Here is a 55902-nt window from a genome sequence, read left to right as displayed (position 1 = left end):
CCGCTATGTCCAAGGCGCTGCGCAGGACAATGCGGAAAAAAACCTCCTGGTGTGAGTGGCTGCTCTTTCTGGGGCTGGTTGTTTTGGCTCTGGGCACAGTCATGGACGCATCCCAGAGTATATGGCGTCGGGGGATCTATTTGACGGTAGTGGTGTTGGTCCTGTTTCTGCAGTGGAAGGGGGACTACCTGAACGCCTTTTTTGCCAAACGAAAGGCTCTGCCCGGAACAGATGTATGCCGGGCGCACTTTTACCCCGAGTTCTATGAAACGGAGATTGCCGGCGTTCAGACCCAGTGGCAGTATACCAAGGTCCAGGCCCTGGTGGAGACCAAGGACTATATCATCCTGATTTTGGGCAAAAACCAGGCTCAGGCCTATGATAAGAGCGGCCTGGAGGGCAGGAGCGTACGTGAGTTTTGCGGGTTTCTCAGCCGAAAAACCGGCCTGCATGTGCAGACTTTCCTGCGCTGAGCCGCAAAGCGGATAAAAATTATAAAATCCATAAAAAATAATAAGGATTCCCTGGTCCGGCCTGAAGGTCGGCACCGGGGAATTTTTTATATGCAGGGTGCGCTGAGACGAAACTGTCCAGAAGAATCCAAAGGGCCATCCTGGTGCAAAATACCGTATGTTCCAGAGCATTTTTCGGCGTTTTCCTGAGAAAGGAAGAGAGTGAAAATGTGGACAGCAATTCCAGTATTGTGATATAGTAAATAGCTATTGTAAGGAATGAAATAGAAACAGAGGGTGATTGCAAATATGAAAAAAGACGAAAACAAGCCAAAGAATGCGCAGGTAGACGCCGACTACTCCCTGGAAGCAGTACCGGAGTCCGCCCGAAAGGGTTTTTGGAATATGTTCTTCGTCATGCTGGGGTTCACATTTTTCTCTGCCAGCATGAGCGTAGGCGCCAAGCTGGGCAACGGTCTGGACCTGTCCGGGTTTTTCTGGGCCTGCCTTATTGGCGGCGTGATTTTGTCCGCCTACTGCGGTATCCTGGCCTATATCGGCTCCGAGACCGGAATGACCATGGACCTGCTGTGCCGCCGCACCTTTGGTGAGAAGGGCTCCTACCTTTCTTCCGCCATTCTGGGCTTTACTCAGATCGGCTGGTTTGGCGTGGGTGTGGCCATGTTCTCCATTCCTGCCGCCCAGCTGATGGGGGTCAATGAGTGGGTCCTCACCATCATCGCCGGCCTGCTGATGACCGCCACTGCCGCCACCGGTATGAAGGCTCTGGAGATCGTCAGCTACATCTCCGTGCCCCTGATCGTCATTCTGGGCATGTACTCCATGATCACTGCCACCAGCGAAGGTGGAGGACTCACTGCCATCTTTGCCCAGTCTGCCGGCGGCATCACGCTGATGACGGGCATCGGCTATGTTATCGGCTCCTTTATCTCCGGCGGTACCGCCACCCCCAACTTCATCCGTTTTGCCAAAAACAGCAAAATCGCCGTGTGGACCACTGTGATTGCCTTTTTCCTGGGAAATACTCTGATGTTCTGCTTTGGCGCAGTGGGCGGCGCTTTTACCGGCAAGGATGACATCTTTTATGTGATGATCGCCCAGGGTCTGGCGATCCCCGCTCTCATCGTGCTGGGCGCCAACATCTGGACCACGAACAATAACGCCCTGTACACCGGTGGATTGGCCATCTCCAACGTCTCCGGCGTACGGATGAAGTTTACCACGTGGATCGCCGGTATCGTGGGCACCGCCCTGGCCATCTGGCTGTACTGGAACTTTGTGGGCTGGCTGAACATCCTCAACTGCGCTCTGCCTCCCATCGGCGCCATCGTGATTCTGGACTTTTTGAAAAACTGCAAAAAGTTTGCCGCAGACGGTCAGACCGCCGCGGTCAACTGGTTCAACATCGCCGGCATCGTGCTGGGTGCTGCGGTAGCCAATACCCTGCACTGGGGTATCGCCGCTCTGAACGCTATGATCGTGGCGGCTATCTGCTTCTTTGTGGGCGAACTGCTCCGGAAAGACCGGTAATATATTTTTAGAGAGGACGGTACGGTTATGCTGCTGAAAGATCTGCACTTGGGCAACGCCCAGGAGACGGTGGACATTCGGGTCACCGACGGGAAGTTTGCACAGATTGCTCCCAATTTGGAGCCCATCCCGGGAGAGGAAACGGTCACCGACTGTGCGGGCAAGATGGTGCTGCCTCCTTTTGTGGAGTCCCACGTACACCTGGACACCTGCCTGACCGCGGGCCGTCCCCGCTGGAACCTCACCGGAACCTTGTTTGAAGGTATCCAGTGTTGGGAGGAGTACAAGCCCTTCCTCACCAAGCAGGAGGTGAAGGAGCGGGTCAACAAGGCTATCCGGATGCAGGCGTCCAACGGTATCCAGTATGTGCGTACCCACGTGGATATCAACGATCCCAAGCTCACCGCCCTGGAGGCTATCCTGGAGCTGCGGGAGGAAGTCCGGGACTACATGGACATCCAGATCGTGGCTTTTCCCCAGTACGGCATCTTGAGCTACCCCAAGGGAGCGGAGCTTCTGGAGCAGGCCCTGAAGATGGGAGCGGATGCCGCAGGCGCCATTCCCCACTTTGAGTTTACCCGGGAGTACTCTGTGGAGTCCCTGAACATTTGCTTCGACCTGGCTCAGAAGTACAATAAGCTCATTGACGTCCACTGCGATGAAATTGATGACGAGGCCTCCCGGGGCCTGGAGACCCTGGCCACCCGTGCCTATGAGACGGGCATGAAGGACATGGTCACCGCCTCCCACACCACCGCCATGCACAGCTATAATAATGCCTATGTCATTCGTCTCATGCGTATCCTCAAGCTCTCCGGCATCAACTTTGTGGCCAACCCCTGCGTCAACGTCCATCTGGGCGGACGGGCTGACACTTATCCCAAGCGCCGCAGCATGACCCGGGTGAAGGAGCTTACCGACGAGGGAATCAACGTCTCCTTCGGCTCGGACGATATCTTCGATCCCTGGAACCCCCTGGGCAACGCCAAGATGCGCGACCAGGTGTTTATGGGCCTGTATACCGGTCATATGCTGGGCTATGACGAGATCGTAAACTCCTACCGCTTCGTCACCACCAATGCCGCCCGCACTCTCCACCTGGGGGATGACTACGGCATCGCAGAGGGGAAGAATGCCAACTTTGTCATCCTGGATGCCAAGGACTGGTACGATGCTTTGAACTATGATGCGCCCATCTTGCGCAATTACCGTAAAGGAAAACTCATTGCCAGCACAGCCCCCGTGGACAAGCAGGTGTTCTTCTGATTCCCCGGGAAACCAAATGCGCCGCAGAGCAACTGCTCTGCGGCGCATTTTTGTAAGGGGATAAAACTTGTCATCCCTTATAGCTGTAAGCCTCGATAGCGGTTGAAGCAGGCGAAAAGTTCCTGGGTCCGGGGCCGGGCCAGAAAGGGCACACCGGAGCGGCCTCCGCACAGGGATTCCAGACCTTTTTCATCAAACATAGCCTCCAGCTCTGCCACGATCTGACTCAGAGTGTGTCTCCCGTCCATCAGGTGCTGCTGGGCATACACCATGGCGTAGCCCAGGGCGGCGGACTGCTCTCCGTCCCGCAGCTGCTCTACATACCGCAGGTCGATGGTCTCCCGATTGATGGACACTCCATCCCGGCCCAGGGATTTGAGCTTGATCCGGTCGCCCCGAAATTCCGGAGAAGGGGCGGGGCAGCGCTTGAAGCTGGGCAAGGGGGCAGGCGGCAGAGGAGTGGCACTGACCGGAAACGCGGCGGCTTCCTGCTTGGCCAGCGCGGTGATGTCTTTGGGAACGTAGCGGTCCATCTGAAGGATGGTGTCCGCCACATGGAAGTAGGCTCCCGAGCTTCCGGCCACCAGAATGGTGGAAATGCCGTGCGCCTCATAGAGCTCCCGCACCCGGTCAATGAAGGGGGTAATCGGCTCCATGTCCCGGTGGATGACCCGCTGCATCAGCTCGTCCCGGACCATGAAGTTGGTGGCGCTGGTGTCCTCGTCAATAAGCAGCAGGGAAGTCCCCGCCTCCATGGCCTCTACCACGTTGGCTGCCTGGGAGGTACTGCCGCTGGCATCCTCCGTGGTGAAGGCGGTAGTGTTCTTGCCGTTGGGCAGGTCGTTGATGAACATGGAGATATCCGTGCGGCGGATGCTGCGTCCGTCCTCCGAGCGGATTTTCACGGCACTTTCGTCGGTGATTACATATTCCCGGCCATCCCCGGCGATGTGGTTGTACACTCCCAGCTCCAGAGCTTTGAGGAGGGTGGACTTTCCGTGATAGCCGCCGCCTACAATCAGGGTAACTCCCTGCCGGATTCCCATGCCGGTGAGTTTGCCCCGGTGGGGCAGATCCAGGGTGACAGACAGCTCCTGGGGGGAACGGAAGGGAACAGCGTCCTTCATGGGCAGGGAGGAGACACCGGAGGCCCGGGGCAGGATACTTCCGTCGGCCACAAAGGCGCACAGGCCCAGCTGGGGCAGCATGTCCCGAATGGCCTGCTGGTCCTCCGCCAGATCGGCGATGGCCTGGAGATGTGCCGGATTCAAATTACGGTAAAACAGAGTGTTTTCCACGCACCGGGGGAGCAGATCAAAGAGAATCTTCTCCAGCTCCCGGGCGTTGATGGTGCGGCCATTGGCGGGAAAACCCACCTTCAGGCGTAGAATCAGCCCGCCGGTGTTGGGATTTAACCGGCAGGCGGTGCGCTCCAATACTTCCTGACCGCAGCGGCTGATGGAAATGAGACCGCTGTGTCCCGAGCCCTTGGCCTGGAAGGAGGCCTGGCTTGCCTGCTTCCCAAACCGGCGGGTCAACTCGTCCTGGAGGGCGATACGTTGACAGGGCAGCCGGTAGAGCTCTTTGGGAAAGCCTGCCTGGCGGCCATCCACATGGATGCTCACCTTGGAGGGGGAAGCAAAGGGATCTCCCTGTACGTGGTCGATAGACAGCACATACCCGGGAAATTGATAGGTTCCCCGGGTGTCCTTGTAAGCGGGGTAGCTCCTGCGGTCAATGCGGGAGAGCAGGGTTTTCAGGTCATTGGATGTCTGCATGGAATGATTCCTCCTCTGAGGCAATGGTTTTTTGTATTATAGCTGGAATTTTCCCGGTTTACAATTAAAATCAAGGGGAGGAGCGGCGGGAGAAAAGTTCATATTGAAACCGGCGTATTTTCCGGTATAATAAATCCAACCGTTTTTGTGGGAGTGATTGCCGTGTCAAACACCACCAAGCAGGGCCTGGAAGCATCTTTAAAGCGGATGATGCTGAAGAAACCTCTGGACAAGATCACCATCCGGGACATTACCGAGGACTGCGGCGTGAGCCGCATGGCCTTTTATTACCACTTCAAAGATATCTATGATCTGGTGGAGTGGTCCTGCGTGGAAGATGCCTCCCGGGCGCTCCAGGGAAAGAAAACCTATGATACCTGGCATGAAGGGCTGCTGCAGATTTTTGAGGCGGTGCTGGAAAATAAGCCCTTTATTCTCAATGCCTACCGCTGTATCAGCCGGGACCAGATGGAGAACTTCCTGTTCAAGCTGACCTACGGCCTGATCCGAGGCGTGGTGGACGAGCAGAGCCAGGGCGTGGAGATCACCGAGGAGGACAAGACCTTCATTGCGGAATTTTATAAATACAGCTTTGTGGGGATCCTGCTGGACTGGATCAAGCAGGGGATGAACGCAGACTATCGGATCATTGCGGAGAAAATCAGTACCACCATGCACGGAAACGTGTCCAACTCCATTCAAAATTTTGCCCGTGGCGGCAGACACTTTACAGATCAAGGCCGATGATAAGTTTTTTATCAGCGGCCTTTGTTTGTAAATGGTAAACCGGCGGAAAACGGGGTAGGATAAAGCCACGATCAAGAGACAGCGCGGCAAAAGCAGCGCAAATTTGGAAAGGTGGCTATCTTATGGCAAAGAATCTTGGAAAGTGGACTGCTGCGGCTGCTGGCCTTGCCGGCGCGGGAGCGGCTGTGGTGCTGGCGAAAAAGGCGGCACAGAATAAGCAGGATGCCCAGGCGGAAAGTCAGACGCAGGACCGCAGTGACTACCGCAACACGGAGTTGGGCCGACACGAGAAAAACTCCAAGGGCATCTATTATACCAACGGCAACTACGAGGCCTTTGCCCGGCCGGAGAAGCCTGCGGGCGTGGAGGAGAAGAGCGCCTATATTGTGGGCAGCGGCCTGGCCGCTTTGGCGGCAGCCTGTTTCCTGGTGCGGGACGGACAGATGGATGGTTCCCGTATCCACATCCTGGAGGCCATGGATGTAGCCGGCGGCGCCTGCGACGGCATCTACGACCCCACCCGCGGATATATCATGCGGGGCGGCCGGGAGATGGAGGACCACTTCGAGTGCCTGTGGGACCTGTTCCGCTCCATTCCCTCTTTGGAGAAGCCCGGCGCTTCGGTGCTGGATGAGTTTTATTGGCTCAATAAGCACGATCCCAACTACTCCCTGTGCCGCGCTACCGTCAACCGGGGACAGGATGCCCACACCGACGGAAAGTTTAACCTCAGTCAGAAGGGGTGCATGGAGATCGTCAAGCTCTTTATGACCCCGGATGAGGACCTGTACGACAAGACCATTGAGGATGTCTTTGACGATGAGGTATTTTCCTCCACCTTCTGGCTCTACTGGCGCACCATGTTCGCTTTTGAAAACTGGCACTCCGCCCTGGAGATGAAGCTCTACTTCCAGCGCTTCATCCACCACATTGCCGGCCTGCCTGATTTCAGCGCCTTGAAGTTTACCCGCTATAACCAGTATGAATCGCTGATCCTGCCCATGAAAAAGTACCTGGAGGAGGCCGGAGTGGACTTCCAGTTTGGTGTGGAGGTGACCAATGTCCTCTTTGACATCAAGGGAGGCAAAAAGGTGGCCACCGCCATCGAGTGCAAGGTCAAGGGCGTGGAGCAGGGAATCGTGCTTACGGAAAATGACCTGGTCTTTGTCACCAATGGCTCCTGTACCGAGGGGACTATCTACGGCGACCAGGATCATGCCCCCAACGGAGATGCCGAGGTGCGCACCAGCGGCTGCTGGAATCTGTGGAAGAACATTGCTAAGCAGGACCCGGCTTTTGGCCGTCCGGAGAAGTTCTGTTCCGATGTGGCCAAGACCAACTGGGAGTCGGCCACTATCACCACTCTGGATGACAAGATCCTGCCTTATATCAAAAACATCTGCCAGCGGGATCCCCGTACCGGCAAGGTGGTCACTGGCGGTATTGTCAGCTGTCAGGACTCTAAGTGGCTGCTGAGCTGGACCATCAACCGCCAGGGGCAGTTTAAAGAGCAGGAGCCGGAGAAGGTCTGTGTGTGGGTGTACGGTCTCTTTACCGATGTGCCCGGTGATTTTATCAAAAAGCCTATGAAGGACTGTACCGGCAAGGAGATTACCCAGGAATGGCTCTACCACATCGGTGTGCCGACGGAACTGATTCCTCAGCTGGCCGAGGATAGCGCGGTGTGTGTGCCTACCATGATGCCCTATATCACCGCCTTCTTTATGCCCCGGACTGCGGGAGACCGGCCCGACGTAATTCCCGACGGCTGTGTCAACTTTGCCTTCCTGGGTCAGTTTGCCCAGACACCCCGGGATACCGTGTTCACCACCGAGTATTCGGTGCGTACCGCCATGGAGGCAGTCTACGGCCTGCTGGGTGTGGACCGTGGCGTGCCTGAGGTATGGGGCAGCGTGTATGACATTCGTTGCCTGTTGGATAGCTCGGTTTGCCTGATGGACGGCAAGTCCCCTCTGGAGATGGAACTGCCCGGTCCGCTGAATCTGCTGAAAAAACCGGCGCTTAAACTGATCCGGGGAACAGTGGTAGAAAAGGTGCTGCGGGATCACAACATTCTCCGGGATGATATGATGTAACCCTCTATCAACATCAAATTGATCAGGGGCGGCGTTTGATTACGCCGCCCCTTGCATTTTTTTGAAGGATAAGTTAGAATAAAGACAAAATTAGAAAGATGACATTATTTTGGAGGTGTGGGAATGCCTAAGGTCGCTTATTCAGACGCGGATCGGGAGCGGGTCCGAGACGATCTGATTACAGTCGCGCTGGAGAAAATGGCGCGGCAGGGGATCCAGCATACCACCGTGGAGGAGATCTATCGATCGGTAGGCATTTCTCGTACCTTCTTTTATACCTTCTTTCCCACAAAAGAGGATTTGATTGTAGAGGCACTGTATACGCAGCAGCCTAAAGTTTTGGCTCATGCTCAAAGGCTGATGGATGATCCGGCTTTCAGCTGGCGAGAGGGAGTGCGTCAGTTTCTTGTCTCCTGCTGCTATGGAGAGCAAAGCGGCATTGCAGTGATGACGCTGGAAGAGCAGCAGAATCTGTTTCGCCGGCTGTCTCCGGAGAGCTACCAGGTATTCCGGGAGAAGCAGGCCAACCTGTTTGGGAACATTTTGAAGTGCTTTGGGATCCGGGCGGACAAGGAGACCATAGGTTTGTTTACAAACCTGAGCCTGACCGTGATGGTGATCCGCCGGGCTGTGCCGAAAAATCTGCCCTTTCTGGTGCCAGAGGCGGCAGACGCCACGGTGGAGTTCCAGATCAATGCCATTGTTGACTTACTGGAAAAGATGAAGCAAGGTCACGATATCTGAGTAAAGGGATGAAAATCCGTCGGTACCGTCCAGTCCGATGGTCCGACGGATGTTTTTTATTAAAAATAAAGATAAAATTAAATTATCATCTTTATTAGTTAATGCAAATCAAGGGAATATGATCAGCGGCTGGTGGAATTTATTTCTTTTGGCCCCTACTGCGGACAATGGGCCGCGAGGAGATAGAACAACATACATAGGAGGAAAAACCATGGGATTTTTCAGCAAGATTTTCAAAGGACCTGAAGTGGACATGGAGAAAAGCAATGCCAATGCCCGGAAAATGCGCCAGCTGTTTGACCAGGCGGTAGACAATGGGGCCGATTACAAGCTGATCTTTGGATACACAGAAGATGTGTCCCGCTTCAACTATGGCTTTGTCCACGGAAGCAAAACCAAAATCGGCAATCTGATCGTGGGCTGGAACGAGAACAGCCAGACCATTGTGGCCCTCCCCACGGTCCCGGACCTCTCGGGCTGCGGTGAGCCCACCTACTATCGCCGCTCTGAAATTTTAAAGGCTTACCGCAACAAATATCCCACGGATGCCTTTGTAATCTATCCGGATAAAAAGGGGTATCTGGCCATCAATGCTTATGACTGGCTGGATGATGAGAAGCTGTATGTCTATGTTTCTCAGGAGGAGGAACTGGCTGCCTTTACCGATTTCTTCATGAATCGCTTTGCCACAAAGTAACCTTCTGGACAGAGAAAAATAGAGTATAAAAAAACAGGGAGACTGGATATTTTCCAGCCTCCCTGTTTTTATAACTTGCAATATTATAGCCACAGGGCCGGTTCATCCCGGAACACCGGTACAGGTCCGTCGGCATAGGGATCATAGCGCTTGTCATTGCACCCGAATTCCTGTAAGAAACAAATCTTTTCCTCTTGGTCCCAGCGGATCAGGGAAAGACCGTCAAAGCTCTGGTTAGGTTCCCCAGACAGCTGGCATTGAAAGTGCCACTGGACTACGGTCTGGTCACCCTTATGAAAAAACTGCTGGATATCCCATTGCTGAACGGTACCACGGGTATTCCATTCCTCAAACCAAAACTTGATTGCCCCAATTCCGTGGTACTCCGGTCCCCAGCTCTCCACATACGTGGCGTCAAGGGAGAAGATACTCTCAACTCCGCGGTTCTGCCCGGTCAGCCACATGGAAAACCACTGGCGGATGATCGTTTCCCGTCGTTGAAGCAGTTCCATACTGCACCATCCTTTCTGCTAGGTGTTTAAAAGGTTTTTCCTTATAAAAACGCATCACGCATGGCTGTATTATAACACATAGACTTAATCTTTGCCTGGAAGATTTGGGATACGACAATAAAAGAGGGCTTCTGCCGCTGGCAGGAGCCCTCTTTACCAATTCAAATTGACTTATAATTTGCAGTAATCCTCGTCGGATACCGCTTCCAGCCACTGGTTGGAGCAGTTTTCACCGGGAACCTCCAGAGCCAGATGGGAGAACCAGCTGTCCGGAGCGGCTCCATGCCAGTGCTTTACCCCAGTGGGGATATTGACGACATCGCCGGGGTGCAGCTCCTGGGCTGCTTTGCCCCACTCTTGGTAGTAGCCTCGGCCGGCCACACAGATCAGAATTTGGCCGCCGCCCTGATCAGCCTGGTGGATGTGCCAGTTGTTGCGGCAGCCGGGCTCAAAGGTCACATTGTACACGCCCACCTGGCTGGTGGAGAGAGGGTGGAGATAACTCTGTCCCACAAAATACTGGGCAAAACCATCATTGGGTGCTCCAATGGGGAAGACCATCTCCTGTTGATGCTGTGCTTTGCCGTCTTCTCCGGCTTCTTCGCTCCAGACCTCCTTGGCCATACGGAAGGCAGCCCAGGCCTTGGGCCAGCCGGCGTAAAAGGCGGCATGGGTCAGGATCTCAGCGATCTCCTGTCGAGTGATGCCGTTTTGCTTGGCGGTGGACAAGTGGTACTGAAAGGAGCTGTCCACCAGTCCCTGTGCCATGAGAGCCACTACGGTCACCAGAGAGCGGTCCCGCAGAGACAATTTATCCTCCCGGCTCCATACTTCTCCGAACAATACGTCGTCATTGAGCTGGGCAAATTTGGGGGCGAACTCGCCCAGAGCATCTCTGCCAGCTGTCTGTTTTACTGCCATATCAATACCTCCTATGCAAGAGAAAAGGTTACCTGAACGGTTCCGGTTCCCAGCTTTGCCTGCAAGTCGGTGGAATCGTTGATTTTCGCCAGACGGGTAAAATTCCAGGTATTTGTGCCATAATAAATGGTGATTTGATTGCCCTGATAGAGGATCACATCTCCGGGCTGAGTAGTGATCCGGGTATCGTTTCGAGTCAGTGTCGTGCCCAATGAGCCCACCTTCTCAAAGCCCCCATAGTCGTCCATGGAGACGGTCACCGGGCCTTGGGCCAGCAAGTCCCGAAACGCTTCTGCGGAACTGTTATCGGCAAAGGTGGCCAGCAGTTCCTGGTCTCCTACGGTGATTTTCAACATGGGTTCCTCCTGACTGGATGAGTTGTCCTGGGACTGGCTGCTCTCTTGCTCAGAGATCACCGACTGAGACGGCGGTGGAGCGGAGTCCGTCGGGGACAAACCGTTCCCGCAGGCGGACAGCCCCAGAACAGCAAGGAGCAGATAGAGAATTCGTGTCATACAGTCCCTCCTTACAAAAGCGGGTTACTTCAAATTCTCCTGGAAAAACTGCTGGATCTTATCGAAGGGGATAATATTCTTTTGGTCGTAGAGGTCGGTGTGGACCGCGCCGGGGATGATGAGCAGCTCCTTATTTCCGGCATAGGGGCTGTCCTTGACCATATCGGCGTAAGCGTCCCGGCTGAAATAGCAGGAGTGGGCCTTTTCCCCGTGGATCATCAGCACAGCGCTGCGGATCTCATTGCTGTAGCGCAGGATGGGCATGTTGAGGAAGGACAGGGAGGAAGTAGTATTCCATCCGTCGTTGGAATTGAGGGAGCGCTCGGTGTAGCCCCGCTCCGTCTTATAGTAGTCGTAATAGTCCTTCACAAAGAAGGGGGCGTCCTCCGGCAGGGGGTCCACCACACCGCCCGCCCGGGCATAGGTCCCGTTCTGATAGTCCACGGTCCGCTGGGCGTTGAGGGCTTTCTTGGTTTCGTACCGGGCGTCGGCGCTGTCGGCGGAGTCAAAGTACCCCTTGGCGTTCACACGGGTCATGTCGTACATGGTGGAGGTGACGGTGGCCTTGATGCGGGTGTCCATGGCGGCGGCGTTGAGGGCCATGCCGCCCCAGCCGCAGATGCCCAGAATGCCTACCTTGTCCGGATCGATAAACTCCCGGGTGGAGAGAAAGTCCACGGCGGCAGAAAAGTCCTCGGTGTTGATATCGGGGGAGGCCACGTTCCGCACCTGGCCGCCGCTCTCTCCGATGAAGGAGGGGTCAAAGGCCAGAGCGGCAAAGCCACGGCTGGCCAGCTCCTCGGCATAGAGTCCGGCGCACTGTTCCTTTACCGCGCCGAAGGGACCTGCCACCGCTACCGCGGCCAGTTTTCCGGAGATAGCCATAGGCAGATACAGGTCGCCTACAAGCTCGATCCCATAGCGGTTATGAAAACGTACCTTCTCGCGCTGGACGGTGTCCCGCAGAGGGAAGGAGTATCCCTGATATTTGGCGTTCATATTCTTGTTCCTCCTTACGCGTGCTTGCCCAGCTCGTAGGCCTTTTCCAGTGCGGGGTGATTCTGGATTTCGCCCACAGAGGTCACGCCGCCGGCAAAGACAGTCCCAGCCAGACGGGCCTTTTCAAAGCAGTCGATCCAGCCCTGCAGGCCGGTGACCGCGCCGTCCACCGTGTGTTCATCCTCCTCTGCCGCAGCAGCCAGCAGGTAGATGTCCCGGAACTGATAATCGGAAGGGAAGAGAGGATTGGCCCGGTCCAGCATGGTCTTCATCTGGCCGCACATCCCGTAGTAGTAGATCGGGGTGGCAAAGGCGATGACGTTGGCGGTGAGCATCTTTTGAGCGATCACCTCCGCATCGTCGTGGATGATGCAGTGCTGGGTGTTCTGACAGGACAGGCAGCCCTTGCAGAACCCGATGGTTTTATCGTACAGGGTAACCTTCTCCACCTGGTTGCCGGCCTCCCGGGCGCCGCGAACAAATTCATCCGCCAGACAGTCTGAATTGCCGCCCTTCCGGGGGCTGGTAGAGATCACTAAAATATTCTTGCTCATTGCATTTCCTCCTCACTTAACGAGCGCATTACGCTGGCGGGTACGCCGCCCACGATGGTATTGTCCGGCACATCCCGGGTCACCACTGCTCCGGCTGCCACAATGGCTCCGTCGCCGATGGTCACACCAGGAAGAATGGTGGCATTGGAGCCGATCCAGACCCGTTTGCCGATGTGAATGGGGGCAGGGATCATAGTGGCGCGGTCCATGGGGGACTTGGCATGGTTGAGGGTGGCCAACACCACGTTATGGCCGATGAGCGTGCCGTCTCCGATAAAAATGCCGCCCTGATCCTGGAATTTGCAGCCCATGTTAATAAAAACGTGTTTGCCGATGTGGATGTTCTTTCCGCAGTCGGTGTAAAAAGGCGGAAACAGAGCAAAGCTCTCATCCACCGGTCTGCCGATGAGCTGGGAAAAGAGGGCGCGCAATTCCTCCGGCTGATGGTAGCTGCCATTGATCTCAGCGGTGATGCGCAGGGCCTCCTGGCTGACGCCGTGCATAAACTGATGGACCTCGCTGCCTCCCTGTACCGGGGCTCCGCTGTTCAGGTGTGCTAAAAATTCATCTAATTCCATCGTTTACTCCTGATCTATCAAATTTCTGATGTCATTGTATCATCGGTCATACAAGATAACAAATACCTATATAGAATAACTAACTATGCTTGAAACCTATATTTGGCCTGTGTTATCATCAAGGTATCCGGAGGTGAATGGAATGGAATTGAGAGTGCTGCAATACTTTCTGGCGGTGGCCCGAGAGCAGAATATTTCGGCGGCGGCCCAGTCCCTGCACTTGACCCAGCCCACCCTGTCCCGACAGCTAAAAGAGCTGGAGGAGGAACTGGGCAAGCAGCTGATGATCCGGGGAAACCGGAAGATCGTTCTGACCCAGGATGGTATGCTGCTGCGCAAGCGGGCAGAGGAGATTCTGGAACTGGTGGACCGGACGGAAAAAGAGGTCATGTGTTCGGAGGAGACCGTTAGTGGGGATATCTACATCGGTACCGGCGAGACCGACGGGGTGCGGCAGATCGTGCGCAGCGCAAACCAGATCCAGGCGCATTATCCGGGTATCCACTTTCATATTGTCAGCGGCGACGCTGTGGATGTGTGTGAACGGCTGGACAAAGGGCTTTTGGATTTTGGCGTTCTCCTGGGGGACATTGATAAAATAAAATATCACTATATGGAACTGCCCATGAAGGATACCTGGGGAGTCCTCATGCGGCGGGACAGCCCTTTGGCAGCCCAGGACACCGTTTCCCCACAGGATCTTTGGGACAAGCCGCTGATTCTCTCCCGGCAGGTGGACAACAAAAGCGGGCTGTACCGCTGGCTGCGGAAGGAGCCTTCTGAGCTGCACACCGCAGCGACCTATAACCTGATCTATAACGCCTCTTTGATGGTGGACGAGGGGATGGGCTACGCCTTTACGCTGGACAAGCTGGTGAACACAACCGGCAGCAGCCTGTGTTTTCGGCCGCTTGAGCCGGAATTGAAGCTGGGCATGTATCTGGTGTGGAAAAAGTCCTGGATCTTTTCCCGGGCGGCAGAGCTGTTTTTGGAGGAGCTGAGAAAGCAGCTGGAACCTGCACAAGTCCAATCGTTTGGACAGGGTCAGAGCAAGACAAGAAACTCATGTTGCTAGCACCTGGAGTATAAAAGAAAATGTTATTATAGAACAAAAGGGTTAAAGAGATACAAATTTGATTTAGTCAATCCTACAAAGTTTAACCGGCGTTTATTTTTGCTCGGGGCAGATAAAAATGAATGTCGGTTGCTACGGGAAATAAAACGGCGCGCAAAAAAAATAATGATATGATAGGGCCAGAATAAATACAAATCGATGTGGAAAGGGGTATAAACATGAATAAGTTAAAGCGCGCCGCCCGTATCGAGGAGATCACCAGAGACCTTGCCAGCCAATTCAGCGTATTGGAGACTCCCAACGAGGTCGCCATGGCCGAAAAGGTCTACCGTATTTTTTCTCAAATGCCCTATTTCCAGGCCCATCCGGAAAATCTGAGCTATGTTCCGGTCAAAGATGATCCCTGGAACCGGAAAAGCGTGATGGCCATTGTGCGCGGCGAGAAAAAGCCCTGCCCCCGCACCGTGGTTATGATCGGACACATTGATACCGTGGGCGTCTCTGACTACGGCCCGCTGGCCGCCTACGCCAACCAGCCCGACGTTTTGATGGAAAAATTCCGGGATATCGAGCTGCCCGAGGAGGTACGCCGGGATCTGGAGTCGGGAGATTATCTGTTTGGGCGCGGCGTCTTTGATATGAAATCCGGCGACGCTATCATCATTGCCCTTCTGGAAGAGATCAGCCAGTCTGTTGAGGAGTTTGAAGGCAACCTCATCTACGGCGCGGTCTGTGACGAGGAAGGCAACTCCGGCGGCATGCTGAACCTGGTTCCCAAGCTGGCCAAGATGCAGGAAGAGGAACACCTGGAATATCTGGCTCTGCTGGACACCGATTACATGACCTCGGAATTCCCCGGGGATGAAAATAAGTACGTATACGTAGGTACCGTGGGCAAGCTAATGCCGACCTTCTATGTGGTAGGCAAGGAAACTCACGTAGGCGAGTCCTTCAAGGGACTGGACCCCAACCAGATCACGGCCCAGATCATCTCCCGGGTCAACCTGAATCCGGAATTCTGTGATGTGGCCGAGGGCGAGGTCACACTGCCTCCCATTACCCTGCGTCAGCGGGATATGAAGCCGGAGTATTCCTGCCAGATCGCAAAGTCGGCGGTGCTGTTCTTCAACTATGCCACCCACTGCAGTACGCCCGACCAGGTGCTGGAACGCATGGTGGGCGTGGCCCAGGAGTGTTTCCAGCAGGTGATCGATACCCTCAACCAGCACTACCGGACCTTCTGCAATATGTCCCGGCGTCCCTATGTGCGTCTGCCCTGGAAGGCGCGGGTCATGACCTATCAGGAGCTGTACACCGCAGTCAAGGCGGAACTGGGCAGCGCGCTGGATGAGATGGTCCGAGAGAAGTCGGAGGCCCTGCTGGCCCGGCAGGATATCGATACCCGGGTGCGGGCCAACATGCTGGTGGAGTACGTCCATGGGCTCTGGAGCGACAAGGATCCCATCGTGATCGTCTACCTCACGCCGCCTTATTACCCCCACGTCTATGTGGAGGGCAAGAGTGAGAAGGATAAGGCCCTGCTGGCTGCGGTGGATAAGGCAGTTACTTCTACCCAGACTGATTATAAGCTGGTCTACAAGAAGTTCTTCCCCTACATCTCCGACCTCAGCTACGGAGCGGCGCCCAAGGATCCGGAGATTATCCGGGCGCTCAAGCGTAACACACCGGGCTTCGGTATCTTCTACGATCTGCCTCTGAAGGAGATGCAGGCTTTGGATCTTCCCGTTTTGGATATTGGTCCCTTCGGAAAGGATGCACATAAGTTTACTGAGCGCATTGAAAAGCATTATACCTTTGAGGTGGCTCCTGAACTGGTCTATAAAACGGTTATGAACCTGCTCCATGACGATCCTCAGTAACTGGAAGCTTGAAACGCGGCGCAGCAATCCCTGCTGCGCCGCATTTTATATTTTGCACAAGATTATTGTGATTGCCATTTAATTTTTATTCATATATAATAAGCCCAAGCGAAAGGGGGAGACCTTGTATGCTCCAAACTCCTGCACATTCTGGAAAAATGACGCTCAGCGCAGGCTCTGCCCATGGCCGGTCGCTGCTTTTGTATAATGGGAATTTTTTCCGCTTTGGAGGAAAAAAGCATTACACGTGGGTCTGGATCAAAAATGGCATGATTCAGGACGCGGGGTACCGCAGTTGGGAACCGACCTATATCCGGGATGCGGAGGAGGCCATTGATCTGAAGGGAAACCTGGTGCTTCCGGGTTTCTCCGACAGCCATGTCCATTTTGTGCCCAGCGCCGTGGACCGCATGAAAGTGAATCTCAACGGCTCCCGGAATTTTGAAGAAATCGGGCAGCGGCTGAAGGACTGGGTGGAGCGCCATCCTCAGGAGAGTACGGTGCATGCCTGCTGCCTGGAGGTATCGGACCTGGAGGAAAAGCGACCTCCCACCCGCAATGTCATTGACCACTATCTGCGGGACTATTCGGTTTTGATTGAAAGCCGGGACTTTCATTATACCGTGCTCAACACCCGGGCGCTGCACAGTTCCCGCGTCCCCTTTACCATGGAGGGGGTGGAACTGGACGAACGTCAGCGGCCCACAGGAATTTTCCGTGGGAAAGCGAACGCCTTTCTGCGCCGGAAGACGGCAGACAGCTATTCCTGGGAGGATAAAGAGCGGGCAGTCTATGAGCTGTCCGGACGGCTGCTGAAAAAGGGAGTTACCTCCATCCACGCCATGGAGGGCGGCTACGGTTTCCCGGAGTCGGACGCAGAATTTCTGGCCTCCTGCGGGCCAAAGCTGCCGCTGGATATTGCCATCTACTTTGGAACGACCTCGCCGGAAAAAGTCAAAAGGCTGGGGTTATCCCGGATCGGCGACCTGTTTCTGGACGGCTCCTTTGCCTCGAGAAATGCAGCTCTGCTCAGCAATTATGACGACCATCCCGGGAACGGAACCTTGAACTATTCCCAGGAGGAATTGAATTCTTTCCTCTTGCGCTGTTACCTGGCTGATTTGGATACTTCTCTGCATGCGGTAGGAAACCGGGCCATGGAACAGGCGCTGATCGCCCATGAGTATGCCCGGCAGAAGACAGGAAATGTCTATCTCCGCCACCGGATCGAGCATGCAGAGCTTACCACAGAGCTTCAGCGTAAACGGGCCGCCGCCCTGGGCCTCACGTTTTCCATGCAGCCGGCCTTCGAGTATTATTACGGCGGCAGCCACAGCATGTATGCTGAACGTCTGGGAGAGCGCTGGAGACAAACCAATCCCTTCCGGGAAATCCGCAACGCGGGCATCCGGATCTGCGGCGGCTCGGACAGCGGTTTGACTCCCGTCAATCCTCTGGTGGGCATCTATGCCGCAGTCAATCCTCCGGTGGATGAGAACCGCCTGACCATTGAAGAGGCGCTGTCCATGTTTACCCGTGACGCAGCCTGGGCGGTACGGGAGGAGGACTACAAGGGGGAGATTGAGATTGGAAAAATCGCAGATCTGACGGTCACCGACCGGAACATTTTCCTGACCAACCCCAAAAACATTATTACCGCGGAAATCATCATGACCATCAAGTCTGGCTCTGTTCTCTATCACAATCTTTAAGGAGGCAGCCATGGATCAAGGATTGTTCATTCAGATGTTTGGCTCTGCAGAATTCTTTGTTTCAGGCAAGCCAGTGACCACCCGACTGAGCGCAAAATCCCTGGCTATCTTGGTATTTTTAATCTGCCACGAGCAGCGCCGGGTCACCCGGGAAAAACTGGCCTCCATGTTTTGGGCGGAGAGCTATGATACCGCAACCTATAATCTGCGCTATAACCTATGGAACATCAAAAAGGTAATTCCGCCGGATGAAAACGGAGCAGAATTCCTAATCACGTCAAAAGATTTCTGTGGAATCAACCCTGCCTACCGGTATACCTCTGACCTGACACGGCTTGAGCAGCTGCTTGAAATCCATGACGAAGATGCGCCTGCGGATATTCTTCTGGAGATCAATGAAATTCTCAGCCGGGAATTTTTAGAGGACTTTTATATCCGGGACAGCGACGAGTTCAACGACTGGCTGCTGTTTGAGCGCACCCGCTATCAGAAGCTGTCCCAGCAAAATCTGGAGCAGCTCTACGACAGCTATATCAAAAACCAGGATACCGATCGGGCGGAAGAGGCGCTGCGCGCCCTGCTGCGGATCAACCCTTACGAGGAAAAGTATTACTGCCGGATCATGAAGCTGTGTCTTCAAAAGGGCGAGCGGCATGCGGCACTGCGCTGGTATCAATCCTGTGAGGACCTGTTGCGGAAGGATTTGAATCTGGCACCCTCCAAGACCCTGCGTGAGCTATATCTGGAGATCACTTCCCAGGAGCAGGAGCTGTCCCCGCGGGGGGAGACGCTGGAGGAACTGACGCTGGAGCTGTCGGGAAATGAGGATACCGCAGTGATTTCCGGCCTGCTGCTCAGCGAGTTTATCGAATTGCTGACCTGCGCCTGTGAACGTACCGTGGTCAATCAGATCCCAAAGGTATTTCTGGAAGATCTGTCCAGCATACAATCGGCCCTGATTCCTACCTATGGGTTGGAGGGCGACTGCCGCCAGGTCTCTCAGGCAAGATTGCTGAACTCATTGCGGGGGTTGATCACCCAGCTGTCCAAGACTTACTGCATCACGGTTTACCTCAAGCAGGAGGCGATGGCAGATCCCTTTTCACGTCATGCCCTGCGCTATCTCCAACGTACATGTCCCGATGTTTTCCGGTTATATCCCCAATAAACCCATGGTGTTTATTTGAGGTTTAACTTAAATTTCCACAAAAACAAAAAAATAAAAAAACAAACGTTTGTGCTCTTTCAATAAAATACAGAGAAAACCACTTCAGCGGTATAATGCAGAAAAACGAAGGAGGGGTTTTTGTGGATCAAATCGTGAAAGCAATCGTAGACTTTACCAACTGGCTTTGGGGTCCCCCGCTCATGATTATCCTGGCCGGCGGCGGCCTGTTCCTCACCATTCGTCTTGGGTTTTTCCAGTTCCGGCATCTGTTTTACATGTGGGGACAGACGTTCGGACAGATGATGAAAAAGCCCGAAGATCCCAACGCAATTTCTCCCTTCCAGGCCGCAACGGCGGCCATCGCATCCACCATCGGCGCGGCAAACATCGTAGGTGTTCCGGTAGCCATTGCATTTGGCGGCCCGGGTGCCGTGTTCTGGATGTGGATCATTGCCCTGTTGGGCTGTGCCTCCAAGTTCTCTGAGATCGTTCTGGGCATCAAGTACCGGGAAAAGGATGCCAGCGGCGAGTATGTAGGCGGACCGACCTACTACCTGGCCAAAGGCTTTAAGAACAAGGCCCTGGGTAAGTTCCTGGCCGGCTGGTTTGCCTTCTTCCTGATGATCGAGATTATCCCGTCCATCTCTACTCAGGCCGTTTCCGCTGCGCAGAACGCAGCCACCCTGGGTATTCCTGACATCGCTACCGGCATCGCCATGGCCCTGATCGTTCTGGTCATCGTGGTGGGCGGCACCAAGCGTCTGGTTCAGGTTACCGAGCGCCTGGTTCCCGTTATGGCTCTGATCTATGTTATCGGTGCTCTGGTGGTTATCGGCGTCAACATCGACAAGCTCCCCGGCGTCTTTGTCCTGATTTTTGAAAGCGCCTTTGCTCCTATGGCTCCTGTGGGCGGCTTTGCCGGTTCCACTCTGGCTCTGGCCCTTCGCTGGGGCGCCGCCCGCGGCACTTACTCCAACGAGGCCGGTATGGGTACCGCTCCCATCGCCCATGCCACCGCTCAAACCGACCACCCTGTCCGTCAGGGCTTCTGGGGTATCTTTGAGATCACTCTGGACACTCTGATCGTCTGCACCGTTACCGCTCTGGTGGTGCTGGTCACCGGCGCTTGGCAGGCCGTTCCTGCCAGCGAGGCTGCCGCTATGCCTTCTATGGCCTTCCAGACCGTGTTCGGCAAGGTGGGCGACTATGTGGTTACCATCTCCATCCTGCTTTTCGTGCTGTCCACCGTCATCGTGCTGGTGTTCTACGGTGAGCGTCAGGCCCGCTTCCTCTTTGGTTACAAGTTCTCTCGTATTTGGAAGTTTATCTACATCGCTGCCATCCTCTTCGGTGTGTTCGGCGGCCTGGAGTTCCTGTATCAGTTCCTGGACTTCTTCCTGGCTCTGGTTATCCTGCCCAACATGATTGCGCTGATTGCATTGAGCGGCGAGGTGAGGGATCTGAAGAACGAGTTCTTTACCGGTGAGCAGTATTACCTGCGGGATAAGGCGAGAAAGCACGCGAAGAAGTAATCCCAAACGTGCCAACCTTTTTTCCTCATATGCGCCCGGGGCTGAAAGCTTCTGCTTTTGGCCCCGGGCGTATCATATGCTGTGAGAGAAAGGAATTGTGTATCTTCCATATGACAAAGGGGGTACTGCGACTTTTTTGGGGGAATTGACAAGAACGGCCGTTGGCAGTATACTGTGGTAAATTGAATCAGGATCTTCAGGGCGGGGTGCAATTCCCCACCGGTGGTATAGCCCACGAGCCGAAAGGCATGACCCGGTGTGATTCCGGGGCCGACAGTATAGTCTGGATGGAAGAAGATCGTGTACTGCGGGGAGTCATATACCTGCGCGCATGAAGTTGCTCTGGAATGGTATCATTCCGGAGTTTTCTTTTTTTGCGGCAGGTTTTGATCCGTTTTCCTGTACCATGATGCCTTGAACGATTCCGTTCAAGGCATTTTCTTTTTCAGGAGGCACAGGATGAACGATACCGACTATATGAACCTGGCCCTGGAGTTGGCCCGGCGAGGAATGGGCTGGACCTCACCCAATCCCATGGTAGGAGCTGTTCTGGTGAAGGATGGAGAGATCATCGGACAAGGGTGGCACACCCGGTACGGAGAGCTCCACGCGGAGCGGGAGGCGCTGAAAAACTGTACCGGTTCGCCCGCCGGAGCAACCCTCTATGTCACATTGGAGCCCTGCTGTCATCAGGGCCGCCAACCGCCCTGCACCCAGGCCATTCTGGACGCAGGTATTACCCGCGTGGTGGTGGGCTCCAATGACCCAAACCCTCTGGTGGCGGGCAAAGGACTTGGACTTCTGCGGGAGCACGGCATCCAGGTGGAGACCAGGGTGTGCAAGGAGGCCTGCGACGACCTCAACCAGGTATTTTTCCACTTCATCACCACCCGCCGCCCCTATGTGGTTCTGAAATACGCCATGACCATGGACGGAAAGATCGCCACCCGCACCGGGGCGTCGAAATGGGTCACCGGGGAAACGGCCCGAAAGCGGGTCCATGAGGATCGGCACCGCTACCGGGCCATTCTGGCCGGCGTGGGGACCGTGTTGGCCGATGACCCGCTGCTCACCTGCCGCATGGAGGGAGGACGGGACCCCATCCGGGTCATCTGCGATACTCATTTACGTACGCCGTTGACGAGCCAGATCGTCCGCACCGCAAAGGAGGTGCCCACCATCCTGGCTACCGCCTGCCCTGATGAAGCACGCCGGGCCATCTATGAGGCCGCTGGATGCCAGGTGTGGGTGCTGCCCGAGCGGGGGGGATATGTGGATCTCGCCGCCCTCATGGATCACTTGGGAGCGGAGAATATCGACAGCGTCCTGCTGGAGGGGGGAGGCACCCTGAACTGGTCCGCTCTGGAGCAGGGACTGGTTCAAAAGGTGCAGGCCTACATCGCGCCCAAACTCTTTGGCGGCGGTGCGGCCAAGTCCCCAGTGGAAGGGCTGGGGGTGGAGACCCCCGACCAGGCGGTGCGGCTCATCAACACCACCATCACCCCCCTGGGGGACGACTTTTTGCTGGAGAGCGAGGTAGAACACCATGTTTACCGGGATCGTTGAGAAATTGGGGAGCATCCGCTCCGTACGCCGGGGACAGCACTCGTCGGTACTGTCCATTGCGGCGAAGGATATCCTGTCTGACCTGAAGGTTGGGGACAGTGTGGCGGTCAATGGGGTGTGTCTCACCACTACCACCGTGGACAGCGGCGGCTTTACCGCCGACGTGATGCACGAGACCCTGAACCGTTCGTCCCTGGGCAGTCTGACGGTGGGCAGCCACGTGAATTTGGAGCGGGCCATAGCAGCAAACGGCCGCTTCGGCGGACACATCGTCTCCGGCCATATTGACGGTACCGGCACTATCACCGCCCTGCGGAAGGACGATAACGCGGTATGGTACACCATTTCCGCTTCTCAGGAGCTGCTTCGCTACATCGTGGAGAAGGGTTCCATCGCCATCGACGGCATCAGCCTGACGGTGGCGGAAGTGGGGGAGAGTTGGTTTTCCATCTCCGCCATCCCCCACACAGTGGCTGTCACCACCCTGGGTGAGAAGCGGCCCGGCGACACAGTGAATTTAGAAAACGACGTGATCGGAAAGTACGTGGAGAAGCTGCTGCGGCCCCAGCCCCAAGAGACGGCCAAGAGCTCCCTCACGCTGGAATTTTTAGCACAGCATGGATTTTAAGCACATACAAGGAGGATTTTAACCATGGAACATCCCTATTGCACCGTGGAGGAAGCCCTGGAAGAACTGCGGGCGGGCCACCTCATTATCACCATTGACGACCCCGACCGGGAAAACGAGGGGGACCTTATCTGCGCGGCTCAGTTTGCCACTACAGAGAATGTGAATTTCATGGCCGTCCACGCCAAAGGGCTCATCTGCACCCCCATGAGCGAGGAAGTGGCTGCCCGTCTGGGGCTGGAGCAGATGGTAAAGGTAAATACCGACAACCACTGCACCGCATTCACTGTCTCCATCGACCACGTGGACACCACCACCGGCATCTCCGCCCAGGAGCGGGGCTACACCTGCCGCAAATGTGTAGACCCGGCTACCCGGCCTGAGGACCTGCGCCGGCCCGGCCATGTGTTCCCCTTGGTGGCCCGGCGGGGCGGCGTGCTCACCCGCAACGGCCACACCGAGGCTACGGTGGACCTGTGCCGTCTGGCAGGGCTGACCCCCTGCGGCCTGTGCTGCGAGATCATGCGGGACGACGGTACCATGATGCGCACTACCGAGCTTCTGGAGAAGGCCCAGGAGTGGGGCCTGAAGGTCATCACCATCAAGGCACTCCAGGATTACTGCCGCCTCCACGACAAGCACGTGGTGCGGGAGGCATGTGCCAAGCTGCCCACCCGATTTGGAGAGTTCCATATTTACGGCTATTTCAACGACCTCAGCGGGGAGCACCATGTGGCCCTGGTGAAGGGAGAGATCGGCGACGGCAAGGACATCCTGTGCCGGGTCCACTCCGAGTGCCTCACCGGGGACGTATTCGGCTCCCGCCGGTGCGACTGCGGCCAGCAGCTGGCCGCCGCCATGCGGCAGATCGAGGCGGAAGGCCGGGGCGTGCTGCTCTATATGCGCCAGGAGGGCCGTGGTATTGGCCTCATCAACAAGCTCAAGGCCTATGAGCTCCAGGAGCAGGGCTTTGACACCGTGGATGCCAACGTGAAGCTGGGCTTTGCCCCCGACCTGCGGGAGTACTGGACCGGCGCGCAGATTCTGCGGGATCTGGGGGTGCGGACCATGCGCCTGCTCACCAACAACCCGGACAAGGTCTATCAGCTCTCTGACTTCGGCCTGGAGATTGCCCAGCGGGTGCCCATCCAGGTGGAGGCCAACAAGGACGACATCTTCTATCTGCGCACCAAGCAGCGTCGTATGGGCCATCTGGTGAACTATTGATCAAACTCAATTTACATAAAACAGGAGGAATTTACTATGAAAATCTTTGAAGGCAATCTGGTATCTCAGGACATCAAGGTGGGCATCGTGTGTGCCCGGTTCAACGAGTTCATCGTCTCCAAGCTGCTCAGCGGCTGTGAGGACGGCCTGCTGCGCCACGGCGTGAAGCCCGACGACATCAGCGTGGCCTGGGTGCCCGGTGCCTTTGAGATCCCTCTTATTACCTCCAAGATGGCCAAGAGCGGCAAGTACGATGCGGTCATCGCTCTGGGGGCTGTCATTCGGGGCAGCACCAGCCACTATGACTACGTGTGCAATGAGGTGTCCAAGGGTATCGCCGCTGTGGCCCTGGAGAGCGACATCCCCGTGATGTTCGGAGTGCTCACCACCGATACCATCGAGCAGGCCATCGAGCGCGCCGGTACCAAGGCGGGCAACAAGGGTTCTGAGTGTGCTCAGGGCGCCATTGAGATGGTCAACCTGATCCGTGCCCTGGAAGCCTGAGCATGGTAAACTTGCTCTTTGACTACGACGGTACCCTCCACGACAGCCTGGCCATCTATGCTCCCGCCGTCCTGGCAGCCTATGACGATCTGGCCTCCCGGGGACTGGCTTTGGGTGATCCCCCAGACCGGGAGACCATCCAAAGGTGGATCGGCATGACTCCCTCAGAGATGTGGGAGCAGTTCCAGCCTCAGCTCTCTTCTCAGGAGAAGCAGGCAGGGGGCGCGTACATTGGCCGGCGGATGCAGGAACTGGTGGAGGAGGGGAAAGCCCAACTCTATCCCGGCGTGCCCCAGGTCTTGGACGGGCTGAAGAAGCTGGGGGTAGGGATGCTGTTGCTGAGCAACTGTCCCGTCTCCTATCTCCGTGCTCACACGGCTTGCTTTGGGTTGAAGCGCTGGTTTGACGGGCTCTATTGCGGCGAGCAATTTCAATATCTGCCCAAGTACGAGATTCTGCCTATTCTGAAAAAGCGCTGGCCGGGAGAATTTCTGGTTATTGGCGACCGGAATCAGGATATGGAGATGGCACGGAAAAACCAAGTATCCGCTGTGGGATGTACTTATGGCTATGGAAGTCCGGAGGAACTCTCCGGGGCGGACTGGCTTGCAGGGACTCCGGAAGAAGTGCTGTACTTTGTGCGGGAATTTCTCGGTACGAACCAGGTTTTAGAGCATATATAAGAAAACCCCGGGCGGATGGCTTATAGACCATCTGCCCGGGGTTTTATGTAGATTCTGAAGAATTATTTCAGCTTTGCTCCATCCTGGAACGCATTGCCCACTTTTTCACCCAGCTTGCGGTAAGCGCTGTGAATGGGGTCAAAGGTAATGGGCTGAAGCTTATCCGGATCGATTTTTCCGTCATCCCCCAGCACCGATTCGTCGGCGCTGACATTGACAATCTCACCTACCAGACGGCAGCTCTCCGGATCGTAGCTGATCAGGCGGCACTCCACCGCCATGGGAAGCTCATCGATGACAGGGGCGTCCACAAACTCCGATTTGGTGGTGTGCCAGCCTGCCTTCTCCAGCTTGTTGGCCACGTTGTTGCCCGACTCGATGCCCACGTAGTCACAGGCCACCATCTGCTCCACCGTGGCCATGCTGACGGTAAAGGCTTTCCGGGCCAGAATGTTGGCGGTGGTCTTGTGACCGGCACTGATGCACATAGACAGCTCTTTATCGTCGCTGATCCCGCCCCAGGCCGCGTTCATGGCATCGGGCGTACCGTCTTCCCCGTAGGTGGCGAGAATAAAAACCGGCTGGGGATAGGTCCAAGGCTTGGCTCCAAAATTCTTGCGCATAAGAAATACCTCCTATTGTATGGATGTTTGCATCAGACGGCAGCGCTTTGGGCCGTGAGGGCAAAAGAGGGGACGATCATACCTGTTCCCTTGCAGAAAATATTATAGCACATCGGCGCGGAAAGGTCATAGAAAATCAAAATAGGTACAGCGGCGGGACCAGAGAGGGTACGATTGCGCCGCCTGTGATTTCCGGATATAATGGTGATAATCCATATCGGTTTGGAGGAGCACAGCCATGAAACTGATCCATCTCTCCGACCTGCATCTGGGCAAGCGGGTCAACGAATTTTCCATGCTGCAGGACCAGCAGTATATTCTGACTGAAATTTTGCAGATCATTGACCGGGAGAAGCCGGATGGCGTGATGATTGCCGGGGATGTCTACGATAAGTCCGTGCCCTCTGCCGAGGCGGTAGCGCTGCTGGACGACTTTTTGGTGCGCCTGGCCAAGCGGGACCTCCAGGTCTTTCTCATCAGCGGAAACCACGACTCGCCGGAGCGCATGGCGTTTGGCGGCCGGCTTATGACGCAAAGCGGCGTGCATCTGGCCCCCGTCTATGATGGCAAGGTGAGCCCGATTACTTTAACGGATAATTACGGCCCGGTAAACCTCTATTTGCTGCCCTTTCTGAAACCGGCCCATGTCCGCCGGTGTTTTCCGGAGCGGGAAATTTTGACCTATACGGACGCTCTGGCCGCAGCCATTGAGGCCATGGGAGTAGATCCCGCGCAGCGAAATGTGCTGGTGACGCATCAGTTTGTCACCGGTGCGGCCCGGTGCGACTCGGAGGAGATCTCAGTGGGCGGCACGGACAACGTGGATGTATCCGTCTTTGAGCCCTTCGATTATGTAGCCCTGGGCCATATCCACGGACCCCAGCAGGTGGGACGGGAGACCGTACGTTACTGCGGTACGCCTTTGAAATACTCCTTCTCTGAGGCCAAACACCAAAAGTCGGTGACGGTGGTGGAGTTGGGGGAGAAGGGGGCTGTGTCGGTGCGTACCGTGCCCCTCACCCCTATGCGGGATCTGGCAGAACTGCGGGGTACTTATGAGGAACTGACCTTCCGGGGCTTTTACCAGGGGACGAGCTATCCCCGGGACTACGTCCATATCACCCTTACGGATGAGGAGGACATTCCCGATGCAGTGAGTAAGCTGCGGATCATCTATCCCAACCTGATGAAGCTGGACTATGACAACAAGCGTACCCGGGCAGGGATCGTCCTGGAGAGGGCAGAGGATCAGCAGCGCTCCCCGTTGGAGCTGCTGGAGGAATTTTATGAGAAGCAGAACGGGCAGCCCATGGGGGAGGAACAGCGCGCCTTTGCCAAGAACCTGATGGAGCGGATCTGGGAGGAGAATGAGCCATGAGACCACTGAAATTGACTGTATCGGCCTTTGGCCCCTATGCCGGAAAAGTGGTCATGGACCTGGAGAAACTGGGAAAGCAGGGGCTTTACCTGATTACTGGGGATACCGGCGCGGGAAAGACTACGATTTTTGACGCCATTACCTACGCTCTCTACGGAGAGCCCAGCGGCGAAAACCGGGATCCATCCATGTTCCGCTCCAAATACGCCCAGCCGGACACCCCTACCCAGGTGGAACTGATTTTCTCCTACGGCGGCAAGACCTACACCGTGCGCCGCAATCCGGAGTATGAACGTCCGGCCAAGCGGGGCGGCGGGACCACCACGCAGAAGGCCGAGGCAGAGCTGATCCTTCCCGATGGCCGTGTGGTTGTCAAACCCCGGGAGGTCAACCGGGAGATCGTGGATATCATTGGCCTGGACCGAGGCCAGTTTGCCCAGATCGCCATGATCGCACAGGGAGATTTTTTGAAGCTGCTGCTGGCAGATACCAAAAGCCGTCAGGAAATTTTCCGGGAGATCTTCAAGACCCGGTACTATATGGTGTTTCAGGAGCGGATGAAGAACGAGGCGGGACAGCTTCAGCGGGATTGCGAGGCAGCCCGGGCCAGTGTACAGCAGTACATTGGGGGAGTGGTCTGTCACGAGGATGACCTGTGTAAGCCTACCCTTCAAAAGGCCCAGGCGGGTCAGCTGCCGTTTCCGGAGACTGTGGAGCTCATCCGTCAGCTGATTGCCCAGGACTGTGAGGCCCAGGAGGAGCAGCAGAAGGTACTGGACCGCCTGGAGGAAGAGCTGAAAGAGATCTCGGCCCTGCTGGGGAAGGCAGAGGAGGCTCAAAAGACCCAGAAGAAGCTGGAGGCGGCCTGCAAAGCCCAGGAAGAACTGCTGCCCCAGGTGGAGGCGGCCCGGAAGGCACTGGAAGAGGAGGTGCAAAAGGCACCTCGTCAGGAGGAATTGAGCAAGGAGCTGGCTGCACAGGAGGCAGAACTGCCCCGGTATCAGGAACTGTCAGGAAAAGAGGCTGCCCGCGCGGCTCTCACCGGGCAGATCGCGGCGCTGGAGCAGAAGCGGGACGGGCAGACGCAAATGCAGGCGGCCAAAGCCCAGAATCTGGAACGCTGGAAGCAGGAACTTGCCGGTCTGGCCGGAGTGGAGACAGAGCAGGAGCGCCTGCTGCGAGAGAAGGAACAGGCAGAAAACCGCAAGGCTGCCCTGGAATCTCTGCAGGCGCAGGTAAGAGCCTGGCAAGCCTGCTTGGGACAGCTGACCGAGAGCCAGACCCGGCGGGAGGCTCTCTCCCAGCGGCAAAAGGATCTGGCCGCCCAAGTTCTCCAGGCAAAGAACACGCTGCAGACCAGCCGGGAGACCTGGCAAGCGGCTCAGGGTCTGCCGGAGGAGAAGCAAAAGCTTCTGCGCAGCCAGGAGCGGGCGCAGGAGAAAGCCAAGGCACTGAATGGGCTGGCAGCCATGCTGGATGGCTGCGGTAAGGCGCAGCAGGCGCTCCAGAGGGCTCAGACGGCGTATCAGCAGGCCAGGGAGCAGGCAGAGCAGCTGGAGGAGGACTACCGCCGAAAGAACCGGGCGTTCCTGGACGAGCAGGCGGGGGTGCTGGCGCAGTCCCTGGAGGATGGCAGTCCCTGCCCCGTGTGCGGTTCTCTTCATCATCCAAATCCGGCTCAACTGTCCGGCGGCGCTCCCACGGAGGCAGAGCTGGAACAGGTGAAAGGACAACTGGAGGCGGCCCGGCAGCAGGCCCTGACAAAGAGCCTGGCTGCGGGGACGGAGCGGGCCGCCCTGGAGGAGCGGCAGCGCCAGCTTCTGACGCAGATGTCGGTGTATATTCTGGACCCTGATTTGGAATGTGCCGGGCAGCAGATCGACGCTGGCAGGGAGGAGGCTGGGAGAGAGCTGTCTCAACTGCATCAGGCGCTGATGGAGCTGGAGGCGCAGCTTGCCCGCCGGGAGGAGCTCGGACAGGAGATCCAGCGGCAGGAGCTGGCTTTGGCTGACCTGGAAAAGCAGCAGGAGCAGTTGCAGCAGGACCTTACCCAGGCGGAGGTGGCCCGGAGTGCCTTAGACGGCCAGCGGGAGCAGATGGAGAATACCCTTGGCCGGGAGCTGACCGTCCACCTGGGAGGCTGCGCACTGGAGAAAGCTCCCGCTGTGATCACGGAGGATCTGGAGCGGGAGAAAATGACGCTGACACAACTGGAGGAGCGGACCCAGATACTCCAGAAAAAATTACAGCAAAAGCAGGAGCTGGACCGGAGAATTCCCCAGGAGGAGCAGGCCTTAAGAGAGCTGGAGCAGTCTGCTGCCGCTCTGCGTGAGGAATTGGCGGGTGCTGAAAGCCGGAACGAGGAGATGACGGAGCAGATTGAGGCCCTGCGCGCCCAGCTCAATTATCCGGATCTGCAGGCGGCCAGAGCACGTATTGCCGCACTGGGAGAGGAGATCCAGAGTCTGGCCGCAGCACGGAAAGCGGCCGAGGAGACTGCGAACAGCCGTCAGGCAGAACTGACCAGGGCGGACGCTGCCATCCAGGAGCTGAAACAAATGCTGGAGAGCGGCCAGAAGGTGGATGTCCAGGCTCAGCAGCAGCGCAGCGAAGAGCTGACCCGGCAGCGCAGCGAAGCATCCCAGGCCCAAAAGACCATCCATGCCCGTCTCGTGACCAACAAGACGGCCCTGGAAAATATGCAGGAAAAGGCGGCGGACCTGGAGAAGCTGGAAAAGCGGTATACCTGGGTGCGGGCCTTGTCCAACACGGTCAACGGCAATCTCGCCGGCAAGGAGAAGGTCGCCCTGGAGACCTATATCCAGATGACCTTCTTTGACCGTATTTTGCAGCGGGCCAATGTCCGCCTGCTGGTCATGTCGGGGGGACAGTATGAGCTGAAGCGCCGCCGGGAGGCGGAGAATAACCGCAGCCAGAGCGGCCTGGAGCTGGACGTGATAGACCACTACAACGGCTCCCAGCGCAGTGTCAAATCCCTGTCGGGCGGAGAGTCCTTTAAGGCCTCACTGTCCCTGGCGTTGGGGCTCTCGGACGAAATTCAGTCCGCCGCCGGAGGGATCCGGCTGGATACCATGTTTGTGGATGAGGGCTTTGGTTCTCTGGATGAGGAGTCGCTGCAGCAGGCCATCCGGGCGCTCACCGGACTGACCGAGGGAAACCGTCTGGTGGGGATTATCTCCCATGTGGCGGAGCTGAAAGAAAAGATCGACAAACAGATTGTAGTTACGAAAGATAAGTCCGGCGGAAGCCGGGTGGAGATTTTGGCGTGAACCGTGCTGCGCCCATTTGTCCCCTGTGTCCATGCGGATACAGGGGACTTTTTTGCGCTGTGGGGTAGGGAAGCAAGGAAAAAGCAAGATTTCCAGGCGAGCCAAAGAGCGGCTTCTATGGTATGATAGGGAAAACCCGTGGAGGTGAGAGATGTGAAAGGGGAGCGTACCATTCATCGGCGTGTTCTGGAGTACGCATATATGGATACTGACGCGCTGTATCGGGATTTTCATATTCCGGAGCAGGGCTATGATGAGGAGCAGGCGGAGGAGAGTCGGCAGCGGTATGGCAGCAATGTGTTGTCAGGCCGGGCGTCGGACACGGTGCTCTATCGCCTGCGCCGGGCGTTTATCAATCCGTTTGCAGTGATCCTGTTTGTGCTGGCCAGTATTTCTTTTGTGACCGACGTTCTTCTGGCCTCCAATTTCAGCCGGGATATGACCACCGTCATCATCATTTTATCCATGCTGCTCATCAGCGGCGGCGTGCGGTTTATTCAGGAGATGCGGGCCAAGCGTGTGGCAGACCGTCTGACCGAGATGATCGCGTCGGAGGTGTTGGTGTACCGGGACGGCCAGTGGGTGGGACTGTCCTCCACCGAGCTGGTGGTGGGTGATACGGTCCGCCTGCTTGCCGGGGACCGTGTTCCGGCGGATATTCGCCTGACGGCGGCCAAGGATCTGTTCGTCTCTCAATCGGTGATCACCGGCGAGAGTGTCATATGGGAGAAACAGGCCCGAGTCCTTCCCAAGGGGCAGGTGCGCTCCTATGGCGAGTATGAGAATATTGTCTTTATGGGCTCCTCCGTCATTGGAGGTACGGGGGAGGGCATTGTGCTGGCGGTGGGAAAGGACACCGTCTACGGCGGCTTCTCGGATGCCGAAGCCCACTTGAAAAACGGCTTTGACCAGGGGGCCAACTCCATCGCTTGGGTGCTCATCCGCTTTATGGCCATTTTGACCCCCATCGTGTTTGCCGCCTGCGGGCTTACCAAGGGCAACTGGTTTTCAGCCTTCTTGTTTGCCCTGTCTGTCGCGGTGGGACTTACCCCGGAGATGCTCCCCATGGTTATCAACGCGTGTCTGGCCAAGGGCAGCGCGGCTATGGGGAAAAAGCAGACAGTGGTCAAAAACATCAATGCCATGCAGGGCTTTGGCAGCATGGATATCCTGTGCGTGGACAAGACCGGTACTCTGACCGGGGACGAGATTCTACTGGAATATTACATGGATATCCTGGGCAACGAGAGCGAGAAGGTGCTGGACTTTGCCTATCTCAACAGCCTTTACCACACTGGCGTGAGAAACCATCTGGATTCCGCAATTTTGAAGTGCCGGGAGATGCCGGGGCGCAGCGGGTATTTTCAGCGGTGGGCGGAGGAGCACCCAAAGCTGGATGAGCTGCCCTTTGATTACGAGCGGAAGTTTGCCAGCGTTCTGGTGAAGGGAGAAGAGAAGAATCTGCTTGTCGTCAAGGGCAGTGTGGACGAGGTGTGCCGCCGGTGCAGCTTTGTGGAATACAGGGGAGAGCGGCAGGCCATGCAGGCTGACGGACTTGCCAGCGTTCACGCCATCGTGGACGAAATGCTGGAGGATGGCATGAAGGTGCTGGCCGTAGCCTATAAACCGCTGGACGCAGCGCAGCTGGAGGGAGAAGACGAGAGGGACTTTGTCCTGTTGGGCTATCTGGCCTTTTTCGATGCGCCCAAGCAGACTGCTGCCGCTGCCATCGGCAAACTGCAGGGACTTCATGTGGGCGTCCGGGTACTTACCGGAGACCAGAGAAGCGTGGCCGTGTCCATCTGCCGCAGGCTGGGCATCGATACGGTGCACACTCTGACAGGCGAGGAACTGGAGCGGCTCACCGAGGACGAACTGCCCGTCAAGATCGAGCACACCACCGTATTTGCGGAGCTGTCGCCCAAGCAGAAGGTGCGGGTCCTTCAGACGCTGCAGGCCAATGGGCATACGGTGGGATTTCTGGGGGACGGCATGAACGACCTGCCCGCAATGGTGGAGTCGGATGTGGGTATCTCCGTAGACACCGCGGCGGAGGCAGTCAAAGAGGGAGCCGATGTTAACGGATGTATTTGATGACTTTGTCCGTTTTGGACATACAGGGCGTTTTATGCATGACTGCTTTTAATTGAGCGATTTTCTGCAACAAAGCTGTTTTTTCCTGACCCGTTGCAGTTTTCAGCTGTTTCTGAGCCTTTTTTATCTGCCATATGACCTTATCGTATTCCGGGGTATGGTGCCTGTCCCTGCTTTTATAGAACTCTTTGGCGGTTTTTTCTACGAACTTGTCCAGCTCATTCAGGTAGATATTTGCGAGTATGGGCGAAACGATGCCGCCCTGCGGGCAGCCGGAGTAGGTAGCATGGTATTGCCAGTCCTCCATATAACCGGCTTTTAGGAATTTCCAGATGAGCTGAATCAACCGAGCATCTTTAATCTTGGCGTTTATGACGTTTGCTAAAACTTGGTGGTCAATGTTATCGAAACAGCCTTTAATATCGCCCTCAATAAACCACGACACACCTGAAAATTCTCTTTTCAAAGATTTCAGCGCAGTGTGGCAGCTCCTGTTGGGACGAAAGCCGTGAGAATTGTTTGAGAAGATTGGCTCGTAGACCGATTCCAATATCATTCTCAATACTTCCTGCACCAGCTTGTCCGTAAAGGTAGGAATTCCAAGAGGACGTTTTTTTGTGCTGTTCTGCTTTTTCTGGATGTACTCGCGGCGAACAGGATTCGGAGTATAGGTTCCGTCAGCCAGAGATTGGATGATCCGATCAACTTTTTCCTTGCTGAATCCGTCAGCTGTGTCGTCATTCACGCCTTTTGTTCCTGCGCCCTTGTTGGCGTATCCTGTCCTTTCTCAATGTGTGCGGCAAGTTTGTCCGCGTAATACATAAATGCTTCAAAATCTTCGCTGGAGCTGCGCCACAGATCGTAAAAGGGCTGCAAAATACTTTCATATCCCTTTTTTAATTCGGCAAGGCCTGTTTCCGTAATAAAGAGCCGATAGCTGCGCTCATCTGTTTCCTGGCGCTGCTTCCGGATACACTCCTTTTCGTAGAGGGATTTCAGACAGCGGCTCACCGCCTCTTTTTTCATACCGCTGCTTTGGCTGAGCAGAACAGGGGTATTTTGCTCCGGCTGTAAATACAGGTGGGCCAAGAGTTCACACTCGCTGGCGGTCAGCAAAGACTTCCGCAAAGGAAGCAAGGAACGCATGACCTTTTGAAGCTGCTGCTGGAAGTGCATCATATTGGTCCATTCCACAAGTAATGTCTCCTTCTTGGTATATAGTTAACGGCGTTAAGTATATCGAAGAGACTTGCTTTTGTCAAGTGTTTTGAGAAAGGCAGGCGGCCACCCTGGGAGCGTATAACGGATTATGGATGGTCGGTTATAGGGAATGCGACTCCTTGATATTCTCGGACAAGTCGGGAAGCGTACCGGATCGGCCAGATACAGCAAGATCTGGAAGCTCTCATCCTCGGTAAATCCCATGGAGGACAATTCTGCCTTTTCTAATCTGGACAGCGTCACCGGAGTCTGGCTGGGCCTCCGGCAGCTTTTGCCGGGATAACCGGGCGGAAAATAAAAAACCACTCGCAGAGCGAGTGGTTGAAAGATAGTTGGATCCCTCGAAAAGAGAGAGAAACGCCGTGTGAGATGGAAAATCCGAAACGTTATCGGCACTCCTGTTTCATGGCGCAATACCCGATAAGTACTGTCCAAACATAGGCGCAGGTTTTGGGGATCATCAGCATCCCAATCATGGGGATGGCATCTGCCCAAAGTACCACCGGGATGTAAAAGCCAAAGCTCAATACAATGGTCAGCCACATCCACCGAAACGCCCGGTCCCCGTGATCTCTGGCACTGCGATAAAACAGCACGATCACCAGCAGACCAAGCAGAGCGAAGGGAATGTTGCGGTAGATGCCCCAAGAGAGGGGGGCGTCGGCACTGAGCCACTGATTTTGAGGCATCATACATAGAAGAATCCGCAGACCGGCCAGAACATATACTGCGGTGGTCAGGCCGCCCTGTCCCTTGACATGGTATCGCTGCCGCCATACATAGTAGAGCAGCACATAGAAGATCGTCATGGTGACCGAGGTGATCCATTTTCCCAGTCCCAGAGGAACGGTGTAATTTTCAAGGCCTGTGGTGCACAGAGCAACCGCACGGGGGATCAGATGGAAGGCGTCGCCTGCGCCCAGCACCACCGCCATGAAGCCGAACAAACGGAACTGACGGTTTCCCTTGCTGCCCCGGATCATCAGGATACCGATGGTAATGACCGAGACCAGGTAGACCGCATCAAACAGAGTTTCCATAATTGCCTGCATCGCTTATACTCCTTTTTCTTCCATGTTTTGATTTGCAGCAAAGGCCGCTTTGCCAAAGTTTCGGCCAAACAGCAATCCGGCCAGCAGGGCAGCTCCCAGGCCGGTGTAAAACACGGCAATAAACTGCTCCGGCGCAAGTCCACTTACCCGCAGGCCAATTCCACCAGTCATCATTACCGCCATAATGGCAAAGGCCTTTTTATCAAAGAATTTTAGAAAAAAGTGCCGCTCCTCCAAATAAGAGATAATCTGGCTGGTGTGCTTTTTCACCAGTTTTCCAAAGATAAACCGCTGAAACACAGCAAAAACCAGCACAGAAAGCAGAAAATTCAGCACCGAGAGGTAGGCTGGGTAGGCCGTCAGGCCGATGCGTAGGATATTGAATCCCGCCGCGCTCCACACCAGACAGGCCAGAAGCAATAGGGTATTTCGCTTTACTTTCATGGGTGCCCTCCTTTTTGGGTGAACAATGTTCAATTTTCGAGATATAAAATTCCCACTGGCCGGTGGGAATTTTAATAGAGAGTCCTGCGGACGATCTCTAGTACAGCGGTTGGATCATAATCCTGCCGCAGTAAGGCTGACAGCATTAGGGAAAACAGAAGATCTGCAAATTTTTCCGCTGTAAATTGTTCTGTGAAGGCGTCTGGCCGCACTTTGGTGTCCCGATGTAAAACGGAGTACAATCCTTCCAAAATGTGCTGCCAGGTCTGCTGCATCTTTCGTCTCCCGTCCGATTTGTCTTCTCCCATAAAGCCCAGGGAGTGGAGGGTAAAGAATCCGGGATATTGTTTGCAGCCATATTCCATTCGTTCGTACAGCCAGGTAATGCAGGCCTGGGTGTCCTGAAACACAGCTCCATCCTCCGGGCGGTGGAAGATCTCACACCAGACGCTTTCCACGGTGGCGCCAACCAGGGCAGACTTGGAGTCAAAGTAGTTGTAAATGGAACCAACCGATACTCCGCAGGCCGCCGCCACTGAACGAATATTGACGGCCGACCAGCCCTCTCGCTGGATCAGTTCCCGGCTGGTTTTTAAGATATCCTCTTTTGATGTGACAACGGTATTCATCCAATCACCTCAATATGAACAATGTTCATTATAGGGATTTATCCGTTGTTGTCAAGTGTGATTTGTATCGTAACTTTTGCTGGGACTGGATTGCCGATAAACAAAAGGGTGATTGTCTGTGACTATAAGACCGCTTTGATTGTCAGATGGGGATGCTCATGGTATGATAAGAATATCAAATAAAGTGCCTGTCAAGAACCTTTGCCGGGTGGCTGAGGTTTGGAAAGGAGAAGTATATGCCCCGTACTGATGTAACGCAGATGCCTTTTGCAAAACTATACCCGCTGCTGGTAAACAAGGCCGGAAAAAAGGGCCGCAGCAGGGAAGAGGTGGATCAGGTGACCGCTTGGCTCACCGGGTATACCGCGGAGGAGATTGCCCATCTGGAGCAGTCTGATACCAGCTACGGCGACTTCTTTCGGAAGGCTCCTGCCTTGAATCCAAACCGGACTAAAATTACAGGTAAGATATGTGGGATCCGGGTAGAGGAGATCGAAGACCCGCTGATGCGGGAGATTCGGTATCTGGATAAACTGGTGGATGAGCTGGCCAAGGGAAAATCCATGGAACAGATTTTGAGAACATAAATGAAATCCCCCTATTCTGTGCTGCAACAAGCATAGAATAGGGGAATTGTTTACTTACATTTGTCCCTTCCATACCCGGGCCAAAATATCTTTGAGCACGAGCAGAGCGTCGGTGTTGTTATAGCCGTAGTCCACCCGCAGCAGGGTGAGCATCTCGCGCAGGGCCGGAGCATAGTCATTGATACGCACCGTTTTATGGTAGGTGGCAAGCACCGGGTACTTCTTGCTCCATACCTTGTTCCAGTCGATCCGGGCCTGGGCCTCGTCACTAACGCGGTCAATCATTTGCTGGGCCTGCTGCTCATCAAAATCGTACTCAATAAGCTCGTCCAGGGTCATGTGGTAGAGCATAGCCAGTCCCTTGGACTGCCGGATGTCGGGCAGAGTCTCATTGGTCTCCCATTTGGAGATGGTCTGGCGGCTGACTCCCAGCTTTTCCGCCACGCTTTCCTGGGATAATCCGCTTTTTTTCCGGGCGTGATATAAGCTGCTCCCTAAACTCATAACAGTTTCCTCCTGATACTACATGTTCTGCACTTCAGTATACCGTCCGGACAGCAAAAAATCTACCAAGCGAAACACACACTTTCGCCCGGTTTCCTGACATTTCCCATGCGGCTGTGCTATACTGGAGAAAACGGAGATGGGAGGGATCTGTGTGACAAAGGAGGAGTATCAAGCAGCTGCCCGCTACTGGGAGGAAAAGGACGCAGACAGCGTCAAACTGGAGCCCGGGAAGCTGCGCTCCATGGTGGAAGAGTATATCCGGTCCAACAATACCTGCGCTCTGGCCACCGGGACAGGGGACTATGTGCGCTGCACCCCCATTGAGTACAGCTGGCACGACGGATGCTTCTGGATGTTCAGTGAGGGAGGCAAGAAATTCATTGGCCTTGAACAGAATCCCCATGTGTGTCTGGCCATCTATGACCGGTACGAGGGCTTTGGGTCACTCCATGGGATGCAGGTCATGGGTTTGGCGGAGTTGGTAGAGCCGTTCAGTGAGGCTTACAACGACCACGCCGCACGCAAAAAGATTTCTTTGGAGTTTCTGCGTAAACTGCCGTCTCCCATGCACTTAATTTGTGTTCGGCCTACTCGCATCGACTGCCTGTTCTCTGACTTCAAAAAGCTGGGATGCGCTCCGCGGCAGACGTTGTTGCTGGAGGAGACATTGTGACAGGAGCAAAACATTCAGACAGAGCCGATAGGAGGCAAAGCATGGTATATTCCGAAGAGGAACTTCTGGAGGCCAAACGGCAGATCGATTCCACCCTGCATAAGTTGGCAGAGACCATCAAAACCCTGGAGGGAAAAGAAAACCCTGCCCGCTATAAGTCTCAGATCACCTTGGCTAAGCGGCGCATCCAAGCCTTTACCCTTGCAGTGGATCTGATCCAGAGAGAACTGGAGCAGAGGACAACATGATAACAAAAAGCCCGGAGCATCTGAAACTCCGGGTTTTCCTGTTCTTAGAATGGTCCCAGCTTACCGCTCTGGATGCGGCGCTTCAGGTCGAGCACCTTCTTCTCGATTTGGGTCATGACAGCGAGAAATTCTTTATCTTCCTTGCCGCTGGGATCATCCAGGCCCCAATCCTCCCGATGGGAACAGGGGAACGTGGGACACTGGACATTGCAGCCCATGGTAACGACGATATCTACCGGCGGAAGGTCGGAGAGCGGTTTATTGTACTGGGTCTGTTCCATATTGATGCCGTGTACCTGTTTCATCAGGCGTACCGCGTCGGGATTGATTCGGGCGCCGGGTTCAGTGCCGGCAGAAAAGCTATCAAACACATCGCCGGCCAGTTTTTTGCCCAGTGCCTGGGCCATCTGGCTGCGGCAGGAGTTGTGAACGCAGAGAAAAGCCACCTTGGGCTTTTTGTGGTTAGCAACAGAGAAGGGGCAGCGCTTGCCGATGCACTGGTTGTTTTGACTGCTGTAAGAGCAGACGGGGAGAGTCCGTTCCATCTCCACCCCAAGATGCTCCCGGGTAAAGTCAATAGCGGCCAGGATGGACAAAAAGGAATCCCGTTTACAGCACCGGGGGCCGCCCGCCTTGCCGATGCTTTCCAGCGCCCGAGCGGTCATCTGGTTGCTCAGCCCCCAAGGTTCCTGGGCCAGTGGTGTGGACTGCGTGGCAATGGCCAAAAACTGTCCCGCACTGATCCCAGCCCCGCAGGCGCCCCAAAAGCCGCAGGCTCCGCCGGGAACTTCTTTGCCCCGGCTGTACATCTCGCGAAGGGCGGCTTCCAAATCCAAGCTGTCTCCGGCATTTTTATAGGCGGTGAGCAGAGCGGCTCCCACCATGACATGGTGTTCCGGGCCGTGCATATGGCAGAAGGGGAGATCCATCATCCGTCGGACAATGGCCACAGGGTCTTTGGAGGTCTCAGAGAGACACAGGCCAAAGATGCTGTCCATGCCCTGGGTATGGCAGTCATTGCACACATAGTGTCCGTTTACGCAGCGCGTTTTGCTGGGTTCTTTTTTATGGCAGATAGCGCACTCCATGATCTCATCCTGGATCAGATATTCCAGGGGCGCCCGACAAATCAAACATTCTTCCCGGTTCAAACCTCTGTTTCCTCCCATTTTTGCAGCGCAGCATGTTGTTCCGGTGTATGAAACCAGTGTTCTCCACCTTCCAACACAGTGAGCTTAGCATTGTGTTGATGAGTATACTCTTCCACAGTATGACGGGGAGTCATATTGTCCCCACTTCCGTAGAGAATGCAGATAGGGCAGTCCCAATGGTGGACTGGATGCTCCCGTACCCAGCATAGATACGTCCAGGATAGGGTTTGGCCAAAAGAGGTGGCGATTTCACCCTGCTCCTTTAGTTGTTCTTCCGACACTCCGGCCCAGCCCATCATAGTCAAAATCAAGCGTTCCATGTCCACAATAGGGGAGACAAGTAGAGCGCGACGGGGTGTGTCCAAGGCCAGCATAGCAAAATAAGCTCCGATGCTGTTGGCACGGAGAGAGACCGTTTTCCAGTGCTGCTTTGACCAATACAGCGCAGCTTGAATGTCTGGTACTGCTGTCCATGGGGTAAATACATCATCTCGATTCTGACGTTCTCCATGACCAGGCAGATCAATGGACAGTACCTGGTACCCCTTGGGACAGGCTATCAGAGCAAAGGCTGCAGCTTCTTCTTTATGCCCCATTTGTCCGTGGAGAAATAGATATCCTCGCTGCGCAGGTTCCCCATATAAAATCGCGGGAATCATACCAATTTGAATGTGTTGGGTTTTCATTGTTTTGCCTTTCATTGGGTTAGTATCAACGCCATCCGCTCCAGACCCAGTCCAAGCCCCTCATAGCCTACACATCGGCTGGGGCGGGTGTTGACGGCATGATCCAGCAGAGGCTGAGCTTGGTTGGAAGTGTCCAAACATAGATCCAGTGCCAGCACATCTTCCCAGGCCCGGTTTAGGAAGGCTACCTCACGGCGGCCGTGGGTACGGGTGATTTCAATCGTGCCTGCCTGACGCAGGTAGTCCGCGGCCTGTTCGTTGGAAAACCCGGCGGCAGTGAGACTGTCGAGCAGTCCCTCCCGGAACAGTCCTGGGATGTCCACCCACTGGAAAGGGGATACATCATAGCGGACAAAGGTATACCGGCTGTGGCAGTGGACAGCCAGAAGGGACTTGTGCCCCCGCAGGTCAATGACATGAAGATCCCAGCAAAAACGCCGGTCCGACTCAGTGCCATACTCCGGCGTTTTAACCTTCAGAAATCGCTGGAGAGGAAAAGTAAGACCCAGTTCCATTACTTCACCTCGTGGGGGATGGTGATCTTTGTTACCTGAATGTGCCCGTCTGCAATCTCCACCATCATCATGGTGATCTCCTGATGAAACCGCCTGGGACCGCAGGAGCCGGGATTGAGCCATAAAATACCGTCTTTCGCCTCCTGAAGATACTTGTGGGAGTGGCCGAACACCACGGCATCCACACCGGAAAGGTCCGCTGGCACTTCTTTTTTGTTGTGAACCATATAAAAGGTCACGCCATCCAGGGTAACTGTGAGATCGTGGGGGATAGCTTCTGCCCACTCTTTGTCGTTATTGCCCCGAACGATGTAGAGGGGAGCGTGCTGCCGCAGCTCGTCCACGATGCCGGGTTTATTGATGTCGCCGCCGTGGAGAATGGCGTCGACGTCTTTCAGATATTCCAGTACCTCGGGCCGAAGCAGGCCGTGGGTGTCGGAGAGAATGGCAAGTTTCATGGGGATATCTCCTGTCATGGGTTAATTTTGCGAATCTGTTCCAGATCACCGCTGCATAAGGTTTCCAGATTGCGGAAGATTTTCTCCGGCTCCCAGTCCCACCACCGGAGTTCCAGTAAGTAGGCCGTCAGTTCCTGGTTGAAACGGGGACGGATCACACGGCAGGGATTTCCCGCTGCGATGGTGTAAGGCGGAATATTGCTGGATACCACGGAGTTGGCCCCGATAATCGCACCGTCGCCAATGTGGACACCGGGCAGGACGGTGACATTTTGCCCCATCCACACATCGTTGCCCACGACAGTATCGCCCTTAAAGGGCAGCTCGTCCAATGTGGGTGTGCATTTCTCCCAGCCATGGGCAAAGATATTGAAGGGGTAGGTGGTAACCGAGGCCATGCGGTGGTTTGCGCCGTTCATGACAAACTCAACGCCCTTGCCGATGGCGCAGAACTTCCCAATCATCAGCTTGTCCCCGATAAACTCATAGTGGTGAGTCACATGGGACTCAAAGTCCTCGCCCCCGGTGGCCGCATCATCATAGTAGGTATAATCGCCCACCTGAATGTTGGGACGGGTAATGACATTCTTAATGTAGCAGACGCTGGGAATGTTCTCGTTTGGGTGGACAGCGTTGGGGTTGGGTCCAAACATTGTGAAGCCTCCTTATCCCTGTGGGTTCTGTGCTTGGATTTTCCGGTAAAACTTGCGGGCGTTTTCCAGGTCCCGCGCATCCGGATGTCTCTTGGCAATGCCGCCAATCAGCTTGAAGGGACCGAAGGTATCGTAGCCCTTGCAGGAAAACTCACCCAGCACCGGGCAGTTTTTCTCTCTGGCGATCTTAGCCACGGATTTCGCACCGCTGCCCTTGGCTCCACCGTAGGTATAGACGAAAAACACCGGCTTACCCTGGGGCAGATACTGCCGGGCAAACTCCACGACGGCCTTTTGAAAGTCAAAGCCGTAGATGCCGGAGGCAAAGCCGATGCAGTTATACTCTTCCAGCCGGACTGTCTGTCGGGTTGTCACATCAATGAGGTCGAGATTTCCTTCACCAGCCATGGCCTCCAGAACCTTTCGGGTATTCCCATGGTGGTGGGAGTAGTAACAGACAGCCGTTTTCATCAGTTTCCCTCCAAGGTCCAGCCAAAGTCGTTATGGTAGATCATCTGGCGGGTCATGCCGCCGTCAATGCAGATGTTCTCTCCGGTAATAAAGCCCGCTTTGTCCGAGCAGAGATAGAGAACCATGTTAGCAATATCCAACGGATTGCCTACCCGGCCGGCGGGCTGCTGGATCGCGTCCGGACCTTCATAGACCGTATAGTCCGTGTCGATCCAACCAGGGGAGACAGAGTTCACCCGCACCTTTCCGCTGAGACTCACCGCCAGCGCGTGGGTCAGGGCGGAAATGCCGCCCTTGGCGGCTGTGTAGCTCTCGGTCTGGGGCTGGCTCATCCGGTCCCGGGAGGAGGAAATATTTACAATAGCCCCGCCGGGAGCAAAGTGGGGAGTAAACAGCTTGGCAAGGTAAAAGGGAGCGGTAACCCCTACCCGCAGCGCGTAGTTGAATTCCTCATAGGTACACGCATCGATGCCCTTCATCAGGGGCAGAGCGTTGTTGATGAGATAGTCCACATGGCCGTGGTCGGCAATGACCTTGCGGGCGAAGTCCTCCAAGACGGCCTGGTCGGCCAGGTCGCCCACAAAATAATCGTTGGGTAGCAGGTCGATGACACACACCTGGGCCCCTTCCTTCCGAAATTGTTCCGCAATGGCCTTGCCGATGCCTTTGGCGCCGCCGGTGACGACGGCAACTTTGTTTTCAAACATAGCGATTCCTCCTTACTCGGCATCCTCATCCAGAGCTTCTACCAAAAAGCTCACCGGACGAAAGCCGTCGTTGCAGGAGAGCATGGCAGACTTAGGATTTTTCATCCAGCCGTCATAAAAGTTCTTTCCGCCGTGGCTCAGGGCCAGTACAAAGGGGGAGAGGGTATCCCAGGCACTTTGGCAAAAGCCATCCGGCTTCTCCCAGCCATTGGCGATAAAAACCTGTCCCACTTTCATGTCGCAGGCGTGGGAGATAGGATTTTCGTACTGGGCCATCAGATCCTCATATTGCGTGATACGCATAACAGTGATCTTACATTTTTTCATATGATGATACCCTCGCAGTGGTCAATTTCGTGCTGGATGATCTGAGCGGTCCAGCCGGTAAAGGTTTTCAGCCGCTCCTGAAATTTTTCATTCTGCCAGCGAACTTTGATGGACTTCCACCGCTTGGCCGGACGGGTACCGGTGAGGGAGAGACAGCCCTCCTCCGCCTCATAGGGACCGGATTGTTTGATGATTTCCGGGTTAAACATGACCATGTAGGTGCCCTCGTTGTCAAAGACGATAATTCGCTTATTGATGCCAATCATATTAGCTGCCATGCCCACACAGCCGGCCTTGTGGTGCTCCAGGGTTTCCAGCAGGTCGGCAGCGATGGGAAGGTCGTCCGGGGTGGCAGGCTCTGCCTTTTGAGCCAAAAAGGTTTCGTCTTTACAGATATCTCGAATCATAATTGATTTCTCCTGATGTAATAATTAACTGCTTGGTTATGAAGGTCTTATTTATTGGGATAAATCCCGCTTGATCGTGCGGCCTATGGCATAGAATCCCATATTGGGCATTATAGCACAGCAAGAAAGATGATTCCAATGTTTCTGCCCGCATAGTACGGAAATAAATTGTCTTTTTTTCTTATATGCCGTATAATAGTACTAACATTATGCCGCATTTCCATATTCTCCGATCAGAGAGGAAGATAAATATGGCTCGAGTATCCACCAAAGAAAATAAGACCATTTACCAGCTCACGCGGGAGGGTTTAAAGCTGACCCGGGAAGAGGCCGGTGAACTGTTGGAAACCATGTCTCCCGAACGGATCGAGAAGATTGAAAATGAACGATCCATGCCTCATCCTGATGAAGTACTTCTGATGTCAGATAAGTATAAGCAGCCAGGGCTGTGCAACCACTACTGTGCCAACCAGTGTCCCATCGGGCAGCAGTATGTTCCGGAGATCAAAATTAAAGAGCTGTCTCAAATCGTGTTGGAAATGCTGGCCTCACTGAACTCCATGAACAAGCAGAAGGACCGTTTGATTGAAATTACAGCCGATGGAAAAATCACGGATGATGAGCTGGAGGACTTTATCCATATTCAGGAGGAGTTGGAACGGATTTCGATTACTGTGGAGACCCTTCAGCTCTGGTGTGAGAAAATGCTGGATCATGGAGTGATTGATGTGGAGCGGTATAACGCCCACCGTAAGTGCGCGAAAGCCGAGGCTTAATTTTCTCTTTTTGCGGAAATAAACCATTGTAATTTGCGCCTGCATACCTTTATTCTCATGGCACATCTCAGTAGAATAAAAGCATACAAGAGATGCTGTTTATTCCAAGGAGCAAAAGCAGAAATCTTTTGTTGGATGACCATGCAATCCACTTAAAATTATTTTATGGAGGGAAAGATATGCGTTACGAAGTAAAAGGTGGCTCGTTTCCGGTTGTTGTGTGTAATCTGGACAGCGGAGAGCAGATGATCACAGAAAAAGGCTCTATGGTCTGGATGAGCCCCAACATGAAAATGGATACCCGTGGCGGTGGCCTTGGCAAGATGTTCTCCAAGGCATTTTCCGGCGAGAGCATGTTCCAGAATACTTACACGGCTCAGGGTGAAGGCATGATCGCCTTTGGTTCCAGCTTCCCGGGACAGATCAAAGTGGTTACGATTGCACCCGGGCAGGAAATGATCGTACAGAAGAGCGCGTTCCTGGCGGCAGAATCCGGTGTAGAACTATCTATCCACTTCAGCAAAAAACTCGGGGCTGGCTTTTTCGGGGGAGAGGGCTTTATTATGCAGCGCCTGTCCGGCTGCGGGATCGCCTTTGTAGAGATCGATGGCGAATTGGTGGAATATGAATTAAAGCCCGGCCAGCAGATCGTTGTGGATACCGGAAATGTGGCAGGCTTTGAGCCGGGCGTCCAGATGGATATCCAGCAGGTGCCCGGACTGAAGAACAAGCTGCTGGGCGGAGAGGGCCTGTTCAACACGGTCCTTACCGGCCCGGGCCTTGTATGGCTGCAGACCATGCCCATTTGCAATGTGGCGGCGTCCATTCGTCCCTTTATCCCCACTGGGAATGGCTGACGAATTGGAGTCTGCGCAGAACGAACCTCTGTGCTGCTTGCGTAGAAAAGTCAATGTCCCGTTCCAATCGGCAATGTGCAGACTGAAAGGAGGGCCAAATGAAATACGCGGCTGATTTTCGCAGTATTGCAAGAGAATCCTTGCGAGGGAAATGGCTGTTTGCGGTTGCAGCTGGTCTGGTTGCAGTGCTCTTGGGCGGTATCAGTTCGGATGGACCTGAGATCAAGTTCCATGTCGATGCTGCGGGTGCAAGCGCCAGTCTGGAACTTGCAGGACAGAATATTTATTCTACCAGCAAAGGATTGGGACCGGAGCTGAGTACGTTCCTGATTGGAGGCGCTGTTTATCTTATCCTGATTGCCATTGTGTTTGCTGTGGCCTACTTTATTCTTGGCAGCATCATTGGCGTTGGGTACGCGCGGTTTAATCTGCGGATGGTAGATCAGGAAAATCCGGCCTTTGATGTTCTGTTTGCTTATTTTCCCTACTGGAAGACGATGGCTGCAGCCCGGTTTCTTCAGAGCCTCTACATCCTGCTGTGGACCCTGCTGCTGATCATCCCCGGCATTATCGCCACATACAGCTATGCGATGACGGAATTCATCTTGGCGGAGCAACCTGAGCTTACGGCCAGTGAAGCCATTGCCCGTTCCAAAGAGCTGATGACAGGAAACCGTTGGCGGCTGTTCTGTCTGCACTTCAGCTTCATTGGCTGGCACATCCTGTGTATATTTACTTTGGGAATTGGCAATCTGTGGTTGAATCCGTATATACAAACGGCGACAGCAGCATTTTACCGTGAGATTTCCGGCTCTGTACCCGAAATCGGATACGTTTAAGCGGAAATGCACGCGGATGAATTCTTAATGTAACAGAAAAGCAGGTCCCCTTCGTGGGGACCTGCTTTTTTGTCCAATAATCTTATTTACCAATCTCTTTTGCCTGTTCCACAACTTTTTGGTAAGGGCCAATGATATACTGGTTCATTTGTCCTTTCATCTTTTTCTGTACCGACGGAACTGCAAGCATAGCGCCCACCAGTTTCATCTGTAAAATACGTTTCTTTTGCTTCTGAGGGAAGTCGTAGATGCCGTGGGCCTTATAAAATTTGTGGTCAGCCTTCATCATACCCTGCATCACATAGATGAGGTCGCGGAAAATCTTCATGCCGCCCACGCCATAAAAGTTGGCCGGGCGGGACAGCTTCTTTTCCATGGCAAACACCAGAGCATCGGCCAGAGTCTGAATTTCGGATGCAGGATCCCCCTCGTCTGTGGCTACACCGCACAGATAGTTGCCGCCCACCTCGCTGCGGCCCTCGATGATCATGCGTAGATTGCTTTCATACCGATAGTCGCCGCTGATGAGATAGGCAATGGGAGTGCCGTGGGTCACGGTCCGGTGGCCGTTACAAAACTGACGGTCATTGAAGCATTTGAAGCTGGAGTGGGTGTAGTGGTCTGAGATGGTAAAGGCATAGACAAAGGCGTCGGCGGACTGGATGGTGCTGCGTAAAAACGCATCAAATCCATCCTTGTAGACGCATGTTCCGGTGATGGCACAGCCAAAACACCCCAGACAGCCGCCGTCAAAGGGGAATTCCCGCAGGTTCACCACCCGGCTCTCAAAGGGCAGTGCGGTACGAAAGTCCGTGATCATGTTCTGAAGATTTTCATCGTCAGGGGAGTAGTTGGTGACGATGACCACATCCTTGGCCTTGCTCTTGGCTGCGCAAGGCAGCACCGGCTGATAGACTCGTTTCTCCCGCTGGGGCGCGCTGACAGGCGGTGTCACAAACAACCCGTGCTCACAGGAAAACATCAGCTGGTCAAAAAAGTTCCGGGCATCCCGCTGACCCTGTTCAGTGAGCAGGTCATCCATGTCGGCAGACAGCCCCCGCACAACCTTCATTCCAAGATCAAAGCAGTTCTCCTCCACATAGCGGTGGGCGGTCACGTCATAGAAGTGCTTGGATGTCGTGATCTGGGAGACGAATTTCCCAGAGAGATCCACGCCGTCGGCCTTGATGAGCTCGATGAGCCGGTGGAGCTGATAGGGTGCAATAAAGGTATAGACCGGGTAACAGAACAGCAGCAGATCTGCCTGCTCCAACTGGCGGTGCAGCGGGGCAAAGTCTTTCTCATAGCTTTTAATGCGCTGCCCCACCGGAAGCACAGTAAAGGTGTGTTCGGGATGCAGTGCCTGTAAATATAGGGCAGTGTGGACCGTGGTGGAGTTTTTGCCCTTGGGGCTGGCGTTTAATACAAGAATATTCATGGGTGTTCCTCCAATTCGTGAAGCAGGCGGCTATACCAGCCGATTTCAAATTCTGCGGCGGCGATGCCGTACTGGATGGTGTATCCCTGAAAGCGCAATACCTGGGGCCAGTCGATGCCCGGCGGAAGTGCCTTGGGGTCCATCTGTTGGAAATACTCCTGGATTGCACAGAGCACCCCGCGGGTCTCTTCCATCTGCCGGATGTAGTCCCGGATCGCGGCGAGACGTTCCTCCGGCTGGGCAAGGCCTGCGAAAAACAGCCGGGATAGTTCCATGTTTTTTACCCGGTCCGCCTGCATGGGCTGAGCAACCCAGCGGGAAAAGGATGCCCGGCCGGTTTCTGTGATGGAAAATCTCTTTTTGCGGCGTTTTCCCTCTGCGGTTTCGCTGGCTGTCACCTTGCCCTCTTTTTCCAGCTTGGAAAGGGCGGTCTGTACACTGCCCGCGCTGTGGGAGCAGATCAGGGCTAGGTTTTTCTTAATAAACTGCTGCAATTCATACCCGGTCATGGGGGAGAGAATGAGCAGGCCTAAAATCAGATATTCCATAGCGCCCTCCAATATATCGAATAGATATATTATAAGCGAGAGGTAGACTTCCGTCAATCTGCAGCGCAGATGTTTCAACCGGCAAATAAGAAGAGCAGGTCCCGGACATGGGACCTGCTCAAATTTTGGGTATGTATGTGATATCTTCCGGCAAAGAGGGGAGTTTACTGGATGCGGAAACCATTGGAGCACTTTTCAACGGCATAGTCCAATTTTTCATTCTTAGAGGGAAAATCCAATCGTTCATATCCATCTTCCTCGTGGAAGGATACGATATGCTCCGTCCAGTCGATCCACAGGGAGGGGAAATTGGCTGCTTCCTGATCCTTGTCCATAGGTTCTCCAATCCTTCTTTCTAAGTTTTCGTGTTGTCAGCTTCTGTTTATATGGGGATGCTGCTGACCAGACGCTCAATTTCTTGCTGGAGCCTTGTTTTTTCCGCGGTAGTCTGGTCCATCAAAGTCTGCAGATAGTCCAACACGCTGCAAATTTGGCTTCTGGTATTTTGTACCTGGTCCTGGGATTGATGAATTTGATCCAGTACGGCCCAGTCAGCAAAGAGGCCGTCAAAGAAATAGTCGGCAACGCGAAGAAACCCGTCAATGTTGACCTGGAAGTCGGCGGCGATATCGATGAGATTGCAGATATGGAGATCGGCGTTAGCATGACAGATGACGATTACAACACCACCTACACAGGCCCCTGCCAGCTCAAGACCTCTGTCGCTGAGACCCACGACTACGGCACGGACCATTATCAGAATACCATTACCAGCGGTGCCGCCATGAATACCTATGGATATGAAATGGTACATTTCTCACAGGACACTCTCTATGACAAAAACGGGGTAAAGCTGCTCTCCAGTGGTGTCATGACCAACCGTGAAAGAGAAACTGCTCTTTTGCTGGAGTTAGAGAACACCACGGGCAGCGTGGTATATTTGTCCACATCGGATATTACTATCAATGGTTTGCTGGTGAACAGCTCCACATGGTCTAGCAATGCCATCAATCCCGGTAAACGCTGCATTGTGGATGTAGATCTCTCGGATGTGCTGGCCTCTCCCTATTGGAATGTATATGGCATCACTCAGGTGGGTGCGGTCTCCCTCTCTTTGGAGCAGTGTAATGCGGACGGCATCGAAATCGCGGCAGAAACCCCGGTAGAAATTGTTGTCCCCGATGTGAATGTCTCTTTCGATGAGACAGGTACTTCGGAGGTTTACAACAGCAATGGGCTGGAAATCATGTTCAAGGACATTATAAAGGACCCTTCCGATTACAGCTCAGATTTGCATGTGCTCCTGTTGGTAGAAAACAACAGCGGGAAGACGCGCACTATTCACGATGTGTACGATTCACTCTCGGTAAACGGATTTATGACTGATTACTCATATTACGGCCAGGAACTGGAAGACGGACAGTCGGCTGTCATCGAGATAAAGCTACGGGAGTCTTCGCTGGCAGATAACCAGATTTCTTCTGCTTCTGATATTCAGGAAATTGAGTTCAGACTTGAGATTGTTGAGGGATATACGGCCATTGATGAGCCTACGCTGACGCTCATACTCGGGGAATAGGCTTGATGATTCGCTCTGAAACGCCCCCAAGCATAGAACAACATCAAACCAAAGAATCGAAGAAATCCACACAGCAGACATAACAGTTTTCAACATATTATGGACAAAGAATTCGCTTCCTGAACGATCCGGATTGAAATGTGCTTTCGGCATGTTCTGCTTTGCCTTCTTTTGATAGACGATGGCCAGATAACAGACTCAAATTATGAGGACAGCCGGTCAAAGAGTTATTCAAACGCAGTGGCATTGACCAGCTGAGAAAGTATGGTAAGATAAAGATACATACTGACTAGGCCAAAGGGGCATCAGAACAAAATTTTTGGACCAGGGGAGGAGCGTTTCTATGCGATATCGGGCGTTGGGGAAAACAGGGCTGACAGTCAGCGAAATCGGACTGGGAGCGGAGTGGCTGGAGCGTCACAGTGCGGAGGAGGTCAGGGCAGTGATCAATTGCTGTGAGGCTCAGGGAATCAACATCCTGGACTGCTGGATGCCGGAGCCCAATGTGCGCTCCAACATTGGCTCAGCCATCGCTGGGAAGAGGGAGCGCTGGATCATCCAGGGGCACTTCGGTGCCACCTGGCAGAAGGGTCAATATGTCCGAACCCGGGACATGAACAAGGTGAAGCCGGCTTTCGAGGACTTGCTCAGCCGGCTGGGGACCGACTACATTGATCTGGGTATGATCCACTTTGTAGACGAGGAGGCTGAGTTCCACCGCATTATGGAGGGAGAGTTCCTGGCTTATGTGAAGGAACAAAAAGCCAAGGGGATCATCCGCCACATTGGCCTGAGTACCCACAATCCCAAGGTGGGCATCCTGGCCGCCCTGAGCGGGGAGATCGAGATGCTCTTGTTCAGCATCAACCCTGCGTTCGATCTGCTTCCTGCCAGCGAGGATATGAACGACTATTTTTCCGCGGAGCACTACTTGGAGGGGCTGGGCGGCATTCACCCGGACCGTGCCGAGCTCTATAAGCTGTGTGAACAGAGAGGTGTGGGGATCACCGTGATGAAGGGATATGCTGGTGGGCGGCTGTTTTCCGCGAGTACCTCCCCCTTCGGTGTGGCGCTGACCCCGGTGCAGTGTATCCACTACGCTTTGACCCGACCGGCAGTGGCCAGCATCCTGGCGGGCTACGACAGCCCGGAGCATGTACTGGAGGCGGTGGCCTATGAGACGGCCTCCGAGGAGGAACGGGACTATGCCAGCACCCTGGCTGGTGCGCCACGCCATGCCTATTTTGGGCAGTGTACTTATTGCGGCCACTGTGCTCCTTGCCCCAAGGGCATAGACATCGCCATGGTCAACAAGCTCTACGACCTGGCGGCGATGCAGCCCCAGGTTCCAGAGTCCATCCGGGCTCACTACCAGGCACTGAGCGCCAGGGCAGAGGACTGCATTGCCTGTGGGAATTGTGAGAAACGGTGTCCCTTTGGTGTGGCGGTGATTGAGCGGATGGAGAAGATCAAGGCACTCCACCTGCTCTGAGCCACGGCAGGAGTTCCGAAGCGCAGAGCTTCTGTGCTCCATCGCCCATCTCTGCTAACAGAAATACTTCCCGACCAGGGGCGGCATCCGCCGCTCCCGGCCGGGAAGCATTTTCCTACAAGGATAGTATTTTCTGAACTATGAGAGCGTTAGCCCTTTTTAGAATCTTAGTTAGGCATCTGTTTGCAATTGTTCGTTCCTGTTGCTTGAAACTCCCAAACGGTTGAACTAAATTTTTTCTGGTTATTTCTAATTGGTTTTAACCCTTTCCGCTACATTTCACTCACTCTTTGACGCTCTTAATTCCACTGTTTCCGAGTACTCCGGCGCTGTCTGTGGTCAAACATGTGGTCAAAGAGTCCTTCTTGACCAGGCGCGGTATCCGCTGCCGCCGCCTGTCCAGAAGGGCTCTTTTTCATGTTCAGGTTTGGGGTATTGTACCTCTGCAGAGGCTGAGATACAAGTTGTTTTTTCGTTTTAGGCATATCAAATTTTAACACGCCTATACAAAGAATACAGGTTGGTGGGAGGCGGGCCTAACTCATCTGCTCAGCAGCCAGCAAAGGCCCGCGGCGGTGCGCTCCGTCGCATGGTCGTAGTGGTTCCCAGAGTTCAACTGAAACACCGTGTCGATCCCCTTATCCTGGTAGAATGCCTGAATCTCTTCCGTGTTCTGCCTGACATTCCGCAGGACTGGGTTCCGAGTCTTGCTCTCCTTGTCTCCCAAGGAGAAGTACATGCAGTCCGGCCAACGCTTTGGCTCGTAGGAGAAGATATAGTCCTTCATTCTGGGAAACCAGAGAGAGCCAGACATACTGCCCATCCGAGAAAATAGATCCGTCTGGTAGATCGCATACAGGGCAAACAGCCCCGCCAGAGAGTACCCGGCGATCCCTCTCCAACAAGGGACTTCATCAATCGCCTTCTCTGCCGCTGGAATAATCTCCTCGGTGAGGAGACGCAGGTAGTCGTCCGCACCACCAGTGCAGGGCTCAGCATTTTTGAAAGCAGGCGGACTGTTCCAGGGAACCATATCGTGGTTCCAGTCCAGATCACTGATAGCCACCAAGGTAAACGGCGGACAATCGGATGCCTGCGTGGCCGCAAATACCTTCTGACCTTCATCGGAAAAGGTATGTAGGTAGATTGCTGGCCCTCCGACTTTGCCCCCTGGGAAAACAGATATTCTTTTGCCGTCTATTGTGAAGGTTGGCATTTTGCTTCCCCCAATTTTCACTTTAACGATTGATAACCGTTGAAAGTCAAATTATTTTACAGCAAAGAGTCTTTGGATGCAATAGATGCGAGACATGAAAGTTACATAGGCCCCTGTTGTAAAGAAACTAAAAATCATGCGAATGCATGATTTTCTTGCGTATTTCTGCTGAATATGCTATTATTATACACAACGCTGTCAGGTGTTGGAAGAGACCTTGGCGGCATAGCTGCAATCTCCAAAATGCTCTGCCGTCTGGCAGGGCATTTTGCATATTGGCGTGGAGGAATCTTGTTATGGCGGTTAGCTATAAAAAGCTTTGGAAACTTCTTATCGACAAAGACATGAAGAAAAAAGATCTGTGTGTGAAAGCAGGCATTAGTCCTGCCTCAGTCACCAAAATGGGTCGAAATGGTCATGTTAGCACAGAAATACTTTTAAAAATTTGCATGGCGTTAAATTGCCAAATAGAGGACATTGTGGAGATTGTACCCGATTGAAAATGAGACCACTATTTTGGACAATTAATGCGATAGAATGAACAGAATTTAAAAACGGAGACGTTATTGTTAACTATAATAAGGTGAGTGAAACAATGCTATTGACTACAAAGGAAATTGCTCAAAAATGGGGGGTTTCTGTTACTTGGGTTACTATACTCTGTAAAAAAGGGCGCATCAAAGGTGCAGTGAGGGATGGTAACAGATGGTATATTCCTGAAGATGCAAAAAAACCAGCAGATCGTCGCACAAATAAAGAGGCTCCTGGTAAAAAACGATTTAGATTTGTGGATCTGTTTGCTGGTATTGGCGGTTTTCATCAGGCAATGAGGTATCTGGGTGGCGAATGTGTTATGGCAGCTGAGATTAATGAGGAATGTAGGAAAACATACCAACTTAATTATCATACCCAAGAAAAAGAAATTCGCCGAGATGTAACAGAAATAGATCCGTTAACTATTGCGCCGTTTGATGTCTTGTGTGCTGGGTTTCCATGCCAACCGTTTAGTAAAGCTGGCGCCCAAAAGGGCTTTCAGGATAAAAAACGTGGCAATCTATTTTATACAATAATGAACATTCTCGATGCGCATCCAGAAGTCAAGTTTATTATTCTTGAAAATGTTCGAAATTTAGCGGACAAGACTGAGAATTGGGGCATTATTACATCCGAATTGATGCAACGCAATTTCTATATTACAGAAGAACCACTTATCCTCTCTCCTTCAGATTTCGGAATTCCTCAAATTCGTGAAAGAGTATATATACTTGGGATTCGGAAGGATATTCGAAATGAGAAAATTCTAAGCAACGGATTTATTCATAAAACTGACTTACACTTAGAAAAGTATCTTCGAAAGTGTAAGATGGGGGATGCATGGACAATACTGGAAGAAAATGTTGATGACTCTTATATGATCTCTGAAGAGCAGGAAAAGATGATTTTCGCATGGGATGAATTTAGAATTGGCACAGGGATTAAGGTGATTGGATTTCCTATCTGGATAGATAGTTTTGGCGTAGGGATTGATGATGATCAGGCCGTTTTCCAAGCACAAGGATATGGCGATATGCCCAAATGGAAGAAAAATTTTTTGGAACGAAATAGAAAGCTGTATTTAGACAATAGAATTTTTATTGATAACTGGATTCAAAAGTATGACATGCTAAATAGAATTAAATTATTCAAAAAATTTGAATGGAATTGTGGTGCAGATGTCTCCGATATCCATGATTGTCTAATACAAATTCGTCAATCAGGAATCCGTGCAAAGCGTCCTACATTCTATCCCTCCCTTGTCGCTATTGTAAATACTCCTATTATTTGGGACAGAAAGAAGAATCATTTTAGGAAATTAACTCCCAGAGAAGCTGCAAATTTGCAAAGCTTTCATGGCGGATTTAAGTTCCGTGGTACAGATGCTACACAGTATAAACAACTCGGAAACTCAGTAAATGTTCGTGTGTTGAAAATTTTAGGGGAACGCCTGTTTGCATTAGCGAACGACGGATGGGATGGTGACTTTGATGGCTAAAAAACTAAATATCAGGCCAACAAGCGGTGTCTATGCTACATATAAACGGCTTAGCTATCAACCTTGGACTGCTATTGCCGAGTTTGTTGACAATTCTACGCAGAGTTTTTTCGATCACAAAAATGAACTTATGTCGCAAAAATATGCAAAGGGACTTCGGATAACTATTGACTATATCGAAGACAAGGATATGGGTGATTCCATTGAAATCTATGATGATGCATATGGTATGGAATGGTCAGACTTTCAACGAGCTGTAGTTCTCGATAGGCCGCCTCAGAAAACGACAGGCCGAAACGAATTTGGAATGGGGCTTAAAACTGCGGCTTGTTGGTTCGGATCTGTTTGGTCAGTTGAATCAACGCAACTTGGATCAAGAAATAAGTATTATACTGAGATTAACATTGACGATCTTGGAAAATACAAAACAGAAGAGATTGATGTACGAGAAGATTTAGTTAGCGCCAAAGAACACTACACAAAAATTGTAATTAAGAAACTAAATAAACGTATAGTTGGCCCTAGAACAGTTGGTAAGGTAAAAGAACTTCTTAGCAGCATCTATCGAGAAGACATTAGATCTGGATTAGTTAAAATATTTTACAATGGCACTTTACTTCAATTTAAAGAAGCACCTGTTTTTGTTGAAAATATTAACGGGCAGAACAAAGCGTGGAAAAAAGAAATAGAATTTACCGTCAATCATGAAGGTAAAGATTTGTATGTGTCTGGATTTATTGCAATCCGAATTCCAGGTAGTGTGAAAGATGCTGGTTTTACTCTTATTCGGCGAGGAAGAGTGATTGTTGGAGGATCTGAAAAAAATTATCGTCCAGTTGAATTATTTGGTGATGCAAATTCTTATGCATGGCAGAGACTATACGGAGAACTGCATATGGATAATTGGCCTGTTACACAGGCAAAAGACAACTTTGACTGGCACAATAGTGGTTTAGAGGAAGCATTTATCGAGGCACTGCAGAATTTTACACAAGACTATCGTCGCAAGGCAGAAAGTATTCGTGTGCGAGAAAAAATTCATACAAAAGACCTTGTACACTTGGCAACACAAGACCTTTCTGGCTCTGGTCTAGTTCAAAATCTACAAATCGAAATTGTTGAAGAGGAACCCAACCAACCTCAAAATCCGGCTAAAAAAGCTATTCAAGAAAAATTGACAGATTTGCAACAAGAGAACTCTTCACAAGAAGAGGTAGTTACGCCAAGTGATGACGGAGTGACTATTGAGGGTGGAAATCATGTCAATTATCGTTTTATGTATAAACACATAGAATATCTTTTTCATATTATTTTTGATATGAGTGACCCTACAATGGATTGGTTGCTTGTGGAAGCTGATGGCGAAAATGAATATACACTCTCTATCAATATGCGTCATTCCTTTTTCAAACCACTCATTGAAAAACGAGAGTTCATGCCAATTATGATGCGGATGTCCATTGCACTTGTATTGGCCGAAATAGAGTCAATGACGGTTTCTGCATACGGCGGTGGCCAGCGGCCACGGTTGCGGAGCTCAGCGGCCGCTGTGCGGCCTAACGGCCACCCCAATATAGACAGCTAATTGAAGTAGTTCGGAAATTCTCCATAATGATGGT

The 55902-nt window shown here is 53.6% G+C and carries 57 protein-coding genes, 2 pseudogenes and 1 riboswitch (1 of these 60 only partly in view); of the genes and pseudogenes, 31 read left to right on the top strand and 28 right to left on the bottom strand.

The genetic code is table 11. From position 1 onward, the window contains the following. The 3 genes from ACEVJL_RS13100 to codA all read left to right on the top strand — a co-directional run. Window positions 1–473 carry the 3' portion of a YcxB family protein gene (locus ACEVJL_RS13100; RefSeq protein ID WP_374738105.1) on the top strand. It extends 43 nt beyond the left edge of the window, so only the last 473 of its 516 coding nucleotides appear in the window; the start codon falls outside the window, past its left edge; the stop codon is at window positions 471–473. A 288-nt stretch (window positions 474–761) separates the two neighbouring features. Beyond that, window positions 762–2003, top strand: coding sequence for a cytosine permease (gene codB, locus ACEVJL_RS13095; protein WP_235396311.1), 1242 nt, complete (start codon window positions 762–764; stop codon window positions 2001–2003). A 27-nt stretch (window positions 2004–2030) separates the two neighbouring features. After that, window positions 2031–3269 (top strand): cytosine deaminase, encoded by a 1239-nt coding sequence (gene codA / locus ACEVJL_RS13090; protein ID WP_008980350.1) that lies wholly within the window; start codon window positions 2031–2033, stop codon window positions 3267–3269. 77 nt (window positions 3270–3346) lie between these two features. On the opposite strand, the gene ACEVJL_RS13085 is transcribed toward codA, so the two are convergent. Then, the gene (locus ACEVJL_RS13085; protein WP_374738104.1) at window positions 3347–5047 is read right to left on the bottom strand and encodes an ABC-ATPase domain-containing protein; all 1701 of its coding nucleotides are present in this window, start codon (window positions 5045–5047) and stop codon (window positions 3347–3349) included. Window positions 5048–5209: 162 nt separating this feature from the next. Between ACEVJL_RS13085 and ACEVJL_RS13080 the strand changes: the two genes are divergently transcribed. The 4 genes from ACEVJL_RS13080 (at window position 5210) to ACEVJL_RS13065 (ending at window position 9331) form a co-directional block, all read left to right on the top strand. Beyond that, entirely contained in the window at window positions 5210–5794 is a 585-nt protein-coding gene (locus tag ACEVJL_RS13080; RefSeq protein ID WP_110440881.1) for a TetR/AcrR family transcriptional regulator, read from the top strand. A 122-nt stretch (window positions 5795–5916) separates the two neighbouring features. Continuing rightward, window positions 5917–7890: an oleate hydratase gene (locus tag ACEVJL_RS13075; RefSeq protein ID WP_374738103.1), complete on the top strand. Its 1974-nt coding sequence runs from the start codon at window positions 5917–5919 to the stop codon at window positions 7888–7890. Window positions 7891–8013: 123 nt separating this feature from the next. After that, window positions 8014–8634 (top strand): TetR/AcrR family transcriptional regulator, encoded by a 621-nt coding sequence (locus ACEVJL_RS13070; protein ID WP_008980355.1) that lies wholly within the window; start codon window positions 8014–8016, stop codon window positions 8632–8634. 211 nt (window positions 8635–8845) lie between these two features. Then, window positions 8846–9331 carry a hypothetical protein gene (locus ACEVJL_RS13065; protein WP_235396321.1) on the top strand — a complete coding sequence of 162 codons (486 nt, stop codon included), beginning with the start codon at window positions 8846–8848 and terminating at the stop codon, window positions 9329–9331. 83 nt (window positions 9332–9414) lie between these two features. Here ACEVJL_RS13065 and ACEVJL_RS13060 read toward each other — a convergent pair whose 3' ends face one another. The 6 genes from ACEVJL_RS13060 to ACEVJL_RS13035 form a co-directional block, all read right to left on the bottom strand. Next, a complete protein-coding gene (locus tag ACEVJL_RS13060) occupies window positions 9415–9843 on the bottom strand; it encodes a nuclear transport factor 2 family protein (protein ID WP_302667523.1) in 429 nt (142 codons plus the stop codon). Window positions 9844–10014: 171 nt separating this feature from the next. Then, entirely contained in the window at window positions 10015–10764 is a 750-nt protein-coding gene (locus ACEVJL_RS13055; protein WP_008980360.1) for a carboxymuconolactone decarboxylase family protein, read from the bottom strand. Window positions 10765–10775: 11 nt separating this feature from the next. Then, complete coding sequence (locus tag ACEVJL_RS13050) at window positions 10776–11279, bottom strand: cyclophilin-like fold protein (protein WP_302667524.1); 504 nt, start codon at window positions 11277–11279, stop codon at window positions 10776–10778. Between the two features lie 24 nt (window positions 11280–11303). Then, window positions 11304–12278: an alpha/beta hydrolase gene (locus tag ACEVJL_RS13045; RefSeq protein ID WP_302667525.1), complete on the bottom strand. Its 975-nt coding sequence runs from the start codon at window positions 12276–12278 to the stop codon at window positions 11304–11306. A 14-nt stretch (window positions 12279–12292) separates the two neighbouring features. Continuing rightward, entirely contained in the window at window positions 12293–12832 is a 540-nt protein-coding gene (locus ACEVJL_RS13040) for a flavodoxin family protein (protein ID WP_302667526.1), read from the bottom strand. Further along, complete coding sequence (locus ACEVJL_RS13035) at window positions 12829–13410, bottom strand: sugar O-acetyltransferase (protein WP_374738102.1); 582 nt, start codon at window positions 13408–13410, stop codon at window positions 12829–12831. Before ACEVJL_RS13035 ends, ACEVJL_RS13040 begins: the two co-directional genes overlap by 4 nt. A 142-nt stretch (window positions 13411–13552) precedes the next feature. Between ACEVJL_RS13035 and ACEVJL_RS13030 the strand changes: the two genes are divergently transcribed. The 10 genes from ACEVJL_RS13030 to ACEVJL_RS12985 all read left to right on the top strand — a co-directional run bounded on the left by ACEVJL_RS13030 (window position 13553) and on the right by ACEVJL_RS12985 (window position 25385). Next, window positions 13553–14485, top strand: a complete 933-nt coding sequence (locus tag ACEVJL_RS13030; RefSeq protein ID WP_374738101.1) for a LysR family transcriptional regulator — start codon at window positions 13553–13555, stop codon at window positions 14483–14485. Between the two features lie 218 nt (window positions 14486–14703). After that, window positions 14704–16365 (top strand): M20/M25/M40 family metallo-hydrolase, encoded by a 1662-nt coding sequence (locus tag ACEVJL_RS13025; RefSeq protein ID WP_302667528.1) that lies wholly within the window; start codon window positions 14704–14706, stop codon window positions 16363–16365. Between the two features lie 269 nt (window positions 16366–16634). After that, window positions 16635–18077, top strand: a complete 1443-nt coding sequence (locus ACEVJL_RS13020) for an amidohydrolase (RefSeq protein WP_374738100.1) — start codon at window positions 16635–16637, stop codon at window positions 18075–18077. 10 nt (window positions 18078–18087) lie between these two features. Further along, window positions 18088–19245 (top strand): AfsR/SARP family transcriptional regulator, encoded by a 1158-nt coding sequence (locus tag ACEVJL_RS13015; protein ID WP_302667530.1) that lies wholly within the window; start codon window positions 18088–18090, stop codon window positions 19243–19245. A 140-nt stretch (window positions 19246–19385) separates the two neighbouring features. Then, window positions 19386–20777 carry an alanine/glycine:cation symporter family protein gene (locus tag ACEVJL_RS13010; RefSeq protein ID WP_374738099.1) on the top strand — a complete coding sequence of 464 codons (1392 nt, stop codon included), beginning with the start codon at window positions 19386–19388 and terminating at the stop codon, window positions 20775–20777. A gap of 188 nt (window positions 20778–20965) precedes the next feature. Next, window positions 20966–21080: riboswitch (FMN riboswitch) on the top strand. A 156-nt stretch (window positions 21081–21236) separates the two neighbouring features. After that, complete coding sequence (gene ribD, locus ACEVJL_RS13005; protein ID WP_374738098.1) at window positions 21237–22343, top strand: bifunctional diaminohydroxyphosphoribosylaminopyrimidine deaminase/5-amino-6-(5-phosphoribosylamino)uracil reductase RibD; 1107 nt, start codon at window positions 21237–21239, stop codon at window positions 22341–22343. Beyond that, window positions 22324–22971, top strand: a complete 648-nt coding sequence (locus ACEVJL_RS13000) for a riboflavin synthase (protein ID WP_374738097.1) — start codon at window positions 22324–22326, stop codon at window positions 22969–22971. Before ribD ends, ACEVJL_RS13000 begins: the two co-directional genes overlap by 20 nt. A gap of 24 nt (window positions 22972–22995) precedes the next feature. Beyond that, a complete protein-coding gene (locus ACEVJL_RS12995; protein ID WP_374738096.1) occupies window positions 22996–24198 on the top strand; it encodes a bifunctional 3,4-dihydroxy-2-butanone-4-phosphate synthase/GTP cyclohydrolase II in 1203 nt (400 codons plus the stop codon). 36 nt (window positions 24199–24234) lie between these two features. Next, window positions 24235–24702: a 6,7-dimethyl-8-ribityllumazine synthase gene (gene ribH, locus ACEVJL_RS12990; protein ID WP_008980373.1), complete on the top strand. Its 468-nt coding sequence runs from the start codon at window positions 24235–24237 to the stop codon at window positions 24700–24702. Between the two features lie 2 nt (window positions 24703–24704). Then, window positions 24705–25385, top strand: coding sequence for an HAD family hydrolase (locus ACEVJL_RS12985; RefSeq protein ID WP_302667535.1), 681 nt, complete (start codon window positions 24705–24707; stop codon window positions 25383–25385). Window positions 25386–25447: 62 nt separating this feature from the next. Here ACEVJL_RS12985 and ACEVJL_RS12980 read toward each other — a convergent pair whose 3' ends face one another. Beyond that, entirely contained in the window at window positions 25448–26008 is a 561-nt protein-coding gene (locus ACEVJL_RS12980) for a flavin reductase family protein (RefSeq protein WP_008980375.1), read from the bottom strand. Window positions 26009–26246: 238 nt separating this feature from the next. Between ACEVJL_RS12980 and ACEVJL_RS12975 the strand changes: the two genes are divergently transcribed. From ACEVJL_RS12975 to mgtA, 3 genes are all read left to right on the top strand, one after another. Next, window positions 26247–27386 (top strand): exonuclease SbcCD subunit D, encoded by a 1140-nt coding sequence (locus ACEVJL_RS12975; RefSeq protein WP_374738095.1) that lies wholly within the window; start codon window positions 26247–26249, stop codon window positions 27384–27386. Further along, entirely contained in the window at window positions 27383–30676 is a 3294-nt protein-coding gene (locus ACEVJL_RS12970; protein WP_374738094.1) for an AAA family ATPase, read from the top strand. Before ACEVJL_RS12975 ends, ACEVJL_RS12970 begins: the two co-directional genes overlap by 4 nt. A 201-nt stretch (window positions 30677–30877) precedes the next feature. Beyond that, complete coding sequence (mgtA, locus tag ACEVJL_RS12965; RefSeq protein WP_374738117.1) at window positions 30878–32770, top strand: magnesium-translocating P-type ATPase; 1893 nt, start codon at window positions 30878–30880, stop codon at window positions 32768–32770. Here the strand turns inward: mgtA and ACEVJL_RS12960 are convergent. The 5 genes and pseudogenes from ACEVJL_RS12960 to ACEVJL_RS12940 all read right to left on the bottom strand — a co-directional run. Continuing rightward, window positions 32757–33545: pseudogene (locus ACEVJL_RS12960) on the bottom strand (reverse transcriptase/maturase family protein); the annotation flags it as partial. The gene mgtA and the pseudogene ACEVJL_RS12960 sit on opposite strands and share 14 nt — an antisense overlap. Next, a complete protein-coding gene (locus ACEVJL_RS12955) occupies window positions 33512–33964 on the bottom strand; it encodes a MarR family winged helix-turn-helix transcriptional regulator (protein ID WP_374738093.1) in 453 nt (150 codons plus the stop codon). The pseudogene ACEVJL_RS12960 and the gene ACEVJL_RS12955, both read right to left, overlap by 34 nt. A 413-nt stretch (window positions 33965–34377) precedes the next feature. After that, window positions 34378–35043, bottom strand: coding sequence for a hypothetical protein (locus ACEVJL_RS12950; RefSeq protein WP_302668447.1), 666 nt, complete (start codon window positions 35041–35043; stop codon window positions 34378–34380). A gap of 3 nt (window positions 35044–35046) precedes the next feature. After that, window positions 35047–35487, bottom strand: coding sequence for a hypothetical protein (locus tag ACEVJL_RS12945; RefSeq protein ID WP_235398671.1), 441 nt, complete (start codon window positions 35485–35487; stop codon window positions 35047–35049). A 71-nt stretch (window positions 35488–35558) separates the two neighbouring features. Beyond that, a complete protein-coding gene (locus tag ACEVJL_RS12940; protein WP_235398672.1) occupies window positions 35559–36116 on the bottom strand; it encodes a TetR/AcrR family transcriptional regulator in 558 nt (185 codons plus the stop codon). Between the two features lie 236 nt (window positions 36117–36352). Between ACEVJL_RS12940 and ACEVJL_RS12935 the strand changes: the two genes are divergently transcribed. Then, window positions 36353–36703 (top strand): DUF2200 domain-containing protein, encoded by a 351-nt coding sequence (locus ACEVJL_RS12935; RefSeq protein WP_008980388.1) that lies wholly within the window; start codon window positions 36353–36355, stop codon window positions 36701–36703. Between the two features lie 54 nt (window positions 36704–36757). On the opposite strand, the gene ACEVJL_RS12930 is transcribed toward ACEVJL_RS12935, so the two are convergent. Continuing rightward, the gene (locus ACEVJL_RS12930) at window positions 36758–37207 is read right to left on the bottom strand and encodes a helix-turn-helix transcriptional regulator (RefSeq protein ID WP_374738092.1); all 450 of its coding nucleotides are present in this window, start codon (window positions 37205–37207) and stop codon (window positions 36758–36760) included. A gap of 154 nt (window positions 37208–37361) precedes the next feature. Between ACEVJL_RS12930 and ACEVJL_RS12925 the strand changes: the two genes are divergently transcribed. Continuing rightward, window positions 37362–37883 (top strand): pyridoxamine 5'-phosphate oxidase family protein, encoded by a 522-nt coding sequence (locus ACEVJL_RS12925; RefSeq protein ID WP_374738091.1) that lies wholly within the window; start codon window positions 37362–37364, stop codon window positions 37881–37883. A 41-nt stretch (window positions 37884–37924) separates the two neighbouring features. Further along, complete coding sequence (locus tag ACEVJL_RS12920) at window positions 37925–38131, top strand: hypothetical protein (RefSeq protein ID WP_008980391.1); 207 nt, start codon at window positions 37925–37927, stop codon at window positions 38129–38131. A 44-nt stretch (window positions 38132–38175) separates the two neighbouring features. Here ACEVJL_RS12920 and ACEVJL_RS12915 read toward each other — a convergent pair whose 3' ends face one another. From ACEVJL_RS12915 to ACEVJL_RS12870, 10 genes and pseudogenes are all read right to left on the bottom strand, one after another. Continuing rightward, window positions 38176–38625, bottom strand: coding sequence for an arsenate reductase ArsC (locus tag ACEVJL_RS12915; RefSeq protein ID WP_302668456.1), 450 nt, complete (start codon window positions 38623–38625; stop codon window positions 38176–38178). Next, window positions 38617–39129: pseudogene (locus ACEVJL_RS12910) on the bottom strand (DUF5714 domain-containing protein); the annotation flags it as partial. The pseudogene ACEVJL_RS12910 and the gene ACEVJL_RS12915, both read right to left, overlap by 9 nt. Before the next feature lie 149 nt (window positions 39130–39278). After that, window positions 39279–39983, bottom strand: a complete 705-nt coding sequence (locus ACEVJL_RS12905) for an alpha/beta hydrolase (protein ID WP_374738090.1) — start codon at window positions 39981–39983, stop codon at window positions 39279–39281. Then, the gene (locus ACEVJL_RS12900) at window positions 39980–40483 is read right to left on the bottom strand and encodes a DUF6933 domain-containing protein (RefSeq protein ID WP_374738089.1); all 504 of its coding nucleotides are present in this window, start codon (window positions 40481–40483) and stop codon (window positions 39980–39982) included. Before ACEVJL_RS12900 ends, ACEVJL_RS12905 begins: the two co-directional genes overlap by 4 nt. After that, window positions 40483–40941: a metallophosphoesterase family protein gene (locus ACEVJL_RS12895; RefSeq protein ID WP_374738088.1), complete on the bottom strand. Its 459-nt coding sequence runs from the start codon at window positions 40939–40941 to the stop codon at window positions 40483–40485. The genes ACEVJL_RS12900 and ACEVJL_RS12895 overlap by 1 nt, the downstream gene beginning before the upstream one ends. 14 nt (window positions 40942–40955) lie before the next feature. Next, a complete protein-coding gene (locus ACEVJL_RS12890) occupies window positions 40956–41594 on the bottom strand; it encodes a Vat family streptogramin A O-acetyltransferase (RefSeq protein WP_235398678.1) in 639 nt (212 codons plus the stop codon). Between the two features lie 12 nt (window positions 41595–41606). After that, the gene (locus ACEVJL_RS12885; protein ID WP_235398679.1) at window positions 41607–42065 is read right to left on the bottom strand and encodes a flavodoxin family protein; all 459 of its coding nucleotides are present in this window, start codon (window positions 42063–42065) and stop codon (window positions 41607–41609) included. After that, window positions 42065–42772 (bottom strand): SDR family oxidoreductase, encoded by a 708-nt coding sequence (locus ACEVJL_RS12880; RefSeq protein WP_302668453.1) that lies wholly within the window; start codon window positions 42770–42772, stop codon window positions 42065–42067. Before ACEVJL_RS12880 ends, ACEVJL_RS12885 begins: the two co-directional genes overlap by 1 nt. Before the next feature lie 12 nt (window positions 42773–42784). Then, on the bottom strand, window positions 42785–43099 hold the full coding sequence (locus ACEVJL_RS12875) for a TIGR04076 family protein (protein WP_151075598.1): 315 nt from the start codon (window positions 43097–43099) through the stop codon (window positions 42785–42787). Further along, the gene (locus ACEVJL_RS12870) at window positions 43096–43506 is read right to left on the bottom strand and encodes a peptide deformylase (RefSeq protein WP_235398681.1); all 411 of its coding nucleotides are present in this window, start codon (window positions 43504–43506) and stop codon (window positions 43096–43098) included. The genes ACEVJL_RS12875 and ACEVJL_RS12870 overlap by 4 nt, the downstream gene beginning before the upstream one ends. Before the next feature lie 251 nt (window positions 43507–43757). Between ACEVJL_RS12870 and ACEVJL_RS12865 the strand changes: the two genes are divergently transcribed. From ACEVJL_RS12865 to ACEVJL_RS12855, 3 genes are all read left to right on the top strand, one after another. Then, complete coding sequence (locus tag ACEVJL_RS12865; protein ID WP_235398682.1) at window positions 43758–44282, top strand: XRE family transcriptional regulator; 525 nt, start codon at window positions 43758–43760, stop codon at window positions 44280–44282. Window positions 44283–44461: 179 nt separating this feature from the next. Beyond that, complete coding sequence (locus ACEVJL_RS12860; protein WP_235398683.1) at window positions 44462–45139, top strand: TIGR00266 family protein; 678 nt, start codon at window positions 44462–44464, stop codon at window positions 45137–45139. Between the two features lie 98 nt (window positions 45140–45237). After that, window positions 45238–45978: a DUF975 family protein gene (locus ACEVJL_RS12855; protein WP_235398684.1), complete on the top strand. Its 741-nt coding sequence runs from the start codon at window positions 45238–45240 to the stop codon at window positions 45976–45978. An 82-nt stretch (window positions 45979–46060) separates the two neighbouring features. Here the strand turns inward: ACEVJL_RS12855 and ACEVJL_RS12850 are convergent, their stop codons facing one another. The 3 genes from ACEVJL_RS12850 to ACEVJL_RS12840 all read right to left on the bottom strand — a co-directional run bounded on the left by ACEVJL_RS12850 (window position 46061) and on the right by ACEVJL_RS12840 (window position 48299). Then, entirely contained in the window at window positions 46061–47416 is a 1356-nt protein-coding gene (locus ACEVJL_RS12850; protein ID WP_374738087.1) for an NAD(P)H-dependent oxidoreductase, read from the bottom strand. Continuing rightward, window positions 47413–47964 (bottom strand): helix-turn-helix transcriptional regulator, encoded by a 552-nt coding sequence (locus tag ACEVJL_RS12845; RefSeq protein WP_374738086.1) that lies wholly within the window; start codon window positions 47962–47964, stop codon window positions 47413–47415. Before ACEVJL_RS12845 ends, ACEVJL_RS12850 begins: the two co-directional genes overlap by 4 nt. A gap of 164 nt (window positions 47965–48128) precedes the next feature. Continuing rightward, window positions 48129–48299, bottom strand: coding sequence for a hypothetical protein (locus tag ACEVJL_RS12840; RefSeq protein WP_374738085.1), 171 nt, complete (start codon window positions 48297–48299; stop codon window positions 48129–48131). Between the two features lie 197 nt (window positions 48300–48496). Here ACEVJL_RS12840 and ACEVJL_RS12835 point away from each other — a divergent pair, with 197 nt between their 5' ends. Continuing rightward, on the top strand, window positions 48497–49543 hold the full coding sequence (locus tag ACEVJL_RS12835; protein WP_374738084.1) for a catabolite control protein A: 1047 nt from the start codon (window positions 48497–48499) through the stop codon (window positions 49541–49543). Window positions 49544–49886: 343 nt separating this feature from the next. Then, window positions 49887–51035, top strand: a complete 1149-nt coding sequence (locus tag ACEVJL_RS12830; RefSeq protein ID WP_374738083.1) for an aldo/keto reductase — start codon at window positions 49887–49889, stop codon at window positions 51033–51035. Between the two features lie 541 nt (window positions 51036–51576). Here ACEVJL_RS12830 and ACEVJL_RS12825 read toward each other — a convergent pair. Further along, entirely contained in the window at window positions 51577–52251 is a 675-nt protein-coding gene (locus ACEVJL_RS12825; RefSeq protein WP_151075685.1) for an alpha/beta hydrolase, read from the bottom strand. 296 nt (window positions 52252–52547) lie between these two features. On the opposite strand from ACEVJL_RS12825, the gene ACEVJL_RS12820 reads away from it, so the two are divergent. The 3 genes from ACEVJL_RS12820 (at window position 52548) to ACEVJL_RS12810 (ending at window position 55868) form a co-directional block, all read left to right on the top strand. Beyond that, the gene (locus ACEVJL_RS12820; RefSeq protein ID WP_071429296.1) at window positions 52548–52751 is read left to right on the top strand and encodes a helix-turn-helix domain-containing protein; all 204 of its coding nucleotides are present in this window, start codon (window positions 52548–52550) and stop codon (window positions 52749–52751) included. A gap of 95 nt (window positions 52752–52846) precedes the next feature. Next, window positions 52847–54283: a helix-turn-helix domain-containing protein gene (locus ACEVJL_RS12815; protein WP_076944432.1), complete on the top strand. Its 1437-nt coding sequence runs from the start codon at window positions 52847–52849 to the stop codon at window positions 54281–54283. Beyond that, window positions 54276–55868, top strand: coding sequence for an ATP-binding protein (locus tag ACEVJL_RS12810; RefSeq protein WP_374738082.1), 1593 nt, complete (start codon window positions 54276–54278; stop codon window positions 55866–55868). The genes ACEVJL_RS12815 and ACEVJL_RS12810 overlap by 8 nt, the downstream gene beginning before the upstream one ends. Window positions 55869–55902: the final 34 nt, after the last annotated feature.

Origin of the sequence: Flintibacter porci, assembly GCF_041925195.1 — a bacterium.
In the GTDB taxonomy this organism is placed as follows: domain Bacteria; phylum Bacillota; class Clostridia; order Oscillospirales; family Oscillospiraceae; genus Lawsonibacter; species Lawsonibacter porci.
Note: the sequence above shows the minus strand (reverse complement) of the source record. Positions and strands in the feature narration are given on the sequence as shown.

Bases quoted from the DNA above. Each gene is read 5' to 3' on its own strand.
- codB (WP_235396311.1), top strand. From the start codon at position 762: ATGAAAAAAGACGAAAACAAGCCAAAGAATGCGCAGGTAGACGCCGAC.
- codA (WP_008980350.1), top strand. From the start codon at position 2,031: ATGCTGCTGAAAGATCTGCACTTGGGCAACGCCCAGGAGACGGTGGAC.
- ACEVJL_RS13085 (WP_374738104.1), bottom strand. From the start codon at position 5,047: ATGCAGACATCCAATGACCTGAAAACCCTGCTCTCCCGCATTGACCGC.
- ACEVJL_RS13075 (WP_374738103.1), top strand. From the start codon at position 5,917: ATGGCAAAGAATCTTGGAAAGTGGACTGCTGCGGCTGCTGGCCTTGCC.
- ACEVJL_RS13070 (WP_008980355.1), top strand. From the start codon at position 8,014: ATGCCTAAGGTCGCTTATTCAGACGCGGATCGGGAGCGGGTCCGAGAC.
- ACEVJL_RS13065 (WP_235396321.1), top strand. From the start codon at position 8,846: ATGGGATTTTTCAGCAAGATTTTCAAAGGACCTGAAGTGGACATGGAG.
- ACEVJL_RS13060 (WP_302667523.1), bottom strand. From the start codon at position 9,843: ATGGAACTGCTTCAACGACGGGAAACGATCATCCGCCAGTGGTTTTCC.
- ACEVJL_RS13055 (WP_008980360.1), bottom strand. From the start codon at position 10,764: ATGGCAGTAAAACAGACAGCTGGCAGAGATGCTCTGGGCGAGTTCGCC.
- ACEVJL_RS13050 (WP_302667524.1), bottom strand. From the start codon at position 11,279: ATGACACGAATTCTCTATCTGCTCCTTGCTGTTCTGGGGCTGTCCGCC.
- ACEVJL_RS13045 (WP_302667525.1), bottom strand. From the start codon at position 12,278: ATGAACGCCAAATATCAGGGATACTCCTTCCCTCTGCGGGACACCGTC.
- ACEVJL_RS13040 (WP_302667526.1), bottom strand. From the start codon at position 12,832: ATGAGCAAGAATATTTTAGTGATCTCTACCAGCCCCCGGAAGGGCGGC.
- ACEVJL_RS13035 (WP_374738102.1), bottom strand. From the start codon at position 13,410: ATGGAATTAGATGAATTTTTAGCACACCTGAACAGCGGAGCCCCGGTA.
- ACEVJL_RS13030 (WP_374738101.1), top strand. From the start codon at position 13,553: ATGGAATTGAGAGTGCTGCAATACTTTCTGGCGGTGGCCCGAGAGCAG.
- ACEVJL_RS13025 (WP_302667528.1), top strand. From the start codon at position 14,704: ATGAATAAGTTAAAGCGCGCCGCCCGTATCGAGGAGATCACCAGAGAC.
- ACEVJL_RS13020 (WP_374738100.1), top strand. From the start codon at position 16,635: ATGATTCAGGACGCGGGGTACCGCAGTTGGGAACCGACCTATATCCGG.
- ACEVJL_RS13015 (WP_302667530.1), top strand. From the start codon at position 18,088: ATGGATCAAGGATTGTTCATTCAGATGTTTGGCTCTGCAGAATTCTTT.
- ribD (WP_374738098.1), top strand. From the start codon at position 21,237: ATGAACGATACCGACTATATGAACCTGGCCCTGGAGTTGGCCCGGCGA.
- ACEVJL_RS13000 (WP_374738097.1), top strand. From the start codon at position 22,324: ATGTTTACCGGGATCGTTGAGAAATTGGGGAGCATCCGCTCCGTACGC.
- ACEVJL_RS12995 (WP_374738096.1), top strand. From the start codon at position 22,996: ATGGAACATCCCTATTGCACCGTGGAGGAAGCCCTGGAAGAACTGCGG.
- ribH (WP_008980373.1), top strand. From the start codon at position 24,235: ATGAAAATCTTTGAAGGCAATCTGGTATCTCAGGACATCAAGGTGGGC.
- ACEVJL_RS12985 (WP_302667535.1), top strand. From the start codon at position 24,705: ATGGTAAACTTGCTCTTTGACTACGACGGTACCCTCCACGACAGCCTG.
- ACEVJL_RS12980 (WP_008980375.1), bottom strand. From the start codon at position 26,008: ATGCGCAAGAATTTTGGAGCCAAGCCTTGGACCTATCCCCAGCCGGTT.
- ACEVJL_RS12975 (WP_374738095.1), top strand. From the start codon at position 26,247: ATGAAACTGATCCATCTCTCCGACCTGCATCTGGGCAAGCGGGTCAAC.
- ACEVJL_RS12970 (WP_374738094.1), top strand. From the start codon at position 27,383: ATGAGACCACTGAAATTGACTGTATCGGCCTTTGGCCCCTATGCCGGA.
- mgtA (WP_374738117.1), top strand. From the start codon at position 30,878: ATGGATACTGACGCGCTGTATCGGGATTTTCATATTCCGGAGCAGGGC.
- ACEVJL_RS12950 (WP_302668447.1), bottom strand. From the start codon at position 35,043: ATGCAGGCAATTATGGAAACTCTGTTTGATGCGGTCTACCTGGTCTCG.
- ACEVJL_RS12945 (WP_235398671.1), bottom strand. From the start codon at position 35,487: ATGAAAGTAAAGCGAAATACCCTATTGCTTCTGGCCTGTCTGGTGTGG.
- ACEVJL_RS12940 (WP_235398672.1), bottom strand. From the start codon at position 36,116: ATGAATACCGTTGTCACATCAAAAGAGGATATCTTAAAAACCAGCCGG.
- ACEVJL_RS12935 (WP_008980388.1), top strand. From the start codon at position 36,353: ATGCCCCGTACTGATGTAACGCAGATGCCTTTTGCAAAACTATACCCG.
- ACEVJL_RS12930 (WP_374738092.1), bottom strand. From the start codon at position 37,207: ATGAGTTTAGGGAGCAGCTTATATCACGCCCGGAAAAAAAGCGGATTA.
- ACEVJL_RS12920 (WP_008980391.1), top strand. From the start codon at position 37,925: ATGGTATATTCCGAAGAGGAACTTCTGGAGGCCAAACGGCAGATCGAT.
- ACEVJL_RS12905 (WP_374738090.1), bottom strand. From the start codon at position 39,983: ATGAAAGGCAAAACAATGAAAACCCAACACATTCAAATTGGTATGATT.
- ACEVJL_RS12900 (WP_374738089.1), bottom strand. From the start codon at position 40,483: ATGGAACTGGGTCTTACTTTTCCTCTCCAGCGATTTCTGAAGGTTAAA.
- ACEVJL_RS12895 (WP_374738088.1), bottom strand. From the start codon at position 40,941: ATGAAACTTGCCATTCTCTCCGACACCCACGGCCTGCTTCGGCCCGAG.
- ACEVJL_RS12890 (WP_235398678.1), bottom strand. From the start codon at position 41,594: ATGTTTGGACCCAACCCCAACGCTGTCCACCCAAACGAGAACATTCCC.
- ACEVJL_RS12885 (WP_235398679.1), bottom strand. From the start codon at position 42,065: ATGAAAACGGCTGTCTGTTACTACTCCCACCACCATGGGAATACCCGA.
- ACEVJL_RS12880 (WP_302668453.1), bottom strand. From the start codon at position 42,772: ATGTTTGAAAACAAAGTTGCCGTCGTCACCGGCGGCGCCAAAGGCATC.
- ACEVJL_RS12875 (WP_151075598.1), bottom strand. From the start codon at position 43,099: ATGAAAAAATGTAAGATCACTGTTATGCGTATCACGCAATATGAGGAT.
- ACEVJL_RS12870 (WP_235398681.1), bottom strand. From the start codon at position 43,506: ATGATTCGAGATATCTGTAAAGACGAAACCTTTTTGGCTCAAAAGGCA.
- ACEVJL_RS12865 (WP_235398682.1), top strand. From the start codon at position 43,758: ATGGCTCGAGTATCCACCAAAGAAAATAAGACCATTTACCAGCTCACG.
- ACEVJL_RS12860 (WP_235398683.1), top strand. From the start codon at position 44,462: ATGCGTTACGAAGTAAAAGGTGGCTCGTTTCCGGTTGTTGTGTGTAAT.
- ACEVJL_RS12855 (WP_235398684.1), top strand. From the start codon at position 45,238: ATGAAATACGCGGCTGATTTTCGCAGTATTGCAAGAGAATCCTTGCGA.
- ACEVJL_RS12850 (WP_374738087.1), bottom strand. From the start codon at position 47,416: ATGAATATTCTTGTATTAAACGCCAGCCCCAAGGGCAAAAACTCCACC.
- ACEVJL_RS12845 (WP_374738086.1), bottom strand. From the start codon at position 47,964: ATGGAATATCTGATTTTAGGCCTGCTCATTCTCTCCCCCATGACCGGG.
- ACEVJL_RS12840 (WP_374738085.1), bottom strand. From the start codon at position 48,299: ATGGACAAGGATCAGGAAGCAGCCAATTTCCCCTCCCTGTGGATCGAC.
- ACEVJL_RS12830 (WP_374738083.1), top strand. From the start codon at position 49,887: ATGCGATATCGGGCGTTGGGGAAAACAGGGCTGACAGTCAGCGAAATC.
- ACEVJL_RS12825 (WP_151075685.1), bottom strand. From the start codon at position 52,251: ATGCCAACCTTCACAATAGACGGCAAAAGAATATCTGTTTTCCCAGGG.
- ACEVJL_RS12820 (WP_071429296.1), top strand. From the start codon at position 52,548: ATGGCGGTTAGCTATAAAAAGCTTTGGAAACTTCTTATCGACAAAGAC.
- ACEVJL_RS12815 (WP_076944432.1), top strand. From the start codon at position 52,847: ATGCTATTGACTACAAAGGAAATTGCTCAAAAATGGGGGGTTTCTGTT.
- ACEVJL_RS12810 (WP_374738082.1), top strand. From the start codon at position 54,276: ATGGCTAAAAAACTAAATATCAGGCCAACAAGCGGTGTCTATGCTACA.